At 65.4% G+C, this 55,694-nt stretch carries 54 protein-coding genes, 1 pseudogene and 2 CRISPR repeat arrays (2 of these 57 only partly in view); of the genes and pseudogenes, 31 read left to right on the forward strand and 24 right to left on the reverse strand.

Annotated features, from left to right (window positions below; translation table 11 throughout):
• A protein-coding gene (locus tag A0O31_RS12035) for an APC family permease (RefSeq protein ID WP_071678176.1) crosses the window boundary here: on the forward strand, positions 1–738 show its 3' end. The gene continues 1,119 nt to the left of window position 1, outside the view; the window shows 738 of its 1,857 coding nt (coding positions 1,120–1,857); its start codon lies beyond the left edge, outside the window; its stop codon occupies positions 736–738.
• Here the strand turns inward: A0O31_RS12035 and A0O31_RS12040 are convergent.
• The 4 genes from A0O31_RS12040 to A0O31_RS12055 all read right to left on the reverse strand — a co-directional run bounded on the left by A0O31_RS12040 (position 735) and on the right by A0O31_RS12055 (position 2,754).
• Entirely contained in the window at positions 735–1,661 is a 927-nt protein-coding gene (locus A0O31_RS12040) for an AI-2E family transporter (protein ID WP_071678177.1), read from the reverse strand. The two genes, A0O31_RS12035 and A0O31_RS12040, sit on opposite strands and share 4 nt — an antisense overlap.
• Before the next feature lie 113 nt (positions 1,662–1,774).
• Complete coding sequence (locus A0O31_RS12045) at positions 1,775–1,969, reverse strand: zinc ribbon domain-containing protein (RefSeq protein WP_071678178.1); 195 nt, start codon at positions 1,967–1,969, stop codon at positions 1,775–1,777.
• A 154-nt stretch (positions 1,970–2,123) separates the two neighbouring features.
• Positions 2,124–2,537: a TA system VapC family ribonuclease toxin gene (locus A0O31_RS12050; protein WP_071678179.1), complete on the reverse strand. Its 414-nt coding sequence runs from the start codon at positions 2,535–2,537 to the stop codon at positions 2,124–2,126.
• Positions 2,524–2,754: a hypothetical protein gene (locus tag A0O31_RS12055; protein ID WP_071678180.1), complete on the reverse strand. Its 231-nt coding sequence runs from the start codon at positions 2,752–2,754 to the stop codon at positions 2,524–2,526. The genes A0O31_RS12050 and A0O31_RS12055 overlap by 14 nt, the downstream gene beginning before the upstream one ends.
• A 168-nt stretch (positions 2,755–2,922) precedes the next feature.
• Here A0O31_RS12055 and A0O31_RS12060 point away from each other — a divergent pair, with 168 nt between their 5' ends.
• From A0O31_RS12060 to A0O31_RS12080, 5 genes are all read left to right on the forward strand, one after another.
• Entirely contained in the window at positions 2,923–3,915 is a 993-nt protein-coding gene (locus A0O31_RS12060; RefSeq protein ID WP_071678181.1) for a LacI family DNA-binding transcriptional regulator, read from the forward strand.
• Positions 3,916–3,989: 74 nt separating this feature from the next.
• Positions 3,990–5,294, forward strand: a complete 1,305-nt coding sequence (locus tag A0O31_RS12065; protein ID WP_071678182.1) for a sugar ABC transporter substrate-binding protein — start codon at positions 3,990–3,992, stop codon at positions 5,292–5,294.
• Positions 5,295–5,335: 41 nt separating this feature from the next.
• The gene (locus A0O31_RS12070) at positions 5,336–6,262 is read left to right on the forward strand and encodes a carbohydrate ABC transporter permease (protein WP_071678183.1); all 927 of its coding nucleotides are present in this window, start codon (positions 5,336–5,338) and stop codon (positions 6,260–6,262) included.
• Between the two features lie 3 nt (positions 6,263–6,265).
• Entirely contained in the window at positions 6,266–7,123 is an 858-nt protein-coding gene (locus A0O31_RS12075) for a carbohydrate ABC transporter permease (protein ID WP_152024488.1), read from the forward strand.
• Between the two features lie 10 nt (positions 7,124–7,133).
• Positions 7,134–8,423 carry a GH1 family beta-glucosidase gene (locus A0O31_RS12080; protein ID WP_071678184.1) on the forward strand — a complete coding sequence of 430 codons (1,290 nt, stop codon included), beginning with the start codon at positions 7,134–7,136 and terminating at the stop codon, positions 8,421–8,423.
• On the opposite strand, the gene A0O31_RS13515 is transcribed toward A0O31_RS12080, so the two are convergent.
• The 5 genes from A0O31_RS13515 to A0O31_RS12105 are packed head-to-tail and all read right to left on the reverse strand — an operon-like array spanning position 8,420 to position 13,837.
• Positions 8,420–9,052, reverse strand: a complete 633-nt coding sequence (locus A0O31_RS13515) for a response regulator (RefSeq protein ID WP_071678185.1) — start codon at positions 9,050–9,052, stop codon at positions 8,420–8,422. The genes A0O31_RS12080 and A0O31_RS13515 overlap by 4 nt on opposite strands.
• A 52-nt stretch (positions 9,053–9,104) precedes the next feature.
• Complete coding sequence (locus tag A0O31_RS12090) at positions 9,105–9,923, reverse strand: sensor histidine kinase (protein WP_237259060.1); 819 nt, start codon at positions 9,921–9,923, stop codon at positions 9,105–9,107.
• Positions 9,924–9,933: 10 nt separating this feature from the next.
• Positions 9,934–11,052: an ABC transporter ATP-binding protein gene (locus A0O31_RS12095; protein ID WP_071678187.1), complete on the reverse strand. Its 1,119-nt coding sequence runs from the start codon at positions 11,050–11,052 to the stop codon at positions 9,934–9,936.
• Positions 11,053–11,061: 9 nt separating this feature from the next.
• Positions 11,062–12,753, reverse strand: a complete 1,692-nt coding sequence (locus A0O31_RS12100; RefSeq protein ID WP_237259061.1) for an ABC transporter permease — start codon at positions 12,751–12,753, stop codon at positions 11,062–11,064.
• 10 nt (positions 12,754–12,763) lie between these two features.
• Complete coding sequence (locus tag A0O31_RS12105; protein ID WP_071678189.1) at positions 12,764–13,837, reverse strand: ABC transporter substrate-binding protein; 1,074 nt, start codon at positions 13,835–13,837, stop codon at positions 12,764–12,766.
• Between the two features lie 186 nt (positions 13,838–14,023).
• Between A0O31_RS12105 and A0O31_RS12110 the strand changes: the two genes are divergently transcribed.
• Positions 14,024–14,512: an AbrB family transcriptional regulator gene (locus tag A0O31_RS12110; protein ID WP_071678190.1), complete on the forward strand. Its 489-nt coding sequence runs from the start codon at positions 14,024–14,026 to the stop codon at positions 14,510–14,512.
• A gap of 13 nt (positions 14,513–14,525) precedes the next feature.
• Here the strand turns inward: A0O31_RS12110 and A0O31_RS12115 are convergent, their stop codons facing one another.
• From A0O31_RS12115 to A0O31_RS12145, 7 genes are read right to left on the reverse strand one after another with little or no spacing between them, the layout of a single operon-like run.
• The gene (locus A0O31_RS12115; protein ID WP_071678191.1) at positions 14,526–15,212 is read right to left on the reverse strand and encodes an ABC transporter ATP-binding protein; all 687 of its coding nucleotides are present in this window, start codon (positions 15,210–15,212) and stop codon (positions 14,526–14,528) included.
• Complete coding sequence (locus A0O31_RS12120; RefSeq protein WP_071678192.1) at positions 15,209–15,955, reverse strand: ABC transporter ATP-binding protein; 747 nt, start codon at positions 15,953–15,955, stop codon at positions 15,209–15,211. Before A0O31_RS12120 ends, A0O31_RS12115 begins: the two co-directional genes overlap by 4 nt.
• A complete protein-coding gene (locus A0O31_RS12125; protein ID WP_071678193.1) occupies positions 15,945–16,865 on the reverse strand; it encodes a branched-chain amino acid ABC transporter permease in 921 nt (306 codons plus the stop codon). The genes A0O31_RS12120 and A0O31_RS12125 overlap by 11 nt, the downstream gene beginning before the upstream one ends.
• Positions 16,862–17,743 carry a branched-chain amino acid ABC transporter permease gene (locus A0O31_RS12130; protein WP_071678194.1) on the reverse strand — a complete coding sequence of 294 codons (882 nt, stop codon included), beginning with the start codon at positions 17,741–17,743 and terminating at the stop codon, positions 16,862–16,864. The genes A0O31_RS12125 and A0O31_RS12130 overlap by 4 nt, the downstream gene beginning before the upstream one ends.
• A 3-nt stretch (positions 17,744–17,746) precedes the next feature.
• Positions 17,747–18,943 carry an ABC transporter substrate-binding protein gene (locus A0O31_RS12135; protein WP_071678195.1) on the reverse strand — a complete coding sequence of 399 codons (1,197 nt, stop codon included), beginning with the start codon at positions 18,941–18,943 and terminating at the stop codon, positions 17,747–17,749.
• A 10-nt stretch (positions 18,944–18,953) separates the two neighbouring features.
• Entirely contained in the window at positions 18,954–19,685 is a 732-nt protein-coding gene (locus A0O31_RS12140) for an SDR family NAD(P)-dependent oxidoreductase (protein WP_071678196.1), read from the reverse strand.
• Positions 19,672–20,967, reverse strand: coding sequence for a phenylacetate--CoA ligase family protein (locus A0O31_RS12145; RefSeq protein WP_071678197.1), 1,296 nt, complete (start codon positions 20,965–20,967; stop codon positions 19,672–19,674). The genes A0O31_RS12140 and A0O31_RS12145 overlap by 14 nt, the downstream gene beginning before the upstream one ends.
• 101 nt (positions 20,968–21,068) lie before the next feature.
• Here A0O31_RS12145 and A0O31_RS12150 point away from each other — a divergent pair, with 101 nt between their 5' ends.
• Genes A0O31_RS12150 through A0O31_RS12170 form a run of 5 tightly spaced genes read left to right on the forward strand, consistent with a single transcriptional unit; the run spans position 21,069 to position 24,605 of the window.
• Entirely contained in the window at positions 21,069–21,605 is a 537-nt protein-coding gene (locus A0O31_RS12150) for a MerR family transcriptional regulator (protein ID WP_071678282.1), read from the forward strand.
• Positions 21,496–22,650 (forward strand): acyl-CoA dehydrogenase family protein, encoded by a 1,155-nt coding sequence (locus A0O31_RS12155; protein ID WP_071678198.1) that lies wholly within the window; start codon positions 21,496–21,498, stop codon positions 22,648–22,650. The genes A0O31_RS12150 and A0O31_RS12155 overlap by 110 nt, the downstream gene beginning before the upstream one ends.
• On the forward strand, positions 22,647–23,624 hold the full coding sequence (locus tag A0O31_RS12160; RefSeq protein WP_071678199.1) for a phosphotransferase family protein: 978 nt from the start codon (positions 22,647–22,649) through the stop codon (positions 23,622–23,624). Before A0O31_RS12155 ends, A0O31_RS12160 begins: the two co-directional genes overlap by 4 nt.
• Positions 23,617–23,967, forward strand: coding sequence for a DUF6285 domain-containing protein (locus A0O31_RS12165; RefSeq protein WP_071678200.1), 351 nt, complete (start codon positions 23,617–23,619; stop codon positions 23,965–23,967). The genes A0O31_RS12160 and A0O31_RS12165 overlap by 8 nt, the downstream gene beginning before the upstream one ends.
• Entirely contained in the window at positions 23,964–24,605 is a 642-nt protein-coding gene (locus tag A0O31_RS12170) for a histidine phosphatase family protein (protein ID WP_071678201.1), read from the forward strand. Before A0O31_RS12165 ends, A0O31_RS12170 begins: the two co-directional genes overlap by 4 nt.
• Here A0O31_RS12170 and A0O31_RS12175 read toward each other — a convergent pair.
• The gene (locus A0O31_RS12175; RefSeq protein ID WP_071678202.1) at positions 24,602–25,585 is read right to left on the reverse strand and encodes a TAXI family TRAP transporter solute-binding subunit; all 984 of its coding nucleotides are present in this window, start codon (positions 25,583–25,585) and stop codon (positions 24,602–24,604) included. The two genes, A0O31_RS12170 and A0O31_RS12175, sit on opposite strands and share 4 nt — an antisense overlap.
• A 175-nt stretch (positions 25,586–25,760) precedes the next feature.
• Positions 25,761–27,309: a CRISPR direct-repeat array (repeat unit 29 nt; unit sequence CGGTCCATCCCCACGTGCGTGGGGACTAC).
• A gap of 202 nt (positions 27,310–27,511) precedes the next feature.
• On the opposite strand from A0O31_RS12175, the gene A0O31_RS12180 reads away from it, so the two are divergent.
• Genes A0O31_RS12180 through cas2e form a run of 9 tightly spaced genes read left to right on the forward strand, consistent with a single transcriptional unit; the run spans position 27,512 to position 36,945 of the window.
• Positions 27,512–28,480 (forward strand): helix-turn-helix transcriptional regulator, encoded by a 969-nt coding sequence (locus A0O31_RS12180; protein WP_071678203.1) that lies wholly within the window; start codon positions 27,512–27,514, stop codon positions 28,478–28,480.
• Between the two features lie 15 nt (positions 28,481–28,495).
• Positions 28,496–31,252, forward strand: a complete 2,757-nt coding sequence (locus A0O31_RS12185; protein WP_152024491.1) for a CRISPR-associated endonuclease Cas3'' — start codon at positions 28,496–28,498, stop codon at positions 31,250–31,252.
• 35 nt (positions 31,253–31,287) lie between these two features.
• Positions 31,288–32,745 (forward strand): type I-E CRISPR-associated protein Cse1/CasA, encoded by a 1,458-nt coding sequence (casA, locus tag A0O31_RS12190; protein ID WP_071678205.1) that lies wholly within the window; start codon positions 31,288–31,290, stop codon positions 32,743–32,745.
• Positions 32,746–32,759: 14 nt separating this feature from the next.
• The gene (casB, locus tag A0O31_RS12195) at positions 32,760–33,242 is read left to right on the forward strand and encodes a type I-E CRISPR-associated protein Cse2/CasB (protein WP_237259082.1); all 483 of its coding nucleotides are present in this window, start codon (positions 32,760–32,762) and stop codon (positions 33,240–33,242) included.
• Entirely contained in the window at positions 33,239–34,357 is a 1,119-nt protein-coding gene (cas7e, locus tag A0O31_RS12200; RefSeq protein WP_071678207.1) for a type I-E CRISPR-associated protein Cas7/Cse4/CasC, read from the forward strand. Before casB ends, cas7e begins: the two co-directional genes overlap by 4 nt.
• 1 nt (position 34,358) lies before the next feature.
• Entirely contained in the window at positions 34,359–35,030 is a 672-nt protein-coding gene (gene cas5e, locus A0O31_RS12205; RefSeq protein ID WP_071678208.1) for a type I-E CRISPR-associated protein Cas5/CasD, read from the forward strand.
• Positions 35,020–35,652 (forward strand): type I-E CRISPR-associated protein Cas6/Cse3/CasE, encoded by a 633-nt coding sequence (gene cas6e / locus A0O31_RS12210; protein ID WP_071678209.1) that lies wholly within the window; start codon positions 35,020–35,022, stop codon positions 35,650–35,652. The genes cas5e and cas6e overlap by 11 nt, the downstream gene beginning before the upstream one ends.
• A gap of 8 nt (positions 35,653–35,660) precedes the next feature.
• Entirely contained in the window at positions 35,661–36,629 is a 969-nt protein-coding gene (cas1e, locus tag A0O31_RS12215; protein ID WP_071678210.1) for a type I-E CRISPR-associated endonuclease Cas1e, read from the forward strand.
• Positions 36,589–36,945 (forward strand): type I-E CRISPR-associated endoribonuclease Cas2e, encoded by a 357-nt coding sequence (gene cas2e / locus A0O31_RS12220; protein WP_071678211.1) that lies wholly within the window; start codon positions 36,589–36,591, stop codon positions 36,943–36,945. The genes cas1e and cas2e overlap by 41 nt, the downstream gene beginning before the upstream one ends.
• Positions 36,946–37,002: 57 nt before the next feature.
• A CRISPR array of direct repeats spans positions 37,003–38,671; the repeat unit is 29 nt; unit sequence GTAGTCCCCACACGCGTGGGGATGGACCG.
• 309 nt (positions 38,672–38,980) lie between these two features.
• Here cas2e and A0O31_RS12225 read toward each other — a convergent pair.
• The gene (locus A0O31_RS12225) at positions 38,981–39,208 is read right to left on the reverse strand and encodes a type II toxin-antitoxin system HicB family antitoxin (protein WP_152024489.1); all 228 of its coding nucleotides are present in this window, start codon (positions 39,206–39,208) and stop codon (positions 38,981–38,983) included.
• A gap of 423 nt (positions 39,209–39,631) precedes the next feature.
• On the opposite strand from A0O31_RS12225, the gene A0O31_RS12230 reads away from it, so the two are divergent.
• The 5 genes and pseudogenes from A0O31_RS12230 to A0O31_RS12250 form a co-directional block, all read left to right on the forward strand.
• Positions 39,632–40,903, forward strand: coding sequence for an ABC transporter substrate-binding protein (locus tag A0O31_RS12230; RefSeq protein WP_071678213.1), 1,272 nt, complete (start codon positions 39,632–39,634; stop codon positions 40,901–40,903).
• On the forward strand, positions 40,891–41,811 hold the full coding sequence (locus A0O31_RS12235) for a carbohydrate ABC transporter permease (RefSeq protein ID WP_071678214.1): 921 nt from the start codon (positions 40,891–40,893) through the stop codon (positions 41,809–41,811). The genes A0O31_RS12230 and A0O31_RS12235 overlap by 13 nt, the downstream gene beginning before the upstream one ends.
• Positions 41,798–42,616 (forward strand): carbohydrate ABC transporter permease, encoded by an 819-nt coding sequence (locus tag A0O31_RS12240; RefSeq protein ID WP_071678215.1) that lies wholly within the window; start codon positions 41,798–41,800, stop codon positions 42,614–42,616. The genes A0O31_RS12235 and A0O31_RS12240 overlap by 14 nt, the downstream gene beginning before the upstream one ends.
• Positions 42,613–43,404, forward strand: coding sequence for a TIGR00282 family metallophosphoesterase (locus A0O31_RS12245; RefSeq protein ID WP_071678216.1), 792 nt, complete (start codon positions 42,613–42,615; stop codon positions 43,402–43,404). Before A0O31_RS12240 ends, A0O31_RS12245 begins: the two co-directional genes overlap by 4 nt.
• Before the next feature lie 275 nt (positions 43,405–43,679).
• Positions 43,680–44,414: pseudogene (locus tag A0O31_RS12250) on the forward strand (transposase); the annotation flags it as partial.
• Here the strand turns inward: A0O31_RS12250 and A0O31_RS12255 are convergent.
• The 6 genes from A0O31_RS12255 to A0O31_RS12285 form a co-directional block, all read right to left on the reverse strand.
• Positions 44,374–45,408, reverse strand: coding sequence for a CobW family GTP-binding protein (locus tag A0O31_RS12255; RefSeq protein ID WP_071678217.1), 1,035 nt, complete (start codon positions 45,406–45,408; stop codon positions 44,374–44,376). The pseudogene A0O31_RS12250 and the gene A0O31_RS12255 sit on opposite strands and share 41 nt — an antisense overlap.
• A 9-nt stretch (positions 45,409–45,417) precedes the next feature.
• Positions 45,418–45,819 carry a SaoD/DsrE family protein gene (locus A0O31_RS12260; RefSeq protein WP_071678218.1) on the reverse strand — a complete coding sequence of 134 codons (402 nt, stop codon included), beginning with the start codon at positions 45,817–45,819 and terminating at the stop codon, positions 45,418–45,420.
• A gap of 89 nt (positions 45,820–45,908) precedes the next feature.
• The gene (locus tag A0O31_RS12905; RefSeq protein WP_071678283.1) at positions 45,909–47,066 is read right to left on the reverse strand and encodes a hypothetical protein; all 1,158 of its coding nucleotides are present in this window, start codon (positions 47,064–47,066) and stop codon (positions 45,909–45,911) included.
• A gap of 34 nt (positions 47,067–47,100) precedes the next feature.
• A complete protein-coding gene (locus A0O31_RS12270; RefSeq protein WP_071678219.1) occupies positions 47,101–47,964 on the reverse strand; it encodes a metal ABC transporter substrate-binding protein in 864 nt (287 codons plus the stop codon).
• Between the two features lie 27 nt (positions 47,965–47,991).
• Positions 47,992–49,536 carry a YncE family protein gene (locus A0O31_RS12280; RefSeq protein ID WP_237259062.1) on the reverse strand — a complete coding sequence of 515 codons (1,545 nt, stop codon included), beginning with the start codon at positions 49,534–49,536 and terminating at the stop codon, positions 47,992–47,994.
• Positions 49,537–49,673: 137 nt separating this feature from the next.
• A complete protein-coding gene (locus A0O31_RS12285) occupies positions 49,674–51,179 on the reverse strand; it encodes an alkaline phosphatase (protein ID WP_071678221.1) in 1,506 nt (501 codons plus the stop codon).
• Between the two features lie 190 nt (positions 51,180–51,369).
• On the opposite strand from A0O31_RS12285, the gene A0O31_RS12290 reads away from it, so the two are divergent.
• From A0O31_RS12290 to A0O31_RS12310, 5 genes are all read left to right on the forward strand, one after another.
• Complete coding sequence (locus tag A0O31_RS12290; RefSeq protein WP_071678222.1) at positions 51,370–52,179, forward strand: carbohydrate ABC transporter permease; 810 nt, start codon at positions 51,370–51,372, stop codon at positions 52,177–52,179.
• On the forward strand, positions 52,169–53,026 hold the full coding sequence (locus A0O31_RS12295) for a carbohydrate ABC transporter permease (protein ID WP_071678223.1): 858 nt from the start codon (positions 52,169–52,171) through the stop codon (positions 53,024–53,026). Before A0O31_RS12290 ends, A0O31_RS12295 begins: the two co-directional genes overlap by 11 nt.
• A 39-nt stretch (positions 53,027–53,065) precedes the next feature.
• Positions 53,066–54,322 carry an ABC transporter substrate-binding protein gene (locus A0O31_RS12300; RefSeq protein WP_161489871.1) on the forward strand — a complete coding sequence of 419 codons (1,257 nt, stop codon included), beginning with the start codon at positions 53,066–53,068 and terminating at the stop codon, positions 54,320–54,322.
• A 75-nt stretch (positions 54,323–54,397) separates the two neighbouring features.
• Positions 54,398–55,339, forward strand: a complete 942-nt coding sequence (locus A0O31_RS12305; protein ID WP_071678225.1) for an ABC transporter substrate-binding protein — start codon at positions 54,398–54,400, stop codon at positions 55,337–55,339.
• Positions 55,340–55,344: 5 nt separating this feature from the next.
• Positions 55,345–55,694 carry the 5' end (the start) of an extracellular solute-binding protein gene (locus A0O31_RS12310; protein WP_237259063.1) on the forward strand. The gene runs 400 nt beyond the window's last position, so only the first 350 of its 750 coding nucleotides appear in the window; it begins with the start codon at positions 55,345–55,347; the stop codon falls past the right edge of the window.

Raw genomic sequence — 55,694 nt, forward strand, 5'->3', positions numbered from 1 at the left:
GCCTACGCCACCGGGGTCTTGGTGGTGATGACCTCCGCCGCCTTGGGGGTAGCCCTATCCGCCCAGAGGGAAGGGCGGCGAGAGGCCCGCTACTTCCAGGCCCTCCTCCCCGTTTTCGCCTATGTCCTGGTGGCCAACGTGGTGGAACGGCCCGATGGGGTGCGCATCGCCTCGTTCTTCATCGCCGCAACGCTTCTCCTCTCCTTTCTTTCCCGCGCCCTACGCTCCTTTGAGCTTCGGGTGGAAGCCTTCCAGCTGGACGAGATGGCGGAGCGCCTGGTGGCAAGCCTCGTGGAGCAGGAGGCGCCCCTCCGCCTGGTGGCCCACCGGCCCGAGCGGGGAGGGAGGTCCGTGTACTGGGACAAGGAGCGCCGCATCCGGGAGGCCACCCACATCCCCCCCCACGATCCCATTGTCTTCGTGGAGGTCTACGTGCAGGACCCCTCGGAGTTCAGCGCCGTGGCCCAGGTCTGGGGGGTGGACCACCGGGACGCCAAGGTCTTCCGCATCCTGGGTACCGCCGCCCCCAACACCCTAGCCGCCTTTCTCCTTTACCTAAGGGAAAGGACGGGAAAGCGCCCCCACATCTACTTTGAGTGGTCGGAGGAGAGCCCCTGGCAGGCCGCCTTGGACTTCCTCCTCTTTGGGGAAGGGGATGTGCCCACCCTCACCCACGAGGTCCTGCGCCGGGTGGAGGCCGACCCCCGGCGGCGGCCCGTGGTCCACGTGGGGGGCTAGCGGCGCCAGCGGGAAAGAAGCCCCGAGGCGAGGATGGTCATGGGCACGGCGAGGAAGATGCCCAGAAGGCCAAAGAGCTTGCCGAAGGCGAAGATGGCGAGGAGGACCAGGGCCGGGTGAAACCCCACGGCCCGCCCGTAGATAAGGGGGATGAGGACCTTCCCCTCGAGGAGGGCGATGCCCCCATAGCCCGCAAGGACGAGAAGGGCGCTTAGGGACCCCAAGGAGGAAAGGGCCACCAGACTTGCCAGGGACGCCGCCGTGATCCCCCCCACAAAGGGGATCACCTCCAGCACCCCTCCTAGGAACCCTAGGGCGAAGGGGCTAGGTACCCCCAGGGCGAAGAGCCAGCCCCCGAAAAGGAGGGCGAAGCTGAGGGCGATGAGGAACTGGGCGCGGGCCCAGTACCCTAGGCGGCGCCAGGTGTCCTCCAGCACCGCAGACCACCCGTCCCCCGGGAGGTAAGGGGCCGCCCGGGCCACCAGGTGGGGCTCGAGGCTAATCATCACCGCCAAAACCAAGGCCAAGACCAGGCCGGACACGGTTTCCCCTATCCGCAGGAGGAGGTCCCCGGCGAGGTGGAAGGAAGGAACCAGGGAGGAAAGGAGCCCGGAACCGGAAAGCCCAAGGTTCTCCTGGAGAAGGGCGAAGGCCTGGGGCAGGACCTCGCTAAGGTTGCGAAACTGCTGGGCCAAAAGGGGAGCTACCTGGTAAAGCCCGAAGGCTAAAATGCCCAAGACCCCTAAGTAGGTCAGCATCACCGCCGTGGGGTGGGGTAGGAAACGCCGGAAAACGCTCACCAGAGGGTCTAAAGCAGCCGCCAAGGTGAAGGCCAGGAAGACCCAAAGAAAAAGGGTGTAAAGCTTGGCCAAAGCCCAAAGGGCGAGGATGAGGAGGAAAAGGCCAAAGAGGAAACGGCCCACGGCCCAATCTTAACCAAGCTTGGTGTGACAGCTCTTCGGGCTCAAGACCGATGCTGTGACGACTCCCCGCTCTTCAGAGCGGGGCTACAAGCTAGGCTTCGCCTGACCTCGGTTCAGGACGCGAGCGCATCCCTCCCCGAAGGCCCCGTCCAGGCCTTCGCCAGGATGTTCCGCGCGGCGGCCACATCCCGGTGCAGGGAAGCCCCACAAGCAGGACAGGTGAACTCCCTGACCCACAAGGGTCGCCTCTCCCTATGGCCGCACACCGGGCTGTCCTGGCTGGTGTACTTAGGGTCTACCGTTATCACCCGCCTACCAGCCCCCTCCGCTTTTTAGGCGAGGATCCGCAAAAACTGAGCCCAACCGCCGTCATGTACGCCCTTGGCGCGTCTTTTGGCTCCCTTGGAGCGCGGAGAAGGCCCATCTAACCTGGCCGCTTCCCATTAAGTGGGCCTAGCCCTTTCAGGGCACGAGAAGCTTAAGGGGTACCCCGGGAAAACGCAGGAAGTCCCGGTCAAAACTCACCAAGCGGTACCCGCCCGCCAGGGCAAAGGCGGCCAGGTAAGCATCCGTCCAGAGCCTTGGCGTAACCCCCGAAAGGAACCCCTCGAGGACTTTCTCCAACTCTGGGGGTTCCTCCCTGAGGGGCACCCCGGAGGCCACCCGCAGCTCCCGGTAAACCCGCCACGCCTCCGCCACGGTCAAAGGCTTCCCGTCCATGGCCGTGGGGTTGGTGAGGAGCCGCAGTAGACCCAAGGCTGTGACCCGCACAAGGGCAGGGTCCTCCGCCTCCTCCCAGTAGCGGAGGGCCTGGGAATGGAAGGGATGCTCGGGAACGAGGAGCGCAAACCAGACATTGAGGTCAGGTATCTCCATAGCCCTCCAGGAGTTCCCAGAGCTCCGCGTGGCTCCTTACGGGTAGGCGCCTCCCCGCCTCGGCCACCTTTGGGAGGGGCCTGGGGCCTTTGGGGGCGCGGCCTAGCCCCTCCTCCAAAAGGTGAATGACCACCTCACGCAGGGTTTTGCCCTCCTGCGCAGCCTTAAGCTTGAGGCGGCGGTAGAGAGGTTCGGGGAGGTCCAGGGTGGTGCGCATACATCCATATTAGCACAATCCCCTACCCGCACGGGACTCGCCACCACCCCGCCGAGGGAACGTTCCCGCGCGGGCCATTTGCGCCCACCAGTCGGAGGACGCCCGGGGGGAAACCCGGCTCCCCCACTTGCAAGCGCTTTCAAGACGTGCTACCCTGGGTTCCAAACCATGACCCGCACCCACCCTACCATCGCCGAGGTGGCCCGCCGCGCTGGGGTTTCCCCCGCCACCGTTTCCCGCGTCCTCAACGGCACCGCCCGGGTGTCCCGGGAAAAGGTCCGGGCGGTACTCCAGGCCATAGAGGAACTGGGCTACACGCCAAGCCCCCTAGCCCAAAGCTTGGCCAAGGGGCGTTCGTACGCCGTGGGCATCCTCTTGCCCGATTTCGGGAGCCCCTTCTATGGGCCCATCCTCGAGGCCATCACCCTGGAGCTGGAGGCCACCCCCTTCCGCCCCATCGCCGTACCCGGGCACTGGAGCCTGGTGCGGGAGCTGGAAGCCCTGGACTTCCTCCGGGGCCACCGGGTGGAGGCGGTGGTCCTCCTCGGTACCTCCTTGGAGGAGTCCGCCCTCAAGCCCCTGGGCGTCCCCGTCCTGGCCTTCGGCCAGGCCCTCACGGGGCCCCAGACCTGGTCCCTGGTCCTGGACAACCGGGAAGCCGCCCACCGGGCCACCCGGTACCTCCTGGAGAAGGGGCACCGCCACATTGCCCACATCTCCAGCCACCGCGGCGGCGCCGACGTGCGCGAGCGCCTCCAAGGCTACCGTAGGGCCATGCGGGAGGCGGGGCTTGCGCCCCGTGTGGTCTTTGGCAACCTCCAGGAGGATGGGGGCTACGAGGCGACCAAGGAGCTTTTCGCCCGTTTTCCGGACACCACCGCCATCTTCGCCGCCAACGACCAGACGGCTATCGGGGCCCGCCTCTACCTTTACGAAAAGGGGCTTCGGGTTCCCGAGGACGTCTCCCTGGTGGGCTTTGACGATATCCCCCTGGCCGCCTACCAGATCCCGCCCCTGACCACGGTGCGCCAGCCCGCACGGGAGATAGGCCACGCCCTGGCGCAAGCCCTCAAAGCCCTGCTGGAAGGGGAAGTGCCTACCCTCTTCCCCATCCCCCTCCAGCTGGTGGAAAGGTATTCGGTAAGGGAGGTGGGAACCTGAAGGAAAAGCCGGCCCTGCGGCCTTAGGCCTTCGGACCGTCCCAAGGGACGGGTTTTCCCAAAGAGGAGGTTTTTATGTGGAAGAAAGCGCTTTCAACCCTTCTCTTCGCCCTTTCCCTCGGTCTTGCCCAACGGACCCTCGAGGTCTGGATCATGCCCAACAGCGCCCAACCGGCAGAGGACTTCAAGGCCCTGGTGGCCCCCTTTGAGCGGGCCAACAACGTGCAGGTTAAGGTCACGGTCCTGGACTGGGGCGTGGCCTGGACCCGCATCACCGCCGCGGCCACGAGCGGCGTGGGCCCCGACATCACCCAGCTCGGCACCACCTGGGTGGGGGCCATCAGCGCCATGGGGGTACTGGAGCCCCTGGACGACGTCCTCCAGGCCCTGGGCGGCCAGGGCGCCTACCTGCCCGCCGTCTGGAACACCACCCGGTTGGCAGGAAGCCCAAGGGCCACGGCCCTGCCCTGGTTCTCCGAACTCAGGGCCTTCTACTACCGGACGGACGCCCTCAGGGCGGCTGGGATAAACCCCTCCCAGATGTTCGCCGACTGGCAGAGCTTTGAGGCGGGGCTCGCCCGGCTCACCGCTTCCACCTTCACCGACCCCGAAACCAAGCAGCGCCTCGCTCCTTTCTGCACTCCAGGCAAAAACTCCTGGGACGTGCTCCACAACGCCGCCCCCTGGATCTGGGGCGCGGGGGGCGAGGTGGTGCGCCAGGTGCAGGGGAGGTGGCAGAGCGCCCTCAACACCCCCGAAAGCCTCCAGGGCCTCTTCTTCTTCCTATCCCTGGCCCAGAAAGGCTATGTCCCTGCCGAAAGCCTGGAGAAAAACACGGCCCAGATTGAGGCCGACTTCCAGGCGGGCAAATGCGCCGTTTTCGCCAGCGGCCCCTGGATGATCCAGCGGGCCCAGGTGCCCGAGGCCCAAGGGGGGTTCGCCGAGCGGGTAGCCGCCAGGAACCTGGGGGTAGCCCCCTATCCCATAGGCCCCAGGGGGCGGTACACCTTCTTCGGCGGCTCCAACCTGGCCCTCTTCAGCTTCTCCAAGAACAAGGAGCTGGCCAAGGAGCTCCTGAAGTACCTGGGCAGCCCGGAGGCCCAGGTGACCTACGCCCGCATGAGCGGCTTGCTCCCCGCCCTGCGGACCGCCTGGAACGCCCCCGAGATCCACGGGAATCCCCTCATGCGGGTCTTCGTCCAGGCGGCCCAGTTTGGGCGCACCTATCCCAGCCTGGCGGGCTGGGGCGGGGTGGAGAACCTGGCGGTGCAACACCTGGGCATGGCCTGGGACCTGGTGGCGCAGAAGCGCCTTACCCAGGAGGCCCTCAAGGACCTGATGGACAAGGCTTCCGCCGCCATCAATAGCGCCTTGAGGTAGCGCAGAAGGGGGGGCTAACGCCCCCCCCTTACCCCAATACCATGGCCCTTTTCCGATTCTGGCAACGGTACGGCCTCGCTTACCTCTTCGTGGCCCCTGCCCTCTTAGGCATGCTCCTGGTGCACTATGGCCCCATGCTCCAGGGCATCTACATGGGTTTTTTAGACCTAAAACTGAGCACCCTGCGGCTTTACCTCGGCGCCCCCTTCGTGGGCCTGGCGAACTACCGGGAGATCCTCTTTGACCCCCAGTCCACCTTCCGCACGGGCTTCCTCTATGCCGTGCGCACCACCTTGCTCTACGCCCTGGTGGTGAATGCCCTGACCCTTTCCCTCGGACTCCTCTTTGCCCACGTCCTCAACCGACCCCTCTTCCTGCGGGGGCTTGGGCGAACGCTTTTCCTCCTACCCTGGGTGGTGCCCAGCTACGTGGTGGGGCTCCTGTGGGGGTTCATGTGGCTCAAAAACGGGGTGATCAACACCCTCCTCGTGGACGTGCTCCACCTCCTGCCCGAGAAGCCCCACTGGCTCATCGGCCCCCTCACCTTCCTCGCCATCGTCCTACCCACGGTGTGGCGGGGCTGGCCCTTCGTCATGGTCACCTACCTGGCGGCCCTCCAGGCCATCCCCCAGGAGCTCTACGAGGCGGCCAAGGTGGACGGAGCTACCCCGTGGCAACGCTTCCGGTACATTACCTGGCCCTCCCTTCGCCCCGTGACGGCCATCCTCCTCCTCTATGGCCTCCTGGGGACGCTTTACAGCTTCAACATCGTCTACATGATGTTCGGCCACGGGGCCGGGTACCCCGGGGAGTGGGGGGACCTCCTCATGACCAACCTCTTCCGGAACACCTTCGGCATGTGGAACTTCGGCCTGGGGGCCGCCGCTAGCACCCTGTACATGCTCCTGACCCTGGTCCTCATCCTCTTCTGGTACCGGGCCTTCCGGGAAGACCTGAAAGCGAGGTGACGAATGCGCGAGGAACGTTGGCTGGCGTGGGGCGCCGGGGGCGTCCTGGTGTTGGGCCTTTTAGGGCAACTCTTCCCCATCCTCTGGATGGTGAACACCTCCCTGATGACCCAGCTGGAGGCGGCCACGGGAAGCCTCTTCCCTAAGGCGCCCCAGTGGGGAAACTACCTGGAGATCTGGCGGGCCCTGCCCTTCTTCCAGTACCTAAAGAACTCCCTTCTGGTCTGCACCCTCACCACCCTCTTCGCCTTAGGGGTGGCCACCCTGGCGGGGTACGCCCTGGCCCGGTTCCGCTTCCCGGGAGCCGAGCTTTTCGGGGGGAGTGTCCTCCTCACCCAGGTCATCCCGGGCATCCTGTTTCTCATCCCCATCTACATCATGTACATTGCCTTTCAGAACTGGGCTAGGGAGGCGTTGGGCCTCGAGGTGCGGCTCGTGGGGAGCTACACGGGCCTGGTCCTCACCTACACGGCTTTCTTCGTGCCCATAAGCATCTGGATCCTGCGGGGCTTTTTCGCCTCCATCCCCAAGGAGCTGGAGGAGGCGGCCCTGGTGGACGGGGCCACCCCTTTCCAGGCCTTTTACCGGGTGATCCTGCCCCTGGCCCTGCCGGGCATCGCCGCCACCGCCGTCTACATCTTCCTCACCGCCTGGGACGAGCTCCTCTTCGCCCAGATCCTCACCACCGAGGCCACCGCCACCATCCCCGTGGGCATCCGCAACTTCGTGGGTAACTTCCAGAACCGCTACGACCTGGTCATGGCCGCCGCCACCGTGGCCACGCTGCCCGTCCTCCTCCTCTTTTTCCTAGTGCAACGCTGGCTCATCCAGGGCCTCACGGCAGGGGCGGTCAAGGGATAGGAGGTGCCTTGTGGAAAAGGAAGGCTTTCTCTTTGGCGCGGCCACCAGCGCCTACCAGATCGAAGGGGCCACGGGGGAGGATGGGCGAGGGCCTTCCATCTGGGACGTTTTCTGCCAACGCCCCGGGGCCATCCGGGATGGGAGCTCGGGCGAACCCGCCTGCGACCATTACCGCCGTTGGCGCGAGGACCTGCAGTGGATGCGTTGGCTGGGCCTAAAGGCCTACCGTTTCTCCGTGGCCTGGCCCCGCATCCTCCCCGGGGGAAAGGGGCGCATCAACCCGAAGGGCCTCGCCTTCTACGACCGCCTCGTGGACGCCCTCCTGGAAGCGGGGATCACCCCCTTCCTCACCCTCTACCACTGGGACCTCCCCTGGGCCTTGGAGGAACGGGGCGGGTGGCGGAGCCGGGAGACCGCCTACGCCTTCGCCGAGTACACCGCCTTGGTGGCCCGGGCCCTGGCCGACCGCGTCCCCTACTTCGCCACCCTCAACGAGCCCTGGTGCAGCGCCTTCCTGGGCCACTTCACGGGCGAGCATGCCCCCGGGCTCCGGAACCTCGAGGCCGCCCTCCGCGCCGCCCACCACCTCCTCCTGGGCCACGGCCTGGCCGTGGAGGCCTTGCGGGCCGCCGGGGCCAAGCGGGTGGGCATCGTCCTGAACTTCACCTGGGTGGAGGGGGAGGACGAGGAAGCGGTGGAGCGGGCGGACCGCTACCACAACCGTTTCTTCCTGGACCCCCTCTTGGGCCGGGGTTACCCCGAAAGCCCCTTCGCCAACCCACCCAGCGTCCCCATCTATCCCAAGGACCTGGAGCGCATGGCAAGGCCCCTGGACTTCCTCGGGGTGAACTACTACACCCGGGCCCGGGTGGCCCGGGGGGAAGGCCTCTTGCCGGTGCGCTACCTGCCCCCGGAAAGGCCCACCACGGCCATGGGCTGGGAGGTCTACCCCGAGGGGCTCTACCGCCTCCTGAGGCGCCTGGCCCGGGAAACCCCTTGGCCCCTCTTCGTCACGGAAAACGGGGCCGCCTACCCGGACCTTTGGCGAGGGGAAGAGGTGGTGGAGGACCCCGAGCGGGTGGCTTACCTGGAAAGCCACCTGGAAGCGGTGGGTAGGGCGCGGAGCGAAGGCGTAGACGTCAGGGGGTACTTCGCCTGGAGCCTTCTGGACAACTTTGAGTGGGCCCACGGCTACACCAAGCGCTTCGGGCTCCTCTACGTGGACTATCCCACGGGACGGCGCATCCCCAAGCGGAGCGCCCTCTGGTACCGGGAGCGGATCCTGCGGGGGGGAGGTTAGCTCCCCGCCAAGCGGTAACGCCGCAAGGGCCGCCCCTGGCCCTTTGGGTCAGTCTCCCCTTCCAAAAGCCCTTCCCTCCGCATCCCCTCCAGGTAGCGCCAGGCGGTGACCCGGGAAAGGCCCAAGGCCAGGGCCACCTCCTCCACGGTGAGGGCCTCCCGTCCCCCGAAGAGGGAAAGGACCCGTTCCAGGGTGAGGGGGTCCAGGCCCTTGGGCGTCCGCCTGCGGGCGAGGAGGCGGTCCAAGTCGGCTTGGGAAACCTCGCCCTTCCGCCTGAGGGCGCGGAAGGCCCGGTAGCGGCTTAGGGCCTCCCTCAGGCGGCTTTGCCCAAAGGGCTTCACCAGGTAGTCCATGGCCCCGCCCAAGAGGGCCCGTTCCACCGTGGGCACGTCCTTGGCGGCGGTGATGACGATGACGTACGTGCCCACCAAGGCGGGTAGGAGGTCCAGCCCGTGGCCATCGGGAAGGTAGAGGTCCAGGAGGACCAGATCGGGCTCCAGCGCTAGGGCGGAAAGGGCCGCCTCGAGGCCCGCCACCACCCCCACCACCTGGACCCCTTCCGCCTCCAAAAAGGCCCGGTGCAAGGAGGCCACCCGGGGATCGTCCTCTACGATGAGCGCGCGGTCCATGGTTTACCGAAGGCTACCCAGAACACGGTCCAGCCCTCCTGCCGCCGGTACCCTAGCCTCCCCCCGCCGCCTGGACCAGGGTGCGGGCCAAGGCCAGGCCATAGCCCCGGCCCGCCCCCCGGCTGCTGGCTTCGGGCTGGAAGAGGGCTTCCCCTTGGGGCCCCGGGCCGTTGTCCCACACCTCCACGGAAAGACCCTCCTCCCCCGCCCTAAAGCGGAGCCGTACCTGTCCCCCAGGGTTTTGGGCCGCCGCCTCGAGGGCGTTTTCCAAAAGCTGGCCCAGAACGGAGGCGAGCAGGTCCCCCAAGGGAGCGTATTGGGCAGGAAGTTGTCCTTCCAGGTCCATTTCCACGCCAAGTTCCTGGGCCCGACGCCACTTGCCCAAAAGGAGGGCCGCCAAGAGGGGAAGCTCCACCCGGGCCAACACCGCTTCCAGCCGGGCCTCCGCCTCGCCCTCCCTCCGCAAAAGCCGCAGGGCTTCCTCCACCCGCCCAAGCTCCAGGAGACCCCCGAGGAGGTGCAAAAAGTTCTGGAACTCATGGGCCTGGGCCCGCAACAGGTCCAGGTGGCGGCGGCTTTGCGTGAGGCTTTCCGCAAGCCGCCTGACTTCCGCCTGGTCCTGGAAGACGATCACCCGGTAGCCGGCGGACACGCTTTCCCGCACCCTCGCAGGCCGGCCCCCGGGGAGGGGCAAGGGGCTAGGGGGGTTTTCCGTGCGCCGGCCACCCAGGCGTTCCAGCACCGCCCCCGCCTCGGCCACCCGCCGGGTTTCCGCCAGGAGCGCCTCGGACAGGAGCGCATTTCCCCGGAAGGCCTCCAGGACCCAAAGCCCAAGGCAAAGGGCCAGAAGGGGCACCGCTAAGGGGCGCACCACAAGGCCATTATCCCCCCTCGGCGGGGTAGGCCAAGGCGGCCTCCGGATCGAAGGCCAGGCGCAACCTGGGCCCAGGAAGGGGGAGGGGGCTATAGAAGCGGAGAAGCGCCTCCCCTACCCCCACCCAGTGCTCGTGGTGCATCCCGAGGTAGAGGGAATGGGCGAGCTCCCCTTCCAGGACATTCACCTCCCCTGGCCCCGCCAGGCGCAAGGCCTCGGGGCGGAGGACGAGCTTGGCGAGCCGCCCCGGCACCAAAGGCCCCATGGCCCGTGCCCGCACGGGGAAGCCAGAGAGCTCTAGCCTCGCCCAAGGCTCCTCCAAGGCCACCACCAGGGCCTCCACCACGTTGGGGTTACCCAGGAAGTCGGCCACGAAGAGGGTCCGGGGGTTGCGGTAAAGCTCCTCCGGCGTCCCCACCTGCTCCACGCGGCCCTCGTTCAAAAGGGCGATGCGGTCGGCGATGGCCATGGCCTCCGCCTGGTCGTGGGTGACAAAAAGGGCGGCCTTGCCCGTGGCCTTAAGGGTCTCCCGGAGCCAGACCCTGGCCTGGTCCCTGAGCTTGGCGTCCAGGTTGGAAAGGGGCTCGTCCAGGAGGAGGAGCCTGGGATTGTAAGCCAGGGCGCGGGCCAGGGAAACCCGCTGTTGCTGCCCCCCGGAAAGGGCCCCGGGATAGCGCCCCTCAAGACCCGTCAGCCCCAAACGGTCCAGGAGGTGGAGCACCCGCTCCCGTACCTCCTTCTCTGGCACCCGCCGGAGCCGAAGCCCGTAGGCCACGTTCTCAAACACCGTGCGGTGGGGCCAGAGGGCGTAGGACTGGAAGACGAGGCCCAGGTCCCGCCGCTCGGGGGGCAAGAAGACCCCCCTTTTCCCATCAAAGAAGACCGTGGCCCCAAGGGCGATCCGGCCCCCGCTGGGGCGCACCAGGCCCGCCACCGCCCGGAGGAGGGTGGTCTTGCCCGAACCCGAGGGGCCCAACAGCGCCACCACCTCCCCGGGCGCCACGGTGAGATCCACCCCCTTGAGGACAGGGTTCTCCCCGAGCCGCACCTCCAAGGCCTCCACCACCAAGGGGGCCTCCTCCCCCGTCACCCCAGAAAACAAGCTCGCAGCGCGCTTCTCGGTCATGGCCGCACCTCAAAGCCCCTGGGGCCGCACCCCAAGGCGGTTCGCCAGCAGGAAGACCGCACTCACGATGACCACCTGCAGGGTGGCCAGGGCGGCGATCACGTCCACCGCCCCCGTCCCCCAGAGGGCCACGATCTGGGCCCCCAGCACCTCCGTACCCGCCGTGAGCAGGTAGACCCCCGTGGAGTACTCCCGCACGAACTGGATGAAGAGGAGGAACCAGGCGGTGAGAACTCCCCCCTTGAGGAGGGGAAGGGTACCGTGCACAAAGGCCTTCACCGGAGAGGCCCCAGCGATGCGCGCCGCCTCCTCCACCTCCCGCCCCACCTGGAGGAGGGCGGCGGTGAGGAGGCGGACCCCGTAGGGCATCCAGACCACGGTGTAGGCCAGGATGAGGGCGAAGAGGGTGTTGCGGAGGGGGGCGATGGGCTTGAGGAAGAGAAAGAGCCAGAGGAAGGCTAGGCCCATGACGATCCCCGGCACCGCTCGGGGCAGGCCCGCCAGATAGTCCAAGACCCGGCCGTAGCCCCCACCCCGCTGGATCCCCAAGGCGATAAGAAGGTAGAAGGCCAGGGCCAGGGCCCCTCCTAAAGCGGCCACCACCAGGGTGTTGGTCACCGCCCGGCTCAGGTTCGGGAGCTTGAAGACCTCCAGGTAGTGGCCTAGGGTGAGGACCTCGCGAAGGTCCACCCCTGGCCCCCAGCTGATGACCAGGCTCCGGAAGACCACGCCCAATACCGGGAGGACCACCGCCACCAAGAGGTAGAGGGCGAGAAGGAGAGCCCACACGTGGCGGAGCTTGCCCAGGGGAAGCCTCTCCGTGCGGTAACCCCGGGCCCCGATGGCCACGTACCGCCCCTCCATCCGCCCCACCAGATAGCGCTGAAGAAGCACCAGGGCCAGGGCGATGACCACGATGGCCACGCCCACCGCCGCCATGAGGTGGTAGGCGGAGGTGCCGGTGATGGCGGTGAGGCGGTAGAGGTAGGTGGTGATGACCATGATGCCCTTAGCGTCCCCCAGGACCAGGGGTAGGCCGAAAAGCTCAAACCCCAAGAGGAGCATGAGGGCGGCGCTATAGACCAGGGCGGGCCGCACCAAGGGGAAGGTGACGCTTACCGCCACCCAGAAGGGCCGCGCCCCGGCCACCCGGGCCGCCTCCTCCAGGGAGGCGTCCACGTTTTGGATGGTGCTAGCCACGTAAAGGTAGACGTAGGGCACGTGGGTGAGGCCGGCGATGACCGCGATGGCGGGAAGCGTGTAAATGGTCCAAGGGACTCGGCCGAAGGCCGTTTCCACCAGGCCGGACACCAGACCCGAAGGGCCGAAGACCACGATGAACCCAATGCCCAGGATGATGGGGGAGATAAAGATGGGGGCGAGGAGGAGGAGCTCAAAGAACCGGGCGAAGGGAAGATCCGTCCTGGTCACCAAGAAGGCGAAGAGGCCCCCTAAGGGGACCGCTACCCCCACCATGCCGAGGCCGATGACGAAGGAGTTCCTCAGGGCCTCAAAGAAGTAGGGGTCGTGGAGGAGGTAGCGGTAGGCCTCGAGGGCAAGGCGCTTCACCGGCGCGAAGAAGGGGGCGCTGAGAAGGCTTTGGTAGAGGAGGATCCCCAAGGGAGCCAGCACCAGGACCGCCACCAGCCCCAGGAGGAGGGAAAGGGCCAGGTTCGGCGAAGGGGCGCTCCGGCCGGGCACGCCCAACCCCCTACTGGCCGCGGATGGCCTGCCGCCAGAAGGTGAGGAAGCGCAAGCGCTCCTGCGGGTCCAGGTTCTTCAGGATCTCCGGGGATACGGGGATGGCGTAGACCTTGTCCTTGCCCCCTACCGCCTTGTACAGGGCCTGGGGCGTGGCCTCGCCCACCACCGTCTCCCGCCGGGCGAAGATGAGGGCGGTGTAGGCCATGAGGTTCTGGCCCCGGAGGGAAAGGAGGTAGTCCAGGAAGAGCTTGGCGGCGTTGGGGTTCGCCGCCCGCCGGTTGATGAAGGCCACCCGCTGGATGGCCACCGTCCCGTCGGTGAGGTAGACGATGCCCAGATCCTTCACCGTGCGCTGGCGCAGAAGGGCGTAGGACCCGAAGAAGCCGTAGGCCAGGTAGTGCTCACCGGAGATGATCTTTTCAAAGGCCGCCCCGGTGGAGGAGTAGAGGGAGGCTTGGGCCCTGCCGAACGCCCGCACCAGGTCCTGAAAAGCCGGGTAGCGGTCGTAATCCGCCTTGAGGATGGTGAAGCCCACGGCGCTCCGCTCGGGGTCCCAGGTGGCCACGCGTCCCCGCATCCTGGGCTCCTGCAGGAAGCGCACCAGACCCTCCCGGGTGGTGGGCACCTCCTCGGGCTTGAGGAAGCGGCGGTTGTAGACCACCACCGCCGGCTCGAGGGTGGTGCCGTAGGCCAGGTTCTGCAGGCGGGCATTGGCGGGCCAGTTCCTGGCCTCCGGGGAATCGTAGGGCAGGGCATAGCCCTGGCTCGCCAGCTTCACCTGGAGCTCCATGGCGCTGGACCAGAGGAGGTCAGCGCTCCGCGCCCCCGCCGCGGTTTCGCTCACAAACCGGTCGTAGATGGCCTGGGTACCAAGGTCATTGTACTCTATCTGGATAAAGGGGTAAAGGCGGCGGAAATCGTCCAAAAGCGCTTGGGCGCTCGCTTGGTCCGTGGAAGAGTAGATGATGAGACGGCCTTCCCTGCGGGCCGCTTCCACCACCTGGGGATCGGAAGCGGGGCGGGACTGTTGCCCTAAAGCCCCCACACCCAACAACGCCAAAAGCCACACCGTCCACTTCATGGCCTCCACCTCCTTGCTAATGCCTACAAGGGGGACTATACGCCACCGCCCTCACCCGGACAAGGTCTTTTTCATTATTTTCCCGCTCGTTCTCTCCGGCGCAAAGCCCTTGGGGAAGCCCCTTTAACGGAAGGCCCCCATCCCGGAGCTTGCCGGGTAGGCCCTCCTAGGGGTATACCCAAGGGCATGGAACTCCTCCGCCCTCTCCTCCTTGGGCTCCTTCTGGGGCTCGCCTTCCACCGCCTGGGCCTCCCCGGGGGGGCGGTGGTGGGGGCCATGCTGGGGGCGGGCCTCTCCCAAGCCCTCTCCCCTACCCCCTCGCCGGCGCCGGCGGGGCTGGACCTCCTGGCCCAGCTCCTCGCCGGGGTCGTGGTGGGCCTGGCCTTTCGCAGGGACCTCCTCCAGGGGTGGCTCCTGCCCTGGGCCGCCCTGGCCGCCCTCGGCTTCCTGGCCCTCGCCCTTCTCTTGGCCTTCGCCTACGCCCGGCTCCTCGGCCTCAGCCCGCACGCCCTCTTCTTCGCTCTCTCCCCCGGCGGCATCACCGGCATGGGCCCCTTGAGCCGGGTGGAAGGGGGGGACGCCGGGCTGGTGGGCCTTTTCCACACGGTGCGGGTTTTCCTGGTATTCCTCCTGGTGCCCCTCCTCGCCCGGCTCCTGCCCGGGAGCCCCCGTTGAGCCAAGCCGGGGACTAAAGGGAGAGGAGGGCCACCACCTGGTCGCTTTGGAGCAGGTCCTCCATGGGGCCCTCCAGGCGCACCTCTCCCGTTTCCAGAACGTAGGCCCTGTCCGCCACCCTCCCCGTGAAGCGGAGGTTCTGCTCCGCCAGGAGGATGGGCATGCCCTCCGCCTTCAGGGCCAGGACCAGGCGGGCGATCTCCTCCACGATCAGGGGGGCGAGGCCCTCCGTGGGCTCGTCCAGGAGCAGGAGGGTGGGGTTGGTGAGGAGGGTGCGGGCGATGGTGAGCATCTGCTGTTCGCCGCCAGACAGGAGCCCGCCCCGGCGGTTTTGGATCTCCGCCAACCGCGGCAGGATTTGGAAGACCCGCTCCAGGTTCCAGGGGCCAGGCCGGGCGGCCACCAGGAGATTTTCCCGTACGGTGAGCTCGGGAAAGATGCGGCGGTCGTCGGGCACATAGCCCAGGCCCAGCCGGGCCCGGCGGTAAGGGGGCCAGTCGCTGATATCGTGGTGGCGGTAGGATAGGCGCCCGGAAAAGCGGCGCACCAGGCCCATGACCGCCTTGATCAGGGTGGTCTTGCCTGCCCCGTTCCGGCCAAGCAGGGCCACCACCTCCCCCTCTTCCACCCGCAAGCTCACCCCGTGAAGGACCGGGATCTCCCCGTAGCCCGCCCGCAAGTCCTCCACCACCAGGCTCATGCGCTCCCTCCCAGGAAGGCCGCCCGCACCGCCGGGTCGCCCCGGATCTCCTCGGGCGCGCCTTCCGCCAGCACCTGGCCCTGGTGAAGCACGGTGACCCGGTCCGCCAGGGCCAGCACCGCCTCGGTGTCGTGCTCGGTGAAAAGAAGCGTCACGCCTTCCCGCCGCAATAGCTCGCCGATAAAGTCCACCATGCGCCGGCGTTCCGCCCGGGAAAGCCCGGCCAAGGGCTCGTCCAAAAGGAGAAGCCTGGGCTCGGCCACGAGGGCCATGGCCACGTCCAGACGCTTGAGGTCCCCCAAGGGCAACTCCGCCACCCGGCGCCCCGCGTGGGCCTCGAGGCCCACCTTGCCCAGGGCCTCCTCCGCCTTGGCCCGGGCCTCGGGGAAGCGGACCAGGGGCTTAAGGAGCTTTAGGGTGTTCCCGGTGTAGCCGAGCCGGGCCAGGACCACCGCCTCCAGGACGGTCATGGAGGCGAAGGGCTGGGCCCTTTGGAAGGCGATGGCGACGCCCAGCCGGGCCACCTTGGGGGTGGGCCAGCCCGTGATCTCGCGCCCCCGGAAGTACACCCTCCCCCGGTCCGGGACCAGGCGCCCGGTGATGACGTTAAAGAGGGTGGTCTTCCCGGCCCCGTTGGGCCCCACCAGGGCGTGGAAGGTCCCCTCCCGCACCTCCAGGGAAACCCCGCCCAGGGCCAAAAAGCCCTGGAAGGACTTGTACACCCCTTCCACCTTAAGCGCCACCCTGCACCCTCCTTAACCTCCGGGCCACCCCCTCCCCCACCCCGGCGATCCCTTTGGGGAAGAAAAGCACGGTGAGGAGGAGGATAACCCCCAGGAAAAAGGGCCAGTACTCCGTCTGCGCCTGGACCAAGACCCTAAGGAAGAGGAAGGCGGCGGCCCCCACGGCGGGCCCCAGGAAGACCCCGCTCCCCCCCAGGATGGTGGCCAGGATGGCCTCGGCCGAGCGGGTCCAGAAGAGGTAGTCCGGGAAAACGGAGCGCTGCAGCGCCCCTTGGAGGGCCCCCGCCAAGCCCGAGAGGGCGCCGGAGATCACGAAGGCCAGGAGGAGGTGCCTCAACCCCCCAATCCCCACCGCCTCGGCCCGGGCCCGGTTGTCCCGTAGCCCCCGGAGGGCGTAGCCGAAGGGCGACCGATCCAGAAGGGCGAGGAAGCCCACCCCCAGGGCGAAGGCGAAGAGGGCCAGGTAGTAGAAGGGCAGGCTCTCCCCCAGGATGCCCTGGGGCCTCAGGTCCGTGATCCCGTTGTCCCCCCCGGTGAAGGCGTACCACTTGTGGGCCACGGCGTAGAAGAGCTGGGCGAAGGCCAGGGTGAGCATGGTGAAGTAGATGCGGGTGAGGCGCAGGCTCAGGAACCCGATGAGGGCCGCCGCTAAGCCTGCGGTGAGGAGGGCGAAGGGCAGGGTGAGGAGGAAGGGCCACCCCGCACGGCTCACCAGGAGGGCCATGGTGTAGGCCCCGATGCCGAAAAAGGCCGCCTGGCCAAAGGAGAGGAGGCCCGCCTGGTGGAAGAGGAGGTTAAAGGCCATGGCGTAGAGCCCTAGGACCAAGGCCTCGCTGGCCAGCTTGAGCCCATACTCCGAGAGGGCTGGACCCAAACCCGCCAGGATGAGGAAGAGGAGAAGAAGCCTCATGTCCGCACCGCCGGTGGACGCCCCAGGAGGCCCCAGGGACGGAGGAGCAGGACCAGGGCCATCAGGGCGAAGGGGAAGACCATGGCCATCTCCGGGAACAGGAGGATCCCAAAAGCCTGGATTAACCCCATGAGCACCGCCCCCAAGAGGGCGCCCCAGACGCTACCCAAACCCCCGATCACCACCACGATGAAGGCCTGGATCACGGCGTCCACCGCCATGCCGGGGGTAGCGGCCTGGAGGGGAAGGAGGGCCGCCCCGCCCAGGGCGGCCAGGGCGATTCCCCCGGAGAAGACGGCGGTGTAGAGCAGGGGAACGTTGACCCCCAAGGCCTCCAGCATCTCCCGGTCCTGGGTGGCCGCCCGGACCCACACGCCGAGCCGCGTGCGCTGGAGAAAGGCCCAAAGGAGGAGGGCCACCAATGCGGCCAAGCCCACCAGGAAGAGGTAGTAGCTGGGAAACGGGGTACCCAAGACGAAAAGGGGATGGGCGAAGGCGGGGGGCATGGGGAAGGAGCGGTAGGCGGCGCCGAAGGCGAAGCGCACGAGGTCCTCGAGGATGAGGAGGAGGGCGTAGGTGAGGAGGATCTGGTACTCCTCCGGCCTTCGGTAGATGGGCCGGATGAAGAGGCGTTCCACCAGCGCCCCGATCACCACCCCCGCCGCCGCCACCAGCAAGAGCCCCTGCCAAAAGCCCTCCGCCTGGCCCCGGGCGAAGGCGTAGAGCAAGTAGGCCCCCAGCATGTAAAAGGAGCCGTGGGCGAAGTTCACGATGCCCATGGCCCCAAAGATGAGGGAAAGCCCCACGGCGAGGAGGAAGAGGGTACTGGCGTAGGCCAAACCGGTGAGGAGTTGCAGGAGGTAAAAGCCCAGCTCCATGGCCTACCGCTTGCACTGCGTGGGGTACACCGTGTCCGTGGCCGGGATGATGCGCATGCGGTCCAGGATGGCGAAGGGGTACTCGGATGCGTGCTTGGTGTAGCCCCAGACGAGCCCTTCAAACACCTGGTGGTCCTCGGGGCGCATGCGTTTCCGCCCCTCCGGCGCCTCGTAGGTGAGCCCGCCGTCGGCCTCAAAGGCCCGGCGCACCGCCTCCGCCTGGGTGGAGCGGGCCTTCTGGATGGCCAGGGCGAGCATGTGCATCCCGGCGTAGGCCTCCTGGGCGTTGTAGCTGGGGTATTCGTTAAAGCGCCTCCGGTAGGCCTCCACAAAGGCCCGGTTCCGCTCGGTGTTGGGGTAGAGGAACCAGTAGCGGGCCGAGACGAGGAGCCCCTCCGGGGCCTCCTTACCCAAGGGAGCGAGGACCTCGAGGGCGGCCCCCACGGGGTTCACGAAGTAGCGCACCTGGTTGAAGAAGCCAAAGGCCTTGGCCTGGCGGGCGAAGATGACCATATCCCCCGCCCACAGGGTGGAGAAGACCCCTTCCGGCCGCGCCCGCATCAGGGCGGTGATGAAGCTGGCGTAGTCCGTGGAGCCAAAGCGGGGCCACTGCTCGCTTACCACCTCCACATCGGGACGCAACTGCTTCAGCCGGGTGATGAAGTCCTGCCAGGAAACCCGGCCAAACTCGTAGTCGGGGCCAATGTTGGCCCATCGCTTCACGGGCAGGGTGGCCGCCAGGGCCGCCGCCGCCCACGCGTCCATGCGGGCGTTGTTGGAGGTGCGGAAGACGAAGGGCCGGCACTGTTCCGTTAGGGTCGGGGTCGCCGCATGGGTGACCACCAGGGGGATCTTGTACTCGTCGGTGAGGGGCGCCACCGCCAGGGAGACCGAGCTGGAGTCAATGCCGAAGAGGAAGTCCACTTTTTCCTGGAGGATAAGCCTGCGGGCCTCCCTCACCCCCACCTCCGGGTTCCCCTGGTCGTCCACCACGATGAGCTGCAAGGGACGGCCCAGGACACCTCCCCGGGCGTTGATCTCGTCCACCGCCAGCTGGGCCCCTTGCGAGCCCGACTTGCCGTAGCCGGCGAAGTTGCCGCTCAGGATAAAAAGCGCCCCGATCTTGATGGGCTGCTGTCCCTGGGCCCACGCCAAGCCAGCCGCCAACGCCAAGACCGCAATCCACCTCAAGACCTTCATAGACCACCTCCTATCTCGCTCCCACGCCGCCGTCCACGGCGTAGACGCCCCCCGTCAGGTAAGCGTTCTCCGGCTCCAGGAGGAAGGCCACCACCCTCGCCACCTCCTCGGGCCGGGCCATCCGCCCCAAGGGGATCTCCCGCAGGATGGCGGGGCCAAGCCTGGGGTGGTTCCGCAAGCCCTCCGTCATATCCGTCGCCGTCCAGCCCGGGGCCACGAGGTTCACCCGGATGCCCCGTTCCCCCCAGTCCAAGGCCAAGGAGCGGGCAAGCCCCCAAAGCCCCGCCTTGGACGCCGTGTAAGCGGCCAGCCGGGCGCCCCCCCGGAAGCCCAGGACCGAGCCCACCAGGACCAGGCTCCCTGGCCCCTCCAGCGCCTGGGCGAAGGCCCGGGCCGCCACGAAGGCCCCGGTAAGGTTCACGGCGAGGACCTCGTCCCAAACCTCCAGGGGCAAGCGGTCGGCCCGGGTGAAGGCGGGGCTGGTGCCGGCGTTGTAGACCAGGCCATAGAGCCCCACCTCCCGGGCGAAGCGAGCCACCGCCTCCTCCAGGCGCCCCCGGTCCCGCGCGTCCACGGCCATGCCCCAGAGGCCAAGCCGCTCGGCCACGTCCCGCACCCGGTCCGGATCCCGGCCCGTGACGCCCACCCTCGCCCCCTGGCGGACGAGCTCCTCCACCACCGCCAGGCCGATCCCCCGCGTGGCCCCCACCACCAGGACCGGAAGCCCCTCAAGCCCCGGCATGCCGCACCACCCGTTTGGCCTTAAAGGCGGTCCGCTCCAGGGTGCCGGGGGCTTCGAGGCGGACCCCAGGCGTCACCCCCAGGGCCTCCTTGAGGCGTTGCCGGAGCCTTTCCACCATCCCTTCTCCCCCCTCCCCGGGCCGCGCCAGCTCCACCACCACCGTCACGTCCCTCACCACTCCGCCCGCCTCGCGGACCTCTATCCGGTACTCGCTGGACAGCTCGGGGAAGCGCCGCACCACCTCCTCCACCTGGGTGGGATAGAACTTGGCCCCGCGGTAGACCACGAGATCGTCCACGCGGCCCAGGATGCCCCCCACGGCCCGCAGGTGCGTGCGGCCGCACGGGCAAGGCTCCTTGGTGATCCGGGCCAGATCCCCCGTGTAGTAGCGCACCAAGGGCGTGGCCTCCCGGGTGAGGTGGGTGAGCACCAGGACGCCCACCTCCCCCTCCGGAAGGGGCTCTTGGGTTTCGGGATCCACCACCTCCACCAGGTAATGGTCCTCGGCGAAGTGGAGCCCCTGTTGGTAGGCGCACTCCCCCGCAAAGGTGGGTCCCATCTCCGCCAAGCCGTAGTAGTCGTAGGCACGCCAGACCAAACCCCCCTCCAACCGGCTCCGGGTAGCGGGGTTTTCCGTCCCCGCCTCCCCACCGAAGGCCCCTATGCGCAAGGGGCTCTCCAGACCCCTCTCCTTAAGGGCCTCGGCCAGGTAGAGCCCAAAGGAGGGGGTAGCGGTGAGGGCCTTGGGCCGAAAGCGGGAGAGGAGCTCCAGGTGGCGTTCCGTTTGCCCAGCCCCCACCGGCAGGACGAAGAGGCCTAGGGCACGGGCGGCGTGGTGCACCGCCATCCCCGCAACCCAGAGACCGTAGCTGAAACCGTTGAGGAGGATGTCCCCGGGCCGTAGCCCGTAGGCGAAAAGGGTCCTGGCGGTCACTTGGGTGATGTGCTCCACATCCCTTTCGCTCCACACCGTGCCCACCGGGAAGCCGGTGGTGCCGCTACTTGGGTGGTACTCCCGCCAAGCCGCCTCCGGGGCCACCGCATAGCGCCCCAAGGGGGGGTGGAGGCGCTGCTCCTCCCTAAGCTCCTCTTTGGTTACCGGGGGGAAACGGGCGAGGTCCTCCAGGTGGCGGATCTCTAGGGAAATGCCGGCCCACTTCTCGCGGAAGAAGGGGCTTTCCCGGTAAAGGCGCTCCACCTGTTCCCGAAGGCGCTTAAGCTGCAACGCCTCCAGCTCCCGCCGCGGCATGGTCTCCAGCTCCGGCTGCCAATAGGCCGCCATTTTGCCCTCCGCGCTTTGCGCCCACTATAGGGATTACGACAAGGTATGTCAAGAGTGAACATTCATGTCTTTTTTGCCATCCCTTGTGCTAAACTAGCACCATGCCGTCAACGCTCCCCTCCCTCTACACCCTGAGCGACCTCGCCCGGGCAAGCGGCGTCTCGCGGCGCATCCTGCAACACTACGCCCAGCTCGGGCTTCTGGAACCCGGCGCCCTCACCCAGGGAGGGCGCAAGCTGTACACCGACTTTGCCCTCTACCTGGTCCAGGACATCCAAGACCTCAACCAACTGGGCTTCACCTTGGAAGAGATTCGCAAGATCATGGCCCTCAAGAAGGCCATCTTCTATCCCGACGGCACCTACCGGCAGGACTGGCGCCGGGAGGAAATTCCCCTTTCGGACGAGGAGCTTTGGGATATGTGGCGGAAAACGGGGGAGGTGCTCTCCAGCATAGAGCGGCAGGAACGGATGATCCGCCGCTTCCACCGCTTCCTCACCAAGCACTTCGCCCCGAAGGAGGTGCAGGATGGACTTCTCGGTGGACCGGGAAACGGAGGCGTTAAGGGAGCGGGTGCGGACCTTCCTGGAGGAGCGGGTCATCCCCCGGGAGCGGGAAGCGACCCCGGCGAACCTTGAGGCCCTCACCCGAACGCTCCAAGAGGAGGCGCGGGCCTGGGGGATCTTCCTGCCCCACATGCCCAAGGCGCTAGGGGGGCTAGGCCTTTCCTGGACCCAGCTGGCGGTGGTCCTGGAGGAGGCGGGAAGGAGCCTCCTGGGCCCCAGGGCGCTCAACGCCGCCGCGCCCGACGAGGGCAACATGCACCTCCTGCACAAGGTGGCGAGCCCCGAACAGAAAAAGCGCTACCTGGAGCCCCTGGTGGCTGGGGAGGTGCGCTCCGGCTTCGCCATGACCGAGCCCATGGGCGCCGGGGCCGATCCCACCCTCCTCAAGGCCACGGCGAAGCGGCGGGGTCGTAAGTACGTCCTCAATGGACGGAAGTGGTTCACCACGGGGGCGGAGGGGGCGGCCTTCTTCCTCGTCCTGGCCCGGGCGGAGGAGGGCCCCACCCTCTTCCTCGTGGAGCGGGACAGCCCGGGCCTCAAGCTGGTGCGCACCATTCCCACCATGGACCACTGGTCCATAGGGGGGCACGGGGAGCTGGTCCTGGAAGAGTGCGAGGTGGGGGAGGACGCCGTCTTGGGCGAGGTGGGCAAGGGCTTCGCCTACGCCGAGCTACGCCTGGACCCCGCCCGGCTCACCCACTGCATGCGCTGGCTCGGCGTGGGGGTCCGGGCCACGGAACTCGCCCAGGACTACGCCCTGCGGCGGGATTCCTTTGGAAAGAAGCTGGCCGAACACCAGGGCGTCCAGTTCATGATCGCCGACAGCCACATGGAGCTCCACGCCGCCCGGCTCATGGTCTGGCACGCCGCCTGGAAGCTGGACCGTGGGGAGAGGATCCGGCACGAGGCCTCCATGGCCAAGGTCTTCGTCTCGGAAGCGGTGAACCGGGCCGTGGACCGGGCGGTGCAGATCACCGGGGCCCTGGGGATCAGCGAGGACATACCCCTCTCCATCTTCTACCGGGAGGTGCGCCCCTTCCGCATCTACGATGGGCCTAGCGAAGTCCACCGGGCCTCCGTGGGGAAGCGGGCCCTCTTTAAGGGGCTTAGGCCATGAAGGAAGCGCTGGAGGCCACCCTGAGGGAGCTCCTGGGCCAAGGGGAGGTGGTCCGGCTCCAGCGCCTCCCCGGAGGGGCCTCCAAGGAGGCCTGGGCGGTGGACTACCGCACGGGGGACATCCTCCACCCCCTCTTCCTGCGCCGGGTGGCGGGGGGGGTTATCTACCGGGGCACCCTCAGCCTGGCCACGGAGTTCCGCATCCTGACGCTGGCCCAGGCCCAAGGGGTGCGGGTGCCGGAACCCCTGGTGTACCTTCCGGACCTCGAGGGCAAGGAGGCCTTCCTCATGCGCCGCCTCGAGGGGGAGTCCATCGGTGCCCGGGTGGTGCGGCGGCCGGAGTACCAAAGGGCCCGGGAGCGGCTTCCCGAGGCCATGGCGGAGGAGCTCGCCAAGATCCACGCCATCCCCCTGGAAAAGGTGCTCTTCCTCCCCGCCCCCACATCGCCCCCGTGGCGCGCCGCCCTGGAAACGGCGTACCAGGACCTGGACGCCCTGGAGGAACCCCACCCCGCCCTGGAGTGGGGTCTCCGCTGGCTCCTGGACCATCCACCCCGGGAACGCCCCTTGGTCTTGGTCCACGGGGACTTCCGCATCGGCAACCTGCTGGTAAACGAGGAGGGGCTGGTGGCTGTCCTGGACTGGGAGTTCGCCCATCTGGGGGATCCCCGGGAGGACCTGGCCTGGCCCCTGGTGCGGGCCTGGCGCTTCGGCGAGGACCGCAAGCGCCTTGGGGGCGTGGGCGAGGTGGGGCCCTTCCTTGAGCGCTACAACGCCCGGTCGGGCCAGGACATCGGGGAGGAAGAGCTTTTCTGGTGGGAAGTCCTAGGCAACGCGCGCTGGGGCCTGGGAGCGCTAAAGCAGGCCCGGAGGCACCTTCGGGGGGAAGAGCGGAGCGTGGAGCTCGCTGTCTTGGGCAGGCTGGCGGCGGAGATGGAGTACGAGATCCTCCACCTTTTGGAGCGGTATGGATAGGCCCACGTTGGACGAGTTGCTGGAAGCGGTGGCGGAGTTCTTAGAAGGGGAAATCCTCCCCGCCCTCACGGACCCCAGGCTTCGCTTCCAGACCCTGGTGGCCTTGAACGCCCTGGGGATAGCCCGGAGGGAGCTGGCCCTGGGGGAGGTTCTCCTCCGAGAGGAGCGGGAGGCCTTGGGAAAGCTCTTGGGCGCCCAGGGGGAGGTGAGGGAACTCCTCGCCTCCCTGGCTGGGCTTATCCGCCAGGGCCACGCCCCGCCCGGCACCCTCGGCTATCTCAAGGACCACGTGGCGCGCAAGCTCAAGGTAGCCAACCCCAAGTACCTGGAGCGCTACCCATGAGGAGGCGGCTTCTCCTCCTGCGCCACGGCGAGGTGGACTACTTCCCCCAAGGGAAGCCCGTGCCCCCGCAGGGGGTGGGCCTCACGGAAAGGGGGCGAAGGCAGGCGGAAGCGGTGGGGAGGCTCCTGCGGAGGGTACCCCTGGACCTCGCCCTCCACACGGGCCTGCCCCGCACCGAGGAAACCCTCGCCCTCGTCCTCAAGGGGCGGCCGGTCCCGGTGGAGGCTTGGCCGGACTTCCAGGAGATCCGCCCCGGGAGGCTCAAGGACCTGGAGGACCCGGAGCGGGCTTTCCGGGAAGCATTCCATCCCAAGGACCTCTCCGAACGCTTCCTGGGCGGGGAACGGTACGGCGACTTCCTGGACCGGGTCCTCCCCGCCTACGAGCGCCTCCTGGCGAGGCCCTGGAACACCGCCCTCCTGGTGGCGCACGGAGGGGTGATCCGGGCCCTCCTCACCTTCGCCCTCACCGGACAAAGGGGTTTCCTGCCCCTGGAGGTGCACCCCTGCGGGCTTTCCGTCCTGGACCTAGGGGAAAGGCCCCTCCTCCGCCTCCACAACCTTACCCCTTACGATCCCCTCCCCAAGACCCGCCTCTCCACCATGGAAGCCCTCTGGTTAGCCTACCAGACGCCCTAGCGCCACACCCCCCTTTCCCGGAAGTAGCGCACGGCCCCCTCGTGGTAGGGCACCTTACCGTTCCGGGAGCGGGTGGCGTTCTCCAGGGTGGTGTCCCGGGCAGGGGCCACGGCGGCGTGCAGGGTGGGGAGGCTCTCAAAGACCGCTTTGACCATGGCGTAAGCGAGCTCCTCGGGGAGGCTCGCCGGGCAGACGAAGAGGTTCCAGAAGGTAAGGGTGGGGGTATCGTACCGCGTGTTGTACACGCCCTTGGGGATGACGCCCGTGTCCACCACCCCGGGGAAGCGGCGCATGAGGACCTGCACCGGGGTGCTCTGGGACGGCAGAGGAACAAGGAGGAGGCGCTTCCCCTTGCGGGCCAGGCTACCCGCAAGCTCCAGGATGCTCCCCGTGGGCAGGCCCCCGGACCAGAAAAAAGCATCCAGGTTCCCTTCGGAAAGCATCTGGGCCGCCTCCGCCACCCGTACCCGCTCCCACTTGCCGAAGTGGACCTTGGGGTCAAACCCCGGGATGGCGGCGGACATGAGGAGGCGGGCCTCGTACTCAATAATTCCCCCGGCCACCTCGGTGGAGACGCGCTTCCCCTTGAGGTCCTGGAGGACCCGGATGCCGCTATCCTCCGTGGTCACCACGTGGAAGTAGTTGGGGTACATGGTGAACAGGACGCGCGCGGGCGCGGGTTTCCCCTGAAAGCGTTCCTCCCCCTGGAACGCCAGGAGGGCGGCATCGGGAAGCACGGTGCCGCAGTAGTAGAGCCCCCGGGTGGGGTCCGTGCGGTCCCGGAGGAGCATGAGGTTCTCCATGGAGCCGCCCGACTGCATGGCCTGGGCCTGGACCACACCGGCCTTGTTCAGAATCTCCGCCACCGCCGTGCCGTAGTAAAAGTACACCCCACCCACACCCCCGGTGCCGATGACGATCTGGGGCTTTTGCGCAAGTGTAACTCCCAAAAGGACCACAACCCAAAGCCACCACCGCACGGTGCACCTCCGGTTGGCGAGGAGTCTACCGATAAAAGGCATGGAGCACAAGCCCCTGGCGAACCAGGGTAGACATGAAGGTTATTCCGCACACCACCTCAGGAAGCTAAGGGCAGGGAGGAAGTGAAAAAGGCCCATCTGGCAGCCAGGCTCGGCAAAGCTAAGCCTAGCTCACCAGTCCATCCCCACGTGCGTGGGGACTACACCCTGCGGCACATTGCTGGGGCCAACCTGGTCAGTCCATCCCCACGTGCGTGGGGACTACATGAAGCGCCGAGGCCGTGGCGAAGGCTCCATCGGTCCATCCCCACGTGCGTGGGGACTACTGGGGGCCTCCTACGGGGCGGCCCTGGCCGGCTGGTCCATCCCCACGTGCGTGGGGACTACATGTTGCCGTACTGGTCAAGGTCGGCCCACACCGGTCCATCCCCACGTGCGTGGGGACTACGGATACCCTGATGGCATAAATCAACCGCAACCTGGTCCATCCCCACGTGCGTGGGGACTACGGCGTTGACGAAGAAGGACCCTTACAAGGTGATGGTCCATCCCCACGTGCGTGGGGACTACTCGCTATCGGGGTGCCGTTGTGGGGGCCTTTCGGTCCATCCCCACGTGCGTGGGGACTACCTCCTCATACCCCCCCCGAATAATGCCGCCCACGGTCCATCCCCACGTGCGTGGGGACTACACTGTCTGGGCTAACTCCTGCTTGATGCTCATCCGGTCCATCCCCACGTGCGTGGGGACTACTCTGATGAGTGGTCGCCTATTCAGTGGGCCGCCGGTCCATCCCCACGTGCGTGGGGACTACGCGCTATTGGCCGCATTGCGGAAGGAAATGTACGGTCCATCCCCACGTGCGTGGGGACTACCCAGTGGTGGCACTGGTCGGGGCCGTGGCTGTAGGTCCATCCCCACGTGCGTGGGGACTACATGACGCCTTTCAGTAGCTGGACTGGCTGTTCGGTCCATCCCCACGTGCGTGGGGACTACGCTCCTCGGAGGTGGCCGGCGCCGCCCAGGTCGGTCCATCCCCACGTGCGTGGGGACTACATGGCGAGTTTGATGAGGGATATGTCCATGTTCGGTCCATCCCCACGTGCGTGGGGACTACACGACGACATGGTGGACGCCCTGGTCTACGCCGGTCCATCCCCACGTGCGTGGGGACTACCAGGAGAGAGGCCACCCGGCTCAGGTCCTCCACGGTCCATCCCCACGTGCGTGGGGACTACCTCTTTCTACCCTCTCCCACACGTCAGGGTACCGGTCCATCCCCACGTGCGTGGGGACTACGCCCTGCCCGAGCGGGAGGACCACCACCACGTCGGTCCATCCCCACGTGCGTGGGGACTACGATGTTCTCCCCTCCGCTTTCTCCAACACGGACGGTCCATCCCCACGTGCGTGGGGACTACTTGTACTTCTCTAGGAGGGGGTGCTCTAGTAGCGGTCCATCCCCACGTGCGTGGGGACTACTGGGTGCGTTGGAGGAGGCTGCACGCGGCCCCCGGTCCATCCCCACGTGCGTGGGGACTACGCACCTCCTGAGGCTCCTCCGAGGAGGTTCCCGGTCCATCCCCACGTGCGTGGGGACTACACGGTGAGCTTCCCCGTGCGGGCGTCCACCAGCGGTCCATCCCCACGTGCGTGGGGACTACGGATGGGCTCGCTCTGAATGATCTCGGGGAGCGGTCCATCCCCACGTGCGTGGGGACTACACATGACCTAGACGGCGAAAACCCTTTCTGCCCCCCACCTAAGTGTCTAATGAGGAAAGGGTACAAAAAAGGGCAAAAGGCGAGTTGTCAAGATCCCCACTGGGTCAGATCTGCTGCTGGTGGGCTATGCGAATAGACCTGTCACCCAGCCTAGGGTATAATACCACATACGGCCGCGGAAAAGCGTTAGACTCAGAAGGTAATGGCAAGCGTGTCTAAAAGTGCTCGCCTTCTGGAGATGGTTGAGCGGCTTCGTCTTCGGCCTTACCGGGTTGTCGAGCTGGCCCGCCACTTCGGGGTGAGCGAACGCACGATAGAGCGGGACCTCGAGGCCCTCTCCCTCCAAGGCTACCCGGTGGAGCCGGTTAGGCGTGGCGTTTACCACATACCCGACCGCCCCCCTCCCCTCCATCCCGTAGAAGCCTTAGCCCTTTTCGCTGCTGGCCGTCTCCTGTACCACCAAGCCCCCACTCGGCAGTACGGCGCGGCGCTAGAAAAGCTCGCTCGTATGCTTCCCGAGCCATTGCGCACCCTTCTCCTTAGGAGCACAGAGGGCCTGGCCGAGCGCAGAGGTGATAGCCGGAACCTGGAAATGGTGGCCCGGGCCCTTTTGGAGCGACGGGTGCTTGCCTTTGAATACCGGTCTGGAGGTTCTAAGCACTGGCGACCGAAGGAGGTCTTGGTCTATTTTCTGGAGGCCAACCGCACTAATCTAGGGCTCTACGCCGTGGGCTACGAGCGAACCTACCATCGTTCTGTCTTAACCTTCAAGCTTTCCCGGATGCGCAATGGCCGTTTGCTAGACGAGGTTTACGAGCTTCCCCATGACTTTGACCCTAACCTGTACTTTCGGCAAGCGTGGGGTGTGGTAGGGATAAGGGGGGAAGCCATGGACATTCACCTTCGCTTCGCCCCCGAAGCGGCGTGGCGCGTCGTAGAGGGGGACTACCCTGGCCTGGAGATTGAGCGGGAACTGCCCGATGGGGGGCTCCTAGCCCGCCTTAAGGCGGCGCCTTTTAAGGGGGGTGTGCCTTGGGAAGTCCTGGCTTGGATCCAAAGCTTCGGTCCCCGCGTGGAGGTTCTGGCCCCGGCTGAGCTCCGGGCCCTTTGGTTAGAGGAAGCGCGGAGGGTCTTGGAGAAAGCGACAACGCCCGTCACGTCTGCTGTATAGAACGGAAGGGTGAACGTGGACATTGCCCAAACTGCGCTAAGCCTCTGGGCCAAAAGCGGAAACCCCTATCACCCTCTGTTGGGGCACATGCTGGATAGCGCTTCCGTGGCCCGGGCTATTCTCTTGCGGGAGCCTAAACGCACCCTTTGCCTCTACGGCCAGGACTGGGGCCTGCCGCCGGAAGAAGCGGTGCTCTGGGTAGCCTTCCTGGTGGGACTCCACGACCTCGGCAAGGCCAGCCCGGTTTTCCAAGCCGGCTGGGAGGAAGGGGCCAAGAAGGTATGGGAAGCTGGGCTTACCTGGAAAAGGGAGTTGTTAGAAACGGAAACTTCCTGGGTAGCCCACGGCGTCTTGACCGAGATTTACGTGAAGGAGTTTTTGCGTGCCTTCGGGTTAGGGCGTAGGGCTTCTTTACAGTTAGCGCGGGCCCTCGGAGCGCACCACGGGTTTCCTGCTCAGAGAGAGGAACTGGACCTAGCCCACCGTCACGTGCAAGTAGAGCCCGAAGCTTGGCAAGAGGTGCGGAAGTGGCTCGTGGAGCACCTTCGCCAGACGGTAAAGGCCCCCGTGCCGAAGGTCCCAGAAGTTTCGCCCCAAGGGGTGCTCCGGGTTATGGCCCTAACTTCCTTCGCCGACTGGATTGCCTCCGATCCAAGCCTCTTCCCCTATGGTCGGGATCCCTCGAGGCCCGATTACTGGCAAGAAGCTTTGGACCTAGCTGAAAAGGCGTTGGACCAAGTGGGATGGTCGCGACCAAAAGCTGGAGGGCAAAAGGGGTTCACCGAAGTTTTTCCCTTTCCCCCCAACGCGCTACAAAAGGGCATCCCGTCGCTTTTGGAATCTACACACGAACCCATCTTGCTTCTTGTGGAAGCGCCTATGGGCATGGGCAAAACCGAGGCGGCTTTATACGCATACCACCTTCTCGTGGAGCGTTTGGGCCACCGCGGTCTATACATGGCCCTACCCACCCAGGCAACGGCCAACGGCCTTTTCCCTAGGGTGCGGGACTTCTTGGCGGGGTTAGGCATTGGACCCCTAGACCTCCAGCTCCAACACGGCACGGCCATGCTCAACCCGCTTTACGAAGACCTCCTGGAACGCGCCCGCCCCGCCCAAGTGTACGAAGCGCAAGGAAGTGTATCCGCTTCCACCTGGTTCTCCGCCAAGAAGCGGGCCATGCTGTCCCCCCATGGGGTGGGCACCCTAGACCAGGCGTTGTTGGGGGTGCTCACCGTCAAGCACCACTTCGTGCGGCTTTGGGGACTCATGAACCGGGTGGTGGTGCTGGATGAGGTCCACGCCTATGACGCATACACTTCGGGTCTCCTCGAGGCCCTTCTCCGTTGGCTCAAGTCCCTAGGTTCCAGCGTCATCCTCATGACCGCCACGCTCCCCAAGGCCAAGCGGGAAGCGTTGCTTTCGGCGTGGGGAGTGTCGGGGGAAAACCTACCCACCTACCCCCGCCTGGCCGCCTTCGGCGAGCGGTTTCTTGGGGGCCTACCCCTGCCCTATCCCGATAAGAGCGTCTTCCTGAAAAGCGCACCGGTAGAGCCCGAAGCCCTGGCCAAGGAGCTCCTTGCGGCGCTGCCGGGGGTTTTGGGGGCGGTGGTGAACACCGTGGACCGGGCCCAAGCCCTTTACCAGGCTTTGGGCAAGGGTACGCCCCTCACGCTGGGGGACCTTTTGGACCGCTTCAACCCCTCCCCATCCGAAGGGGGCCCATGGGCGGAGTTAGGAAAGGTAAGGGAGGAAAAGGCCGGAGCGGTGGTGGGTAAAGCCCTTCCCGATGGGACTTTGGTCTTCCTCCTCCACGCCCGTTTTCCCGCCGAGGAAAGGGCCTTACGGGAGACGGTGGCCCTGGCGCTTTTTGGGAAGCGGGGGCCCAGGCCCGAGCGGGCCATCCTCGTGGCCACCCAGGTGGCGGAGCAGAGCCTGGACCTGGACTTTGACCTCCTTTATAGCGACCTGGCCCCTGTGGACCTCCTTTTCCAGCGGGCGGGGAGGCTTCACCGGCACGAAAGGCCCCGCCCTTTGCCCCACGGCAAACCCCAGCTTTGGGTGGGCGGCCTGGAAGAGCCCCACTTCGGCGGCGACCTCTACTGGGACCGGGTTTATGAGGAGTACATCCTCCTCTCCACGTGGGTTTCCTTGCGGAACCGGGATGCGCTCAGGTTTCCGCAGGACCTCGAGGCCCTCTTGGAAGAGGTGTACGAGCGAAAACCCGAAGCTTTCCCTGAAGAGCTACGGGAACGGGCCCAAGAAAGCCATCGGCGCCTGCACGAGCGCTTGCAAAAGGAGGAAGAAACCGCCAAGAACGTGGCGCTTTCTGAGCCAGAGAGGCTTATCCGCGAAGGGGACGCAGCCCACCTCGCCGCCAGCTTCCGAATGGACGACGAAGCGGAAGACCCCCACACCCAGCGCCTCCTCACCCGCCTCGGGGACCCCAGCGTGCCCGTGGTACCGGTCTACCGCAAGGACGAAGGACTCTACTTGGACCCCGAGGGGCGGTGGCCTGTCAGGCTTAGAGGGGAGCCTTCCAAGGAAGAGGCGGTGGCCCTTTGGCGGCGGGCGGTGCGCCTCTCCCGCTATCCCATACCCCAGGAGCTTTCCCAAGAGGAGCCGCCACCAGCGTGGAGAAAAAGCGGTCTCCTCCGGGGCCTCAGGCTTCTGGAGGTGGGCCGGGAGTTCGGGAAGGGCAGGGGAGCTTTCCGCGTGCAACTTGACCCAGAGCTCGGGGTGGTGTACGTTCGCCTTCCCGACAATAACTGACGGAATTGGGTGGTAGTCTAGGGACAGGTGGGAATGTGGAAAAGTTTAACTTGCTTGAGGAGCCGTGGATCCCCGTTCTTGAAGGAGGGCGAGTACGGGAGGTAAGCATAAGGGAGGCCCTTCTCCGTGCCCCGCGCATCGCCCGTATTGAAACCGCTTCCCCACTGGAGGAAGCAGCCCTCCACCGCCTTCTGCTCGCCATTCTCCACCGGGCGCTACCTCCCGTGAGGGATGTGGTGGACGCCGCAGACCTTCTGGAGCGTGGGGCTTTTGACCAAAAGGCCCTCGAGGCCTACCTGGACCAATACCACGACCGGTTTTGGCTCTTCCACCCGGAGGCGCCCTTTTTCCAAATCGCCGACCTTCCCTTAGAAGACCCTCTTCCATGGACCAAGTTGCGTCCCGAGCTTGCCACCGGCAACAACCCTACCCTCTTTGACCACACCACCGACCCGGATCCGCCGGAAATCCCCTACGCCGAGGCTGCCCGAGCCTTGGTGCTCCACCAAAACTTCGTTTTGGGTGGCCTAGTTAGGCGGCTTGGCGTGACCTCAGGCAAGGATGGGCCCTTGGCTCGCCCGGCGGTGTTCCTCCCCACGGGGGACACCCTCTTTGAAACCCTTGTCCTGAACCTGGTACCGTATGAGCCCGAGGGTGATGAACCCCTTTGGGAGAAGCCTCCTTTGCGGCGAAAGGACGTAGAAAAGGCCGCTACAAAGTGGCCTCTCTCCGGCATCACTCGGGTCTACACGTGGCCGAGCCGCGGGGTGCTTCTCCTGGACACAGGGAAAGGAGTGCGCTGGATGGCCTATGGCCCCGGGGTGGAGCCTGATCCCGTGTTTTTCCGCGATCCCATGGTAGCCTACCGCCAAAGCTCCAAGGGAAACGTTGTTCCCCTTCGCCTAAGCGAGGAGAAGAGTTTCTGGCGTGACTTTAGCGCCATGCTTCCTGCGCAAGGGGGGGCATTCCCCGCCGCACTCCAACATGCGGGAGGCGTCCAGGACGAAACAGAAAGGACCTACCGGCTAAGGGTTTTGGGGCAGGTATCGGACCAGGCTAAGGTCCTGGATGTGCGGCGGGAAGTGTACCCTCTGCCCTCGGCCCTCCTCAAGGAAGAGGGCGCCCTTGAACTCCAAATCGCCTTGCGCCAAGCCGAGGACCTGGGTAAGGGGCTCGTCTCGGTGGCTTGGCAGGTGGCGCGGGGTGTTCTAGGGGACAAAGACGCCGCGGAGCTGGAAGCTTTTGTCCGCTCCCTGCCCCTACTCCCGGGTTATTGGGCGAACCTGGACTTGGCCTTTCCAGAGTTCCTAAACGCCCTTGGTGAGCCTCACTCCCTGGAAGCTTGGCGTGAGGAGGTTTTCCGGGCGGCCTTAAGGGCCTGGGAGGCAACCCGCCTCTTTGTGGGCACAGGGGGGCGGCACTTGGCCGCTCTGGCAGCGGGTGAAAGGGCGTTGGCTAGGGTGTTAGGGGCGCTTAAGGAGGTGAAAGCGTGACGGGAACCGCATTTGTGGAGTGGCTCACCGCCCTGCAAAAGGGGTCTGGCTGGACCCCCGCTCGGGCGGCATTACGCCGGAGTTTGGCCTTTCCCCTGGGAACATACCCTCCCGCCATGCCTTACGTGGAACCTTTCGTGAAGGCGGAGGGGTGGGCTCGGGAAGCCCACTACCTGGTGGCGGGGCTTTTCGCCCTCAAGGACGGCGCTCACCAGGGCGGGCGGAGTCTGGCTCTAGCCCTTTGGGAGGCGGCGAGGGAGCGGGACTCCAAGAGCGTGGAGAAGCGCTTTCTGGCCCTCCTGGATGCTGACCGCGACCAGATAGCCTTTCGGCTCCGGCAGGCGGTGGGGTTGGTGGAGGGGGGGCTGGACTTCGCCCGGCTTCTGGATGACTTGTTGGATTGGTTTCACCAGAACCGGCGGGTGCAGGCCCGTTGGGCCAAGGAGTATTACGGCGCAAAGGAGCAGGACCTGGAAGAAGAGGAGGTGGAAGGATGAAGCTTTTGGAAGTCCATGTGATCCAGACGGTAGCCCCTAGCAACCTGAACCGGGACGATACAGGAAGCCCTAAGGATGCCCTTTTCGGTGGGTTCCGCCGCGCCCGCATCTCCAGCCAGGCGCAAAAACGGGCGGTGCGGGTAGCCTTCAGGGACTGGCCCCTTTTGGCCCCGGAAGAGCAGGCTGTGCGCACTAAGCGCTTGATGGACGCCCTTCTAGAGCGCCTGGCGGACATTCCCGAAGCGCAAGCCCGCCAAGCCATTGAGAACGCCTTAAACAGCTTGGGTTTTGGCATGAAGGAAGGGGGTGTGAGCGAGTACCTTCTTTTCCTTGGAAACCGGGAGCTAAACCGTTTGGCGGAAACGATCCGTACCCACATCCAGGCGCTTTCGGGCGAGGTAAAGGGCAAAAAGAAAGCCGACGTGAGTTCAGAGGTGAAAGAGGCCCTGGAAGGCGTTTTGGACGGGGGCAAGGCAGTGGACCTGGCCCTTTTCGGCCGGATGTTGGCGGATCGGCCGGAACTTGGGGTGGACGCCGCTGCTCAGGTAGCTCACGCCCTTTCCACCCATAAGGTGGACCGGGAGTTTGACTTCTACACCGCCGTGGACGACCTGAACCCCGAGGAAGACACGGGTGCGGGGATGATGGGGGACGTGGAGTTCTACTCCGCCACCCTGTACCGCTACGCTGTGGTGGACTTGCAAAAGCTTTTGGAGAACCTTCAGGGCGATAAAGAACTCGCCTTGAAGGGAGCCTTGGCCTTCTTCGCAGCTTTCGCCGCCACCTTGCCCTCTGGAAAACAGAATAGCTTTGCCGCTCATAATCCTCCTCTGTTTGTAGCCTTCCGGGCGGGGGAAGGCCTTCCCCGTAACCTGGCCACAGCCTTTGAGCGGCCCGTACGGCCTAGGGAGGACCGGGCACTTTCCGCCATTTCCGTGGAGGCCTTGGTGCGGGAATGGGAGCGCTTTGACCGGGCTTTTGGCCCCTTGAAGCCCGAGTGGAAGGGGGCCATTAACCTTACGGACGCAGCCCCAGGAACCTTGCCTGTAGTGGAGGATTGGCCAACGCTCCGCAACCAGATTGAGCAGGCGTTAAAAGCGCTCTTGGAGGTGTAGCGTGCCGACCCTCCTCTTGCGGCTACAGGGGCCGATGCAGTCATGGGGGACCCGAAGCCGCTTTGACTACCGGGACACCTGGCCTTACCCCACCAAGAGCGGGGTGGTGGGGCTTCTCGCCGCCGCCTTAGGCCGGGACCGGGCGGAGGATATCTCTGACTTGGCCTCCTTGCGCTTGGGAGTGCGGGTGGACCGGAAGGGCGTGCTTAAAGTGGATTACCAGACCGCCCGGAACGTGGTGGCCGCTAGCCTCAGGGCCCAACGCGATGTCCAAAGTTGGCGTTACTTCCTCTCGGACGCCGCCTTCTTGGTCGGCATGGAGGGGGACAAGCCCCTTTTGGAAGAGATCCATCGGGCTCTCCTGAACCCACGGTTTCCCCTCTACCTGGGCCGAAAGGGGTATCTCCCAAGTCCGCCCCCTTATCTGCCCGACGGCTTGCGGGAGGAGCCTCTGGAGGAGGCCTTGCTCCACTATCCCTACTTGGGTAAGGGAGCGCCTCGGGAGGACCTATTGCTGGCCCTCGAGGCCCCCCAAGGCCGCTTGGTCTACGACCAACCCGTGGCCCCCTTTAGCCAACGCCGCTTCGGGGCCCGCTACGTGGAGGAGAAGGTATTGCCCAAAGATCAGGTTCCTAAGGGGCCTCCAGCTTGGGAGGAAGCCCATGTGGATTAGTAAGCTCGTCCTGGACTTGCGGTCTAGGTCTGCCCGGCGGGACCTGGCTAACCCGTACGAGATGCACCGCACCCTCTCCCGGGCAGTCTCCCGGGCGCTCGAGGAGGGCAAGGAGCGCCTCCTTTGGCGTGTGGAACCAACCCGTACCCACGAGCGGCCTGTGGTCTTGGTGCAAACCCTCACGGAGCCCGATTGGAGCGTCCTGGAGGAGGGGTATGCGGAAATCTATCCCCCAAAGCCCTTCCATCCAATCTTCCGGCCGGGCCAAGTGCTCCGATTCCGCTTGCGAGCGAACCCTAGCAAGCGCATAGCCGGTACGGGAAAGCGGGTCGCCCTCAAGACGCATCGGGAGAAGGTGTCCTGGCTTGAGAGGCGGTTAGCGGAAGGTGGCTTTCGCTTGCTAGACGGGGAAGAGGGGCCCGCGGTGCGCATCCTACAGGACGCCTTTTTAGAGGTGCCCCGGAGGAAAAAGGAGGGCGAAAGCGCAAGGATACAGGTGCAAGCGGTACTTTTTGAGGGGCGCCTCGAGGTGGTGGATCCCGAAAAGGCCCGGGCCACCTTGGAGCGGGGTATCGGTCCGGGAAAGGCTTTGGGCCTAGGGCTCCTTTCCCTCGCCCCCTGAAGGGTTCTATGCCTCCTGTTCCCAATACCCGGAACCTGAAGGAACTCCCCAAATTCCGGGATGGTCTTTCGTACCTCTACGTGGAGCACGCCTTTGTAGAGCAGGAGGCCCAAGGGATAGGCATTTACGACAAGGAAGGCTTGACCCTTGTTCCGGCTGCCGCTTTGGGCGTCCTCTTCCTCGGGCCAGGCACCCGCATCACGCACGCCGCCATCCAGGCCCTGGCGGGAAACGGTTGCACCGTATGTTGGGTGGGGGAAGGTTTCGCCCGCTTTTACGCCCAAGGGCTGGGCGACACCCGCAGTGCCCTTCGCCTTGAGCGGCAGGCGAAAGCTTGGGCCGACCCCAAGTTGCACCTGGAGGTGGTCTACCAGCTTTATGCGAAGCGTTTTTCAGAACCTCTTCCCCGGGACCTAAGCCTAGAGCAGGTGCGGGGCCTCGAGGGAGTCCGCGTTCGCGCCGCTTACGCCCGTTGGAGTCAGGAAACGGGTGTCCCGTGGAAAGGTCGGAGCTATGACCGCCGCCATTGGATTGCGTCAGATCCAGTAAATCGGGCATTGTCTTCCGGGGCTGCCTACCTCTACGGCCTGGCCCACGCCGCCATCGTAAGCGCAGGGTTCAGCCCCTCCCTCGGGTTTATCCACACGGGCAAGCTACTTTCCTTCGTTTACGATATAGCCGATCTTTACAAGACGGAGTATTTGATACCTGCCGCTTTCCGTACCGTGGCGGAGTCTGAAGCGGAGGTAGAACGTCGTGTCCGCCGTGCTCTCCGGGAGCACATAGAAGAAGGAAGGCTTCTTGAACGTATGGTGGAAGACCTTCTGGACCTCTTCTCTGGGTTTGGCCCCGAGGACCTCCTTTCGGAGGAAGACGACCCCACCCTCCCTGGGGGTCTTTGGGACCCGGAGGGGGTGGTGGAGGGGGGCGTGGCCTATGGTGGTGATGGTGTTGGAGAAGGTGCCGAGGAGTCTTAGAGGGGAGCTTACCCGTTGGCTTCTGGAGCTAGATACGGGCGTGTTCGTTGGGCGCGTAAATGCTACGGTCCGTGAGCTGCTTTGGGCCAAGGTGGTGGAACGGGCCGGGGATGGACGGTGCGCCATGGCCTGGCGTACCAACAACGAGCAGGGTTTTGCGCTAAGGCTTCATGGGTACACGGACCGCATCCTCCGGGACTTTGATGGTATACTCCTCATAACGGTGCGCAACGCCGAGGCGATTCGCAAAGCTCAAAAGCTACAACGCCTCAATAAAGGGTTGCGCGAGGATCTTGACAAGTCAACCTTGGAATAGATTCTCTTAAAAGACATAAAGGGGGGTGAAGGGAAGTTTTTGCCGTCTGGGTCAAGTGTAGTCCCCACACGCGTGGGGATGGACCGGCGTTAGGGAGGGCGTTGTTGCCCGGATGCAGTAGTCCCCACACGCGTGGGGATGGACCGTATGTTGATGCCTTCCGAAATCTAGCTCACGAGTAGTCCCCACACGCGTGGGGATGGACCGAGGATGAGCCCGGTGGAGAACGCATCGGCAAGTAGTCCCCACACGCGTGGGGATGGACCGGAGGTGGAAGATGGTAACGGCAGAGGCTAGGAGTAGTCCCCACACGCGTGGGGATGGACCGCCTCGGCACGGAGCACCTCCACGCTCACGGCGTAGTCCCCACACGCGTGGGGATGGACCGGTGGCTTCCGCCCGCTCATTCGTCAGGGCGTGTAGTCCCCACACGCGTGGGGATGGACCGAGGAGGCCTTCTTTGAGGCTGAGTTTGGAGGCGTAGTCCCCACACGCGTGGGGATGGACCAGAGCAAGTGGCTCAGCGAGGAACAGGTCGGGAGTAGTCCCCACACGCGTGGGGATGGACCGAAACCGCGAAGGCGCTATACGAGGCGGCAAAGTAGTCCCCACACGCGTGGGGATGGACCGTCAAGGGGGACCCCCGCTTGCGGTGGGCCGAGTAGTCCCCACACGCGTGGGGATGGACCGTAGGTAATCACCCCGAGGCTATTCTGGTAGACGTAGTCCCCACACGCGTGGGGATGGACCGTTAGACTTTGCGTTGCCGCGCCTCATACTCTAGTAGTCCCCACACGCGTGGGGATGGACCGAGGGCGATGCGGTTCTTGTGGTGGTAGGAGTCGTAGTCCCCACACGCGTGGGGATGGACCGTGGGGTAGGCGGCTTATTGGGGCGCCCCATGGGTAGTCCCCACACGCGTGGGGATGGACCTACAGGCTCACCGCCGTGCCTAGGTCCAAGAGCGTAGTCCCCACACGCGTGGGGATGGACCGCCGCGTCCCTAAGGGGCGACGCGATTATAGCCGTAGTCCCCACACGCGTGGGGATGGACCGTGCCCGTGGCCGCTAACGGTTACCGGTGTATGGTAGTCCCCACACGCGTGGGGATGGACCGCCGCGTGGCGCCCCCTCCGCCACCTATGACCCGTAGTCCCCACACGCGTGGGGATGGACCGAAGTCTATCCCGCCCCAGCAATGGGCGGCTTTGTAGTCCCCACACGCGTGGGGATGGACCGCTCCGGGCCATTCCTGAGCACCTTATCTATACCGTAGTCCCCACACGCGTGGGGATGGACCGTCCCACTCGGAGTAGGCGCCCACGTCGGACGCGTAGTCCCCACACGCGTGGGGATGGACCGGAACTGGTGGAAGGCTACTGGCAGGGGAGCACGTAGTCCCCACACGCGTGGGGATGGACCGGACAGGGTTCCCTCCGGCTTGACGGTGGTTTTGTAGTCCCCACACGCGTGGGGATGGACCGTCTTTGTACCCGTGTTTCCGCGCAAGCCAAAGTAGTCCCCACACGCGTGGGGATGGACCGCCTACGAGGCCCTTAGGCGAGCGGGGCTTGTGTAGTCCCCACACGCGTGGGGATGGACCGAGGACGGGGTGAAGGCGCTAGGCGCTTCCCCCGTAGTCCCCACACGCGTGGGGATGGACCGCCAACGTTGCCCCGAAAAACCTATTACCATTTGTAGTCCCCACACGCGTGGGGATGGACCGCTGGGAACCCCCATCGCCCAGGTGGAACGAGCCATCCCCGGGAACCATGAGGCCAGTCGCGGTCTGGGGGTCCGCCCCGTTGCGCAAAAGGGCTTCCCCTACACCCATACCCGCACCTCCACCTATCCCCCACGGCCACGAAGAAGCGGCGGGGGGTATCCAGGTTGGGACCGAAAGAAAAGGGCTCCAGCAGGTGGGACACCGCAGAAGGCGTTGCCCCCATGCACCAGGCCACCTCCCGGGCGGTGAGGCCCGAGGTCTTCAAGGCCCGCCTCAGCTCAGGGCTCACGGGGTTCACCAGGGCGGGGGTCACGTAGGCCAGCAGTTAGTCCCCATCTCCCGCTCCGCCTCCTCTTCAGGGGTTAGGGCGCGTCCAGGCAAAGGGAGAGCCCTTCCCGCCTCCCTGCGCTCCAGAATGGCTAGGGCCAAACCCCTCGCCAGGCTCCGCTCCACCTCCTCAGGGGAAGCCTTCCCCCACACCGCCACAGGCAGGTCCAGGGCGAACCCCGCCCACCTCCCCGTCTCATCCCTTTCCAAACAGTAGGCGCCTTTTCCTCTCATGTTCTTCCCAAAAGTGGGGCCGAAGCCCCCCTCTCCCCTACTCTTTGCCCTTCCCGCCACCCGTCCGGGAAAGCTCCTCCGATAGCCCCGCCATCTTCAAAATCCGCTGGGTAGACTTCGAGCTAAGTCGTGGGGTGCTAGGACCCTAGCTGCTTCCAGCAAGGACCCTGGGAGGTCCATCTCTTCGAAACCAAGCAGGGGACCTAGAAATGAAGGTATCCCAAGCTACCCATCGCTAATCGACAAAGCTTATCCAGACGGAGTACCCGAACTCCTAGCTTCCCTGGGCGTGCGCAGGGTGTGCCCGGGCCATACCGGCTAGCCTTGGTCCAGCCCAGGCCGCACCCGCCTGATGGTCCTCTGACAGACCTCCTTTACTCTGGGAACAGGAGGTGAAAGATGAAGGCCTTCCTAGGGTTTTGGGTAGCGGCGGGCCTGGCCTTGGCCCAAGCCCCCATCACCCTTCAGTACTGGCACATCAATACCGAAGCTTTCGGCCTCCCAGCTGTAAAGGAGCTTATCCGGGAGTTTGAACGGCAAAACCCTGGGATCAAGGTGGAGGAGCGCTACCAGCCCAACGCCTATACTGGCCTTCTACAAAACCTACAGGCGGCCTTGGCAGCAGGCACCCCTCCTGACGTGGTGCAGATGGGTTACCTCTACACGCGTTATGCCGCTAAGAATCTCCCCTACGTGCCCATAGAACAGCTGGCTAAGCGCTTTGGCGGCGAACGACATCTCCGCCGCTTCGCCCCCAACATTCTGGCCCTGGGCCAGGTGGACGGGGTCCTGGTGGGGATGCCTTACTCCCTCTCCAACATTGTTACCTACTACAACGCCGATCTCTTCCGCCGCGCTGGTCTGGACCCTGATCGTCCCCCTGCCACCTGGGAAGGCTGGAGGCGGGCCGCCCGGCAAATCAAGGAGCGCACAGGCAAGTATGGCGTATACCTGATCCTCCTGGATGACAACTGGGCAGTGGAGGCCCTTATCCGCTCCAATGGGGGAACCCTCCTACGCTGTGAAGACGGGTTCTTACGTGCAGGCGTAGACACTAAGGAGGCTGCCGAAGCTCTAGGGATGTGGGCAGGTTTGGTCCGTGAAGGGCTCGCCCTAGGGGTCATCCTCCAACAGGGGGAACAGGCCTTTCTGGCAGGGGAGGTTGCCAGTTTTATGACCACCATTGCACGCCGGGCTGGACTCCAAGAACAAACCCGCGGTCGGTTTGAGCTTCGGGCTACCCGCTTCCCCACCTTTGGGGGCAAGCCCCCGGCCCTGCCCGCTGGGGGGAACGCGCTCATGGTCTTCAGCAAAGATCCCAAACGACAGGAAGCCGCCTGGAAGTTTATCCAGTTTCTCACTAGCCCTGACGGGTTCACCATCTGGACCAAGGGGACGGGATACGTCCCCCTCCTCCCCGAGCTCAGCCGTGACCCTCGGTACCTGAAGGAGTTCGTGGAGAAGAACCCCATCCAAAGGGTGGCTATCGAGCAACTCCCCTTTACCGTGCCTTGGACTAGCTTCCCTGGTCCCAATGGCCTCGCCGCTAGCCAAGCCCTTTTCCGAGCAGTACAGAAGGCCTTGGCAGGCCAGGCTACCCCTGAGGCGGCCCTCAAAGAGGCATCTGTAGAGATCAACCGCCTCATTGGGAGGGAGCGGTGCAGCGAGTAGTTCAGGTATGGGGGTTGCTCCACCGGGGCCAAGGGGGGCGGATTGACATTGAGGCCCTCCTCCTCCTGGTCCCAGGTCTTCTGCCCATCCTAGTCTTCGTTTACTGGCCCCTCCTCTACAATCTCTGGCTGAGCCTCCACGACTGGAACCTGGTCCGGTCAGAAGCTGTTTTCGTAGGGCTAGCCAACTACCACTTCCTCCTCCAGGACCCTCTGTTCGGCCAAGTGCTCCGCCAAAGCCTCCTCTACATGGGCCTGGCCCTTCTGGGTAACTTTCTCCTCCCCCTGGTCCTCGCCCTCCTCACCCTCCAGGTCAGGGGGCGCTGGGCCGAGCTCTACCAAGCGCTCCTCTTCGCCCCCACGGTGGCCGCGGTGTCCGTAGCTGCCCTGGTGTGGTTGTACCTCTACCTGCCCGCCGCCGGGCCCTTGGCCAAGCTTCTAGCCACCCTGGGCCTCCCCGCCCCGAACTTTCTGACGGACCCCCGTTATGCTCTTCTTGCCACCGCCTTGGTGGCCAATTGGAAGTTCATGGGCTTTCACTACCTCATCGCCCTGGCAGGGCTTAAGGCCATACCCCGGGACGTCCTGGAAGCTGCCCGAGTGGATGGGGCGCACGGCTGGCCCTTCTTGTGGCTCGTCCTCTTTCCGCTCCTTTTCCCCACCCTCCTTTTTCTCCTTTTAAGCACCTTGGCAAACGCTTTAGACTATGCCTTTGTCCCCGTGGAGGTCATGACCCAGGGAGGGCCCTTCGGCCACACGTCCCACCTCATGTACGCCGTCTACCAGGAGGCGTTCCGCTTCTTCCGGGCCGGAGTGGCCGCGGCTCAGGCTGTCCTCTTAACCTTGGGGTTTGGGACCATAATCCTGGGGCAGCTTTACCTATTGGGGCGTAGGTATGCGTCTCCTTAGGCAGTTCCTCCCTCACAGCCTCCTTCTGCTGGCGGCAGGGCTTAATCTCCTTCCTTTTGCCTACCAAGTGAGTCTGAGTCTAACGCCGCCGGACGCCCTTTTCTCCAATCCTTACCCCTTTGCTCACCCCCTGACCCTGGAAAACTACCAGGTGGTCCTTGAGAAACTCCCTTGGGCCCGTTATACCCTAAACACCTTGGTTTTCGCCTTGGGCTCCGCCCTAGGCCAGGTCCTCATAGGGGCTCTGGCGGGTTATGCCTTCGCTTTCCGACGGCTACCCCTAGGGGGATTTCTGTTTGGTTTCTTCGTGCTTAGCATGCTGGTACCCTTCGTAGTCACCTACTTGCCAAATTACCTATTGGTGGCCCGTCTGGGCCTTCTCAACACCCTCCCCGGCCTCATTCTGCCTATGCTCACTGTAGGGTACGCTACCTTTCTGTTGCGGCAGCACTTCCTGGGCTTTCCTAAAGAGATCCTCGAGGCAGCCGTCGTGGATGGAGCCGGGACCAGGGACCTCCTCTTTCGAATTCTCCTCCCTGCCAACTACCCCACTCTCCTAGCTCTTTTCCTCACCCTCTTCATTGGGGCATGGAACCAATTTGTCTGGCCTATGCTCGTAGCCAACCGGCCTGACATGTACGTACTCACCGTAGCTGTGCAGCGCTTTGCTGGGGGGGAAGGCTCCGACGCTTGGGGACCCCTCATGGCGGCCTCTGTGCTGGCCACGCTGCCCACCTTAGCGCTCTTCCTTTTTTTCCACCGGAGGATCCTAGAAACCCTGATGGAGGGAGGCGTACGTGGATGAGGGTACTCTTTTTTGGGGATGTGGTGGGGGAACCAGGAATTAGAGCCTTGGAACGGGAGCTACCCCGACTAAGACGGGAATTGGAGCCTGACTTCGTAATCGTCAACGGCGAGAACCTGGACATTACGGTTCCCGAACTGGGTAGGGCCGGAATGCGGTCCGAAAGCGTGGAGCGCCTAGTGCGCCTGGGGGTGGATGTCCTCACCGGAGGTAACCACTCCTTTGACCCGCCAGAGGCTGAAGCGGTCCTAGGGCACCCCCGGGTCCTAAGGCCCCTCAACTTTAGCCGCTACGCCCCTGGTAAGGGAAGTCTCCTCCTACGCAAAGGGGAGAAGGTGCTTTTGGTGGTGAACTTGGTGGGCCGGAGCGCCATGCCCCTAGCAGGGGATCCTTTAGAAACTCTGGAAGTTCTCTTGGAAAAATGGGATGGAGTACCCGTTCTCGTGGATTTCCATTCGGAGTCCGTGTTTGAGAAGCTAGGGCACGCCTTCCTCTTCGATGGGCGGATTTCCGCCCTCCTCGGCACCCACACCCATGTGGCCACCCAAGATGGCCGCATTCTACCTAAGGGGACGGCTTATGTTTCCGATGTGGGCATGGTGGGCGCCGACGGGGGATACCAGGGGTATGAGCCCGACTTCTTGGTGGAGGCTCTGAAGCGGAAGCTTCCTCCCACAGGTCTCGTGCTCAGGCCAGCCTTGGGTCCCCTGCGGGTGAGCTACGTGTTCCTGGAGTTCGCAGCTAAAAAGGCCAAGGCTCTCGGTCACGTGTCGAGGGTCCTGGATTGAAAACCAAAACCCGATGACTCTCCCTCCCTAGGTGGAGGTAAAGATTGAGCTTCACTGAGCTGATACGAGGCGCTTAAGGAGGCCTTGGCTTCTTGTATCTTGCCCTTTGAGGGAGGCTCTACCGCTTGGCTTGCCGGGCCACCACGCCCGCGGGATTGATGGGTAGCCACCCGCCCCGGCCTCCCCGCCGCACCGTATCCCGGTCCTCCACGACCGCATCCACATGCACGGCACACGGGGTCGGGTGGCCACCTCCCTCACTCTACGCCCCCGCCCGGGTCGCCCTGGTCAACCCCTACCACCTGGCCGCCTTCCGCAGGGCGATGGGGGAGCGGAACAAGACCGACCGCCAAGACGCCTCCCTCCTGGCCCGCTACGCCCTGGTGTACCGGGAGGAACTCCGGGCCTACACCCCTCCCCCCCAGGCACTCCAGGAGCTCAAGGCCCTGGTGGGGTACCAGGAAGACCTGGCCCGGCGAGAACGGGCCATCCTGAACCAGCTGGAAGCGGCGGCGTGGGCAGGGAGCGAGGGGGTTTTGCCTCTCCTCGGCAGGGAGCTAGCCCTGGTGCGGGAGCTCCTTGAGGAGGTGGACCAGAGAATCCAAGCCCTCCTGGAGGCCCTCCCTGAGTCCCGGGTCCTCATGACCCTTCCCGGGGTGGGCCCCCAGGTGGCGGCGGCGGTGTTGGCCTTCCTGCCCTCCCACCTCTGGGGCCGGGCCAAGGCCGCGGCTTCCTACGCCGGCCTCATCCCGGAACGGGAGGTTTCGGGGAAGAGCGTGGAGCGGAGCCGGCTTTCCAAGAAGGGGCCTCCCCTTTTGCGGAAGCGGCTTTACATGGGGGCTTTGGTAGCGGTGCGGCACGACCCGGAGATGCGGGCTTTGTACCACCGGCTGCTTTCCCGAGGCAAGCGGAAAAAGCAGGCCCTTTTGGCAGCGGCCCACAAGCTCCTTCGGCGGATGATGGGACGGCTTAGGGCCTACTACGCCGGTCAGGTAGACCGGGTGGCTTGACAGGGAAGACCGTATCAATCCCCTGGCCGATGAACACGATCTCCGTGGGGTCCTCGCCCTCGGGAAGGGCGAGGTAAAGGCCCTCCTCCCCTTGGGGTGCGGCCAGGGCCTCTAGGACCAGGCTGGTGCCGGCGTGGGACAGGAAGGCAGGGGGGTGGTCGGCAAAGCGAACGAAGCCCTTGGCCCGAAGTACATAGGGAGGCCAAGACTCTAGGAAAGCCCAAAAGGCGGCAAAGCGGAAGGGACGCTCCTGGCGGTAGACGAAACTCTGGAACCCGTACTCCTCGGTTTCCTTGGTGGGGGCGTTCCACTCCCTCTCCCAATCGGGGTGTTCCGGGCCCTCCTCGTAGCGGTAGAGCCCGGTGCCGAGGAGGAGGGAGGGGTCTAGCTGGCCCCGCACCGCCCGGTAGATCCGGGCTTTGGGGTTAAGGGCCTTGAGGAAGTCCTCGAGGCGGGATAGCTCCTCAGGGGAAACCAGGTCCACCTTGTTCAGGACGAGGATGTTGCTAAACTCCACCTGATCCGCCAAGAGGGGGGCCAGGGGCTCCTCCTGGGGGTTCCCCTCCGCATCCTCCACCACGCCCACCTCCTCCCAAAGCGAGAAGAAGCGGGAGGCGTCCACCACGGTGACAATGGCGTCCAGGCGCACTTTGTCCGGCAAGCTCCCCATGTAAAACGTCTGGGCGATGGGAAGGGGCTCCCCAATACCGGTGGACTCCACGAGGATGTAGTCCGGTTCTTCCTCCGCCAAGCGCTCCAGCTCCACCAGGAGGTCCTCCCGCAGGGTGCAACAGATGCACCCGTTGGAGAGCTCCACCAGGCGCTCTGTGGTGCGCACCACCAGCCGGGCGTCCACGTTGACCTCGCCGAAATCGTTTACCACCACCGCCACCCGTTTGCCCTGGAGACCATAGCGGAGCAGGTGGTTGATGACGGTGGTTTTGCCAGCCCCCAGGAAACCCACGAGCACGGTGACGGGAACAGGCCTCGCCATCCCCACCCCCTAAAGGGTGATCACCTGGTCCACCCGCCCAGCCAGGGCCCGGTAGAGGTCCGGAAAACACCCCACCTCCACCCCTTCCACCACGTGGGCCGCCACCCGGCACCCCCCAGGCTCCATCCGCCCCTCACCCCTCGGCGTGCACCATCGGGGCTCCCCCTCCGCAAGCCCCCTTTCCAGGGCGCAAAGGTCGCACATCATCAGAAGAATCCCCTTCTCCTTGGCTACCCTCGCCAGGCGCTCCCCGATGGGGTTCCCCCGTTGCAGGACCAAGGTGTTGTCGTCAAAGAAGAAAAGGCCCACCACCTCCACCCCGTGCACCCCCGCCTCCAGTTGGGGCAGGATCATCCCCCCAAGCTTGTGGCTCGCCGCCCGAGGGCTTGCCAAAACGTAGGCCACGCGCATAGTAGCGTAATGATAATACATTCTCAGTTTCTTGTCAAGGAGCGCAAAAGGCCCCGGCCTCGAGGCCGGGGCCGGAAGGGAAACCCTAGCTAGTGCTTCATCCCCTCCACCTCAAAGAGGGCCAGGAAGAGGGGAGCACCCCCCACCTTCAGGCGGGCCGCTACCTCCCACTCCTCCAGGTCCACCCGGACCACCTCGCCCCGGCCGGGGTCCGCCAGGTAGGCCACCCCGTGGCCTAGGGCGAGGCCCGGAGCGGTGTCCGTGGGAGGGATGGCCTCCAGCGTCCCCACCACCTGGCGCCCCACCGGGTCCACTTTGTGGAAGCGCCCGTCAGCGGTGAGGACGTAGAGGGACCTCCCTTCCAGGTCAAAGGCAAAGCGCAGGGGACGGGCGGGCAAGGAGGGGGTCTCCATCCCCCCCTCACCGGGCTTCAAAAAGGCGAGGCCCTGGCCAAAGTTCCCCACAAAGACCCCCGCCTTAGGGTGCGCGGCCAGGGTGCCCACCCGGACCCCTTGGGGGCTTCCCGGAGGGTTCGCCACCTTCCGCCCTACAAACCCCTGGCCCCTGCGCTCCACTAGGAGCACCCCATCGGCGCAACCGAAGGCGGCCACGTCCTCGAGGACCGCCGCGCCGTGGAGCCGGGGGCAAGCCTCGGGGAGGATTAGGGCCCGGCGGCCCTCCAAGGTGTAGACCTCCACCCGCCCCGCCTCCATCAAACCCACCAGGAGCGCATTCCCCCACACCACAGGGGCCCCGTGGTCCGTCCCTCCCGTGGCCGTGAGCCTGGGGGTGAAGTCCAGGCCCAGCCGCCTCAGGTCAAAGAGGGCCACGGTGCCGTCCCCATCGTGGAAAACCGCCAGGAAATCCCCGTGGGCGAAGTTGTGGGTGGGCTTGGGCCCGGTACGCAGGGTGGCGGCCACGTAGGGGTTCTCCTCCTTCACGTCCTGGTGGTCGCCGTGGTCCTCGAGGCGGAAACCCCCGAAGAGGAAGCTCACCGCTCCCGCCTCCCGGTGCACGGCAAGGGCATACTGCCCGCCCGGCAGGGGGTAGAGGCGGGCGGGCGACGGCACGGTGAAGCGGCCGAGCTCCCTCCCTTCCTCGTCCAGGATGCGCACCACGGCCTCCTTGGCGTCCGCCACCGCCAATCTGCGGAATAGGCCTTCGCCGTGCTCCTCGGCGTGCCCATGCTCCCCATGGGCCAGGGCGAGACCCAAAGCCAACACCAACCAACTAACCTTTCCTCGCATGCGTACCCTCCCTTCCCTAAGGCCCCAAGGGCCTTTAAGGACGTTCATGGCACAAAGCCCTCCGGTTCCACCGGAGAAGGTCCAGATAGGTGGGGACCCTCCGGTCCAGGGCATCGGTGTACAGGACCACCAACCGGGCCCGGAGCTCCTCTGCCAGCCGGCGCATGGGAGCGGGGTCCAGCTGGGGCTCCGCCACCACCAGGTCCACCCCTTTCCCCTCCGCCTCCTTCAGGAGAACGAGGCGCTCGCGGACGCTCCCCTCCTGCCCGTGGGCGTCCCGCAGGGCCCCCACCACCTCCAGGCCGTAACGCCGGGCCAGGTAGGAGAGGGAGAGGTGGCTTACCACGAGCCTCAGGCGCCTACCCTTCAGGCAGGCGGTGAGGGCCTCGTCCTCCCGCTCCACCGCTTGTCGGAAGGCCTCGAGGTTCCTCTGGTACACCCCTTTCCCCTCAGGGTCCAGACGGGCAAGCTCGCTGGCGATTCGCCCGGCGTAGCGCAAGGCGTAAGCGGGGTCCAGCCACAGGTGAGGGTCGCAGTCCCCGTGGAGGTGGACCCCCTTTTCCCGGAGTCCCAGGAGGCCGCAGATGGGATCGGGCATCCCTGGGGCGAGCTCCACCACCCTGGCCCCCGGGGGCAGGAGGGACCTGAGCCGTGGCAGGTAAGGCTCCAGGCCTAGGCCATTGGCGAAAAGGACCCGCACCCCGGCGAGCTGCCGAGCGGTGGAAGGCCGGAGGTCAAAGGCGTGGGGGTCAGCCCCGGGAGGCACCACGCTTTCCACCCAGACCCTCTTCCCCCCAACCTGGCGGACCAGGTCTGCCAGGACGCTGGTGGTGGCTGCCACCTGGAGCTGGGCCAGGGCGGCGGCGGCAAAAAGGCTAAGGGCAAGGAGCCTTTTCACGGGGTGCCCTCCTTCCCGGAGGCCCCTTCAACCGCGGCCCAAAGGGCCTTCCAGTCCTTTAGATGGCGGCGGGCAAGGGGAGGAAGGTGGCGCAGGAGGCGCTCCCGCCCCTCCCCCCGGAGGGCCCGCACCCTCGCCTCGTGGTCCTGGAGGAAGGGGAGGTAGTGGGTTAGGCCCTCCCCAAAGGGCAGGGGCTCGGCCTGGGGGGCCACCTCCGGGGCATAGGGGGGGATGGGCACCCGGTAGAACCGCTCCTTGGGCCTGAGGTAGAGGACCCCCCGGTACCAAAGCCCCGTGGAGTGGAGCACCGCCTCCTCCCCCAGGTAGAGGCTGGAGCCCACCCCCTGGGGGTGAGGGGCTTTCCGGTAGCCCAGGGCCTCCAGGAGGCCATGGGCCGCATCCACCCCCAGGAGGTACATGAAGACGGGCATGGGGTTCATGGCCGCACCAGGACGGCCGGGTGGGGTTACCCCCCGTGCGCAGGTAGCGCACCACCCGGCCCCTCTCCACGTCCACCTCGGCGAGGAGGCCCATGTGGGGCAGGCTCACGTAGAGGAGGCCCCGTTCGGGCCAGGGAGCGAGGTCTGGGTAGATGGCGCCCCCGGTATCCTCGTCCATCTCCGGGAAAGGTCTGGAAACCCGGATCTCCCTAAGGAGTTTCCCGTCACGGGCTTCCCGCACCTGGAGCCGCCCGTCCGTGAGGAGGACGTAAAGCCGCTTGCCGTCGGCCTTTCCCCGGACAAAGACCCCGCCCAGGGGAATGGGGGTAAGGCTAGGGACCACGGGGTCTAGGCGCTGCAGGTGGGCCACCCGGTCGGAATACCCGAAAAAGACCCCATCCCCCTCCAGGAAGGCCCCTATCCGCTCCCCCGCAGGGTAGGCCAGGCGGGTAAGCTCCTTGCCTCCCTCCAGCACCAGGACGTCCCTCGCGCAGGCGAAAAAGCTCCGGCCCGTCTCCCCATGGAATGCCTCCCCGTGTTGCACAGGGCAGGAGAAGCGGCCCCTTTCGTTCCGAAGGTCCCGGTCCAGGAGGACCACCTGCCCCCGGGCCAAGAGGGTCAGGTAGGTACCCTCCGGGGCCTCCACCACGTGGTAGTGGTCGGAGTTGGGGAGCCTCAGGGTCTCCGGCTGGAAGGCCGCCTTCGGGTCCAAGGCCTCCTCATCAAAACGGAAGGCCAAGGCATCCCGCTCGGCAAAGGCCAGGAGCCTACCCCCCAGGGTGTAGGCCTCCGCGCCGTGGCCGATGTTCCACTCCCGCCCTAGGAGAAGGCTTTTGGCGATCACGGGCCGGCTCCAACGCCCCTCCTCCTTGCCCGTCCAGACCACGGTGAGCCACTGCCGATCCACATCCCTCCCCCGGGACACCAGGAGGTAGCGGCCCGATGGGGTGGCCACCAGGCTCATCCCCCTTGGGGGAAGGCTCAGTTCCGCCACCACCTGGCCCTGGGGCAGGTCCACGGCCACGAGCCGGCTGTACCCCGGGCGGTTGTCCAGGGCGAAGAGGCGGGCCTCGAGGGGGAAGGCCTCCTCCCTCTCGGGCACCGCGCCGTGGGCCATGGCCAAGGCCAGCAAGAACCCAACCGTTCCCCAAAACCCTCGCACGCCCATGGTTCTCCTCCCGTAAAAGATATTGAAAGTGCAATCTCAAAAAGTCAAGCCCAAGCAAAACCCGCCCCTTCCCGGGGCGGGCGGAAGGAGGAGCCAAGGTCCTAGGCCCAGACGTCCTCCGGGTGGCGCACGGCCTGGGGACGCGTCTTGAGGATTTCCAAGGCTTCTTCTTCGCTCATCACGGGGTTCTGGTAGCGGATCCCCAAGGCCTCCCCCATGAGGCGGAAGACGTGGGTGTTGTCCACAAGGCCCAGGCTCACCAGGCGGAGGCCCTGGCCGTAAAGGGTAAGAACCACGGGGCTCGCCGTGTGCTGGCCCGAGCTGTAGCCGATGTTGGGCCGGTCGGGCTTGCTGGCGTTCCGTTGCACCATGGCCCAGGCCATGGTGTTGTCCGGCTGTACCCCTTGGCGCACGCCCTCGGGCCAGTAGATCCGCTCCCGGATGGCCCGCACCACCCGCTCCGCCTCCTCATCGGTGAGGACCACGCCCTTCATGGTCCGGTAGGCCTCCTTCACCTGGGCGGCGTCGGGGCTATTCCCCAAAAGGCGGCGCATGTGCTCAAAGCTCGCCTTCTGGGCCTCGAGGAGGTCAATCCCGGCGGAGCTCTCCAGGTAGCTCCGGCCCGCCCCATAAAGTCCCCCGACCCCGGTGGCGTGGTCGGACGCCAGGAGGAGAAGGGTGTCGGGGTTGCGGTCCACGAAGGCGGTGAGGAGTTCTAGGGTCTCGTCGGCGGCCAGGACGTCCCAAAGGGTGGCGGCGGGGTCGTTGAGGTGGTTGGCGTGGTCAATCCGGCCCGCCTCCACCTGGAGCACGAAGCCGTTGCGGTAGGAGGCTAGCCGGGGCAAAGCAGCCTGCACCATCTCCTTGAGGCTCGGCACCCTCACCCCCTGGAAGCGGCGGTCCACCTCGTAGGGGACGTGGCTGTCGGAAAAGACCCCAAGGAGCTTGCTGGCGTTGCTGCGGGCAAGCTCCTCGGGGGTACGCACCACCCCGTAGCCCGCCTGGGCAAAGGCGGCGTAGAGGTCCTTCTTGTCCTGGCGCCTTTCCGGGTTGAAGAACCGGTCCCCCCCGCCCAGGTAAACCTCAGCCCCGAACTCCAGGTACTGCTCAGCGATCCGCTCCTCCGCGTTGCGGTCGGGATTGGAGATCACAAACCCCGCGGGCGTGGCGTGGGTGATGGTGGTGGTGGTGAGGAGGCCCACCGCCTTTCCCACCTCCTTGGCGGCGGCGAAGAAGGGCTTCAGGGGGGTACCATCGGCGTGGATGGCGAGGCCCCCGTTCACAGTCTTCACGCCGCAGGACATGGCGTTGGCCGCGGCGCTGGACTCGGTGACGTAGCTCGTGAGGCTGTAGGTGTTCACCTGGCCGCTAGGGTAGCGGGCAAGAAGCCTCTCCAAGGCGAGAACCCGCCCCTGGCGCCGCCTGGCGTAGGCCTGGGCCACGGCGTAGTCCTCCCAGGAAAACCCGTCGTAGACGAAGACGATGAGGTTCCGGTACCGCCGCCCTAGGGAGGGGGTGTTCTGAGGGGCGCCTTGGGCTACCCCCTTGGGCAGGAAGGCAAGGGCGCCGGCAACGAGGCCGCCTTTCAACAGTTCACGGCGTTTCACCGCATACCACCTCCGGGATTCAGGGTAAGCCGGTTTTTTCAGGAGAACGTCATGCCTAGCCCAAAGATGGCTCTTCCAAGGCCTGCTTCCGGCCCTTGGCCACCCCCGCGAGGACGGAGGGGGATTCCTTGGGCGAGCCCAGGCTAAGCTGACCTTTCCTTGACACGATGGGCCTAAACTACCCCGCAGAATGAAGGGTCCATGGGTCTTCCTCCTACTCCTTCCCACCCTAGCCTTTCTGGTGGTCTTCACCTACCTCCCCTTGGCAGTGGCGGCCAAGGAAGGGATCCCCGCCCTTCCCCAGCTACTCTCCCCGGAGAACCTAAACGCTCTCCGGGTTACTGCCCTTTACACGCTCCTCACAGCCCCCCTGTCCGTGGCCTTGGGCCTTCTTGCGGCGGTAGCGGTAGAAGGCCACGGCCGGTTGAGGTTACTCGCCCGCCTACTCATCTTTCACCCCGTCATCCTACCCACAGTGGGCTTTGCCGCCGTCTTCCTCTACCTGCTCAATCCCCTGGGCCCACTCCGCAACGTCCTCCAGGCGGCGGGGTTCCCAAACCCCCTAGGGGAACCCCTTAGCGCCTTCCTGAGCGTGGTCCTCGTGGGTGTCCTGAAGGATGCGGGTTTTTACATGCTCTACTACTTGGCTGGGCTCCAATCCATTCCCAAGGAACTCATCGAAGCTGCGCGGGTAGACGGCGCTGGCCGGATCGTCACTTTCCTGCGGGTCTCCCTGCCCCTCCTTTCCCCCACCACCTTCTTCGTGGGGGTAATGGCCGTGCTGGGGGCTTTGCGGAACGTGGACCACATCTTCGTGCTCACCAAAGGAGGTCCCCTGGGCGCCACGGACCACCTCCTCTACCGGATCTACATCCTGGGCTTTGAGTACTTTGACTTTTCCCAAGCGGCAGCCTTGAGCCTCGTCCTGTTTACCGCTCTCACCCTCCTTGCCCTCACCGCCCTGCCCCGCTTGGAAAGGGGAGTGTACTATGACGCTTAGCTCCGAACGCCCCAAGCCCCTGCTTCGTCGCATAGGACGGGTCTCGTGGAGGGGTGCGCGCCAACTGCCCGCCCTCCTTTTCGCCCTGCCCTACGCCTTCATCGTGGGGTACAGCCTCGTGGCCGCCATTACCCCTACGGCGGATCTCCATCGGGGTGAGATCGGCAGGTTCACCTTGGAAAACTTCGCCCTCGCCTGGAGCTCCGCCGACTTTCCCCGCCTCTACCTCAACACTCTGATCTTCACCCTGGGCCTTCTCCTGGTGCAGGTTTTCACAGTGACCATGGCTGGCTTTGCCCTTGCCCACCTGAAGGGGCAGGGGAAAGACGCCCTCTTCTACCTGATCCTCTTCCAGCTTTTCCTCCCAGCCTCCGCCCTTATCCTGCCCAACTACATCCTCGTAGAGAGGATGGGCCTAGCCGACACCCTGACCGCCCTAGCCCTACCCTACGTCGCCTCGGCCACGGGGGCCTTTCTCTTGCGCCAAGGTTTCCTGCAGGTACCTAAGGAACTCGTGGAAGCCGCCTACGTGGACGGAGCCACGCCATGGCAGGTCCTATGGCGGGTACTCTTGCCCTTAGTCCGTCCTCAGCTCGCCGCTTTCGCCCTGGTCAGCCTAGTCTATCATTGGAACGAGTTTCTTTGGCCCCTGGTGATCATCCAAAGCCCCGAAAAGCGCGTGCTCTCCCTGGGTTTTGCCAGCTTTGCCCGCTCTGCCGAGAGCGGGATGGAGTGGGGCCTCATCGCCGCCGGGGCCCTGCTGGTGGCCCTACCCATGGTTGTGGTCTTCCTGCTCTTCCAGCGGAGCTTCATGGAAGCCTTTGCCCGAAGTGGCCTAAAGGGGTAAGGAGGTGAAGTAGGGATGAGGACAGGCAGGATCGTTGGCTTGTGGGTTCTCTTGGGAATAGGTTTGGCCCAGAGCACCACCATCACCTTTTACTACCCGGTGGGGGTCGCGGGCCCCCTAGCCCGCTTCATTGAGGGCTACGTGCAAGAGTTTGAAGCCAAGAACCCGGACATCAAGGTGAACACGGTTTTTGGTGGGAACTACGAGGAAAACCAGGCCAAGGTGGTGGCCGCCATAAGGGCGGGGAACCCACCGGATACGGCCATCCTGCTTTCCCAGCAGCTCTATACCCTTTTGGCCATGGATGCCATAGAGCCCTTTGATGCCTATATAGCCAAGGACCCCGAGCTCAAGCGAGCGGTAAACGACTTTTTCCCTGCCTTCATGATGAACTCAACCCTGGACGGAAAGGTCTACAGCCTACCCTTCCAACGCTCCACACCCATCCTCTACTACAACAAGGAGGCCTTCCAAGAGGCAGGTTTGGATCCGGAAAGGCCCCCTGCCTCGTGGGACGAGCTGGTAGAGTATGCCAAGCGCCTTACCAAACGGGACGCGCAGGGGCGCATCGTGCGCTACGGAGTGGCCATCCCCACGGAGAACCGCTCCACGTGGCTTCTGGAGGCCCTCACCATCCAAGCGGGGGGTCTGCTCTATGACCCCGCGGGGAAGGGATGCAAGGTCCTGGTGGACACGGAGCCCGTACGAAAAGGAATGCAGTTCAAGGCCGACCTCGCCCGTAGGTACGGGGTGAGCCCCGAAGGGTTGGTGGCCTGGGGCACCACGCCGGGGGACTTCACCGCCGGTAAAGTTGCCATGATCTACCACTCCACGGGCTCCTTGGGCTTTGTCCGGGCCAACGCCCGCTTCCCCTTCGGCACGGCCTTCCTGCCCAAACAGGTGCGGTATGGGGTCCCCACGGGCGGGGCTAACTTCTACCTCTTCAAAGGGTCTGACCCCAAGAAGCGGGAGGCCACCCTCCGCTTCATCAAGTTCATGACAAGCCCCGAGCTCCAAGCGCGGTGGGCCCTGGACTCGGGGTATGTGGCCGCCCGCCGCTCCAGTTGGAGCCTCCCCATCATGCAGAAGTACCTCCAAGAGTGGCCCCAACCCAAGACGGCTCGCGAGCAGCTGGCCTACGCCCGGGCTGAACTCCCCGTCTACAACCTTCAACAGGTCAAGGACATCATTGCGGAGGCGGAGCAAGCGGTGGTCCTGGGCCGCAAGGACGTGCGGGAGACCACGAGGGAGGCCCAGAAGCGGGTGGACGAGGCCTTGAAGCCTTTCTGCCGTTGAGGGAAAGGGCGAGGTGGGTCAGGGGGGTACGTCCCCCTGACCTTTTCCTGACAGGGAAGGCTTAGGTTGGAAGGCATGCGGAGGATACCCCTGCTCGCCCTCTTTGCCCTCCTCGGAGGGGCCTGGGCTCAAAGCATTACCCTCTACACCTCGGAAATCCTTGCGGACGTCAACGCCCTGGTGGAAGCCTTTCAGGCCCAAAACCCAGGGGTGCAGGTGCGCGTTTTCCGCTCAGGCACCGGCGAAGTGGTGGCCAAGGTGAGGACCGAACTGGAGGCGGGCAACCCCCAAGCGGACATCCTCTGGTTTGCCAACGAGGACTTCCTCAAGGAGTTGGCGGGGAAGGGGTTACTCCGCCGAGTACCTCCCACAGTCCCCGGGTACCCGGTGGAGTACGCCCCCGGGGGCGGGCTCTACTACGAGGTGCGCCTGCTCTACAACGTGCTTGCGGTGAACCTTGAGCGCCTGCCCACCCCTCCCAAGAGCTGGCAGGACCTCCTCCAACCCGCCTACCGGGGCCTAATGGCCATGCCTGACCCCAACTTCTCGGGCGCCGCCTTGGCCACGGTGGGGACCCTTGCCTCCCGTTTTGGGCTGGCCTTTTGGGAAAGGATGCGGGAACAAGGCCTGCGCATAGAGCAGTCCAACCCCGTCCTCCAGCAAAAGCTCGCCCGGGGAGAATATTCGCTTGCCCTCACCACGGACTTTGGGGTACGGCAGGAAGCGGCCAAGGGAGCCCCCCTGGTCACCGTCTACCCGCGGGACGGGGCTATCCTGGTGCCCACGCCCCTGGCCATCCCCACGTGGAGCCGCAACCCACAGCTCGCCGAACGCTTCCTACGCTTCCTCCTTTCACCCAAGGCCCAGACCATCTTCGCCGAGAGGGGCTACTATCCGGTCATGCCCCAAGCCCCTAAGCCGAAGGGTGCCCCGGAGAAGGTTGTGGCCGTTCGGGCCCGGTTCGCGGACCAGGAAACCCTGGGGAGGTTCAACGCCCTCTTCGGCCTAAGGAGATGAAGGGTATGATCCGTGGTTTCCGCTTGCCTTTGGCCTTCCTGGCATTCCTTACCTTACCCCTAGCCTGGTGCCAGGATGCGGGAACGCTAACCCTCTACGTCTCCGGTGCCCAACTGCCCGATGTCCAGGCCATCGTCCGAGGTTTTAACCAAATCTATCCCCAGGTGGAGGTGCGGGTGTTTCGCTCGGGAGCAGGGGAAGTGGCGGCCAAAATCCGTGCTGAACTGGAAGCGGGCAATCCCCAACCGGACCTCATCTGGAGTGTTGGCAAAGGGCTTTTCCACGAACTCCGGCAAAGGGGCCTCCTGCGGCGCGTGGCCCCAACCTTCCCCTCCTTGCCCCCCCAGTACGTCTA

Source organism: Thermus brockianus (genome assembly GCF_001880325.1).
Classification (GTDB): Bacteria; Deinococcota; Deinococci; order Deinococcales; family Thermaceae; genus Thermus; species Thermus brockianus.

Excerpts from the sequence above, each read along its gene's own strand:
- A0O31_RS12055 (WP_071678180.1), bottom strand. The coding sequence starts at position 2,754 with ATGCGCACCACCCTGGACCTCCCCGAACCTCTCTACCGCCGCCTCAAG.
- A0O31_RS12060 (WP_071678181.1), top strand. The coding sequence starts at position 2,923 with ATGACCCGCACCCACCCTACCATCGCCGAGGTGGCCCGCCGCGCTGGG.
- A0O31_RS12125 (WP_071678193.1), bottom strand. The coding sequence starts at position 16,865 with ATGAGGCTTCTTCTCCTCTTCCTCATCCTGGCGGGTTTGGGTCCAGCC.
- A0O31_RS12160 (WP_071678199.1), top strand. The coding sequence starts at position 22,647 with ATGAAGGAAGCGCTGGAGGCCACCCTGAGGGAGCTCCTGGGCCAAGGG.
- A0O31_RS12105 (WP_071678189.1), bottom strand. The coding sequence starts at position 13,837 with ATGAAGTGGACGGTGTGGCTTTTGGCGTTGTTGGGTGTGGGGGCTTTA.
- A0O31_RS12295 (WP_071678223.1), top strand. The coding sequence starts at position 52,169 with ATGACGCTTAGCTCCGAACGCCCCAAGCCCCTGCTTCGTCGCATAGGA.
- A0O31_RS12145 (WP_071678197.1), bottom strand. The coding sequence starts at position 20,967 with ATGGCGGCCTATTGGCAGCCGGAGCTGGAGACCATGCCGCGGCGGGAG.
- A0O31_RS12240 (WP_071678215.1), top strand. The coding sequence starts at position 41,798 with ATGCGTCTCCTTAGGCAGTTCCTCCCTCACAGCCTCCTTCTGCTGGCG.
- A0O31_RS12155 (WP_071678198.1), top strand. The coding sequence starts at position 21,496 with ATGGACTTCTCGGTGGACCGGGAAACGGAGGCGTTAAGGGAGCGGGTG.
- A0O31_RS12065 (WP_071678182.1), top strand. The coding sequence starts at position 3,990 with ATGTGGAAGAAAGCGCTTTCAACCCTTCTCTTCGCCCTTTCCCTCGGT.
- cas1e (WP_071678210.1), top strand. The coding sequence starts at position 35,661 with ATGCCTCCTGTTCCCAATACCCGGAACCTGAAGGAACTCCCCAAATTC.
- A0O31_RS12905 (WP_071678283.1), bottom strand. The coding sequence starts at position 47,066 with ATGCGAGGAAAGGTTAGTTGGTTGGTGTTGGCTTTGGGTCTCGCCCTG.
- A0O31_RS12050 (WP_071678179.1), bottom strand. The coding sequence starts at position 2,537 with ATGGAGATACCTGACCTCAATGTCTGGTTTGCGCTCCTCGTTCCCGAG.
- cas2e (WP_071678211.1), top strand. The coding sequence starts at position 36,589 with ATGGTGGTGATGGTGTTGGAGAAGGTGCCGAGGAGTCTTAGAGGGGAG.
- A0O31_RS12095 (WP_071678187.1), bottom strand. The coding sequence starts at position 11,052 with ATGACCGAGAAGCGCGCTGCGAGCTTGTTTTCTGGGGTGACGGGGGAG.
- A0O31_RS12245 (WP_071678216.1), top strand. The coding sequence starts at position 42,613 with ATGAGGGTACTCTTTTTTGGGGATGTGGTGGGGGAACCAGGAATTAGA.
- A0O31_RS12075 (WP_152024488.1), top strand. The coding sequence starts at position 6,266 with ATGCGCGAGGAACGTTGGCTGGCGTGGGGCGCCGGGGGCGTCCTGGTG.
- A0O31_RS12165 (WP_071678200.1), top strand. The coding sequence starts at position 23,617 with ATGGATAGGCCCACGTTGGACGAGTTGCTGGAAGCGGTGGCGGAGTTC.
- cas7e (WP_071678207.1), top strand. The coding sequence starts at position 33,239 with ATGAAGCTTTTGGAAGTCCATGTGATCCAGACGGTAGCCCCTAGCAAC.
- cas6e (WP_071678209.1), top strand. The coding sequence starts at position 35,020 with ATGTGGATTAGTAAGCTCGTCCTGGACTTGCGGTCTAGGTCTGCCCGG.
- A0O31_RS12135 (WP_071678195.1), bottom strand. The coding sequence starts at position 18,943 with ATGAAGGTCTTGAGGTGGATTGCGGTCTTGGCGTTGGCGGCTGGCTTG.
- A0O31_RS12070 (WP_071678183.1), top strand. The coding sequence starts at position 5,336 with ATGGCCCTTTTCCGATTCTGGCAACGGTACGGCCTCGCTTACCTCTTC.
- A0O31_RS12140 (WP_071678196.1), bottom strand. The coding sequence starts at position 19,685 with ATGCCGGGGCTTGAGGGGCTTCCGGTCCTGGTGGTGGGGGCCACGCGG.
- A0O31_RS12110 (WP_071678190.1), top strand. The coding sequence starts at position 14,024 with ATGGAACTCCTCCGCCCTCTCCTCCTTGGGCTCCTTCTGGGGCTCGCC.
- A0O31_RS12260 (WP_071678218.1), bottom strand. The coding sequence starts at position 45,819 with ATGCGCGTGGCCTACGTTTTGGCAAGCCCTCGGGCGGCGAGCCACAAG.
- A0O31_RS12130 (WP_071678194.1), bottom strand. The coding sequence starts at position 17,743 with ATGGAGCTGGGCTTTTACCTCCTGCAACTCCTCACCGGTTTGGCCTAC.
- A0O31_RS12180 (WP_071678203.1), top strand. The coding sequence starts at position 27,512 with ATGGCAAGCGTGTCTAAAAGTGCTCGCCTTCTGGAGATGGTTGAGCGG.
- A0O31_RS12255 (WP_071678217.1), bottom strand. The coding sequence starts at position 45,408 with ATGGCGAGGCCTGTTCCCGTCACCGTGCTCGTGGGTTTCCTGGGGGCT.
- A0O31_RS12115 (WP_071678191.1), bottom strand. The coding sequence starts at position 15,212 with ATGAGCCTGGTGGTGGAGGACTTGCGGGCGGGCTACGGGGAGATCCCG.
- A0O31_RS12170 (WP_071678201.1), top strand. The coding sequence starts at position 23,964 with ATGAGGAGGCGGCTTCTCCTCCTGCGCCACGGCGAGGTGGACTACTTC.
- A0O31_RS12290 (WP_071678222.1), top strand. The coding sequence starts at position 51,370 with ATGAAGGGTCCATGGGTCTTCCTCCTACTCCTTCCCACCCTAGCCTTT.
- A0O31_RS12230 (WP_071678213.1), top strand. The coding sequence starts at position 39,632 with ATGAAGGCCTTCCTAGGGTTTTGGGTAGCGGCGGGCCTGGCCTTGGCC.
- A0O31_RS13515 (WP_071678185.1), bottom strand. The coding sequence starts at position 9,052 with ATGGACCGCGCGCTCATCGTAGAGGACGATCCCCGGGTGGCCTCCTTG.
- A0O31_RS12305 (WP_071678225.1), top strand. The coding sequence starts at position 54,398 with ATGCGGAGGATACCCCTGCTCGCCCTCTTTGCCCTCCTCGGAGGGGCC.
- A0O31_RS12150 (WP_071678282.1), top strand. The coding sequence starts at position 21,069 with ATGCCGTCAACGCTCCCCTCCCTCTACACCCTGAGCGACCTCGCCCGG.